A 56093-nucleotide genomic window follows, 5' to 3' on the forward strand; every position below is an offset into this window, starting at 1 on the left:
CCGTACGGGTGACAGGGCGGCGAAGGCCCGCGCGGCCGACACCCGCGGGGGCAGGATGCGGCGCCATGGACGCCGTACGAGTCGCCCTGCTCCGTGAAGTGCTCGCCGGGACCGAGTGGCCCGCGGCCGCTCGGTCCTTCGCGGGGGCGCTGCGGTCGTCGGTCGTGCCGCAGGGCGGTGGGCTGCTGCTGGTGGGCACGCCGGAGTACGAGCCGTGGCATCTGGCCGCGCACCTGGTGGACGAGGCCATGTGGTCGGGGCAGCCGGAACTCGCACCGACCCTCGTACGCCACCGGGCGCGGGCGGCGGACCCGGCGCACCTGGCCGTCGGTCTCGGCCGCCTGGAGGCCGCCGGGCGGGGCGCCACACTGCTGGTCGTCGCCCCGGACAGCCCGGGCGTCGGCCTCCTGGAGCGGGTCCACGACGCCCGGCGCGCGGGCGCGACGGTCCTGTCCCTGGACGGCGGGGACCCTGAGGTGCACGGCCTCGCACACGAGGCCCTCACGGTCGCCCCGGAGCGGGCCGAGGGCGTCGGCCTGGACACGGTGCAGCACCTGGTGAGCGCGGCGGCCGGCGAGAACAGCCTCCCGGGCCCGCGCGGCCGCACCCGCTTCCGCGACCGCCTCTCACGACTGGCCGACCATCTGACGTCCCCACCCCCGACGCGCTGGTAGCGCGCCCGCGGCGACGCGGCCGGGTGGGGCGGCACGGGCTGAGCGGGCTGGGCCGGGCCGGTCCACGATCTGGAACCGGACGATCCCGGACGCACCGCGGGGGCGGCCGGCGGGCGTCGAGGTCTGTCGTACGGCGCGGGGCCGCGGCCGGCGGCGTTCTGGGGCGGGGGGCTCGCCTGTGTGGCGGCGGCCGGGCTCCCGGCGGCCGCGCCGCCGAAGCCGATCACGTACGACGTCGCTGTGGAGCCGCCCGCCCGGTGCGTCGCCGGTCAGGACTCCGGGGGCCGCCCTGGCTCGCTTCCGGGGGTGTCGTGCCAGCGGGGGTCGTTCTCCCACTGGAGATTGCGGTCGCGGGCCGTCTCCATCGCGTGCGCCGCCTCCTCTCGGTCGGGATACGGGCCGAAGCGGTCCTTGGCCGGGCACTCCGGCCCCTCCTCGACCTTCTTGTGCTGCAGGCAGTAGTACCATTCACCCGGTTTGCCCACCGTGCGCTTCTTGAACAGGGCCATGTCCGGCTCCTTCCTCTGTCGCCATGGTGCCCCTCGCGCGCTGGTTAGACTCGCTGACATGTCTGGCCAGTCGCTGCTCGTACCAGGGGATCTCTCCCCCATCCGTTCCGTTCCCGGTTCCATCCGCCGCCCCGAGTACGTCGGGAAGCCGGCGCCGAAGCCGTACGCCGGCCCCGAGGTGCAGGACTCCGACACCATCGAGCGCATGCGTATCGCGGGCCGCATCGCCGCGCAGGCGATGGAGGAGGCCGCGAAGCTCATCGCGCCTGGCGTCACCACCGACGAACTCGACCGCGTCGCCCACACCTACATGTGCGACCACGGGGCCTACCCGTCGACCCTCGGCTACCGGGGCTTCCCCAAGTCGCTCTGCGCGTCGATCAACGAGGTCATCTGCCACGGCATCCCCGACTCCACGGTCCTCCGGGACGGCGACATCGTGAACCTGGATGTCACGGCGTACATCAACGGCGTCCACGGCGACAACAACGCCACATACCTCTGCGGGGACGTGGACGAGGAGTCGCGGCTGCTCGTCGAGCGGACCCGGGAGTCGCTGAACCGGGCCATCAAGGCCGTCAGGCCGGGCCGCCAGATCAATGTCATCGGGCGGGTCATCGAGTCGTACGCCAAGCGCTTCGGCTACGGCGTCGTGCGGGACTTCACCGGGCACGGGATCAACTCCTCGTTCCACTCCGGGCTGATCATCCCGCACTACGACTCGCCGCACGCCACCACCGTCATGCAGCCCGGTATGACCTTCACGATCGAGCCGATGCTGACGCTCGGGACGCACGAGTACGACATGTGGGACGACGGCTGGACGGTCGTGACGAAGGACCGGAAGCGGACCGCGCAGTTCGAGCACACCCTGGTGGTGACCGGGACCGGGGCGGAGATCCTCACGTTGCCGTGACGCCGTCGAGGGGTACGGTTTTACCGACAGGTCGTCGGAAAGCAGTTGACTTAGGTAAGCCTAAGTAGGAGGATCGGGTCGGTGGCGCCCGGCACACACGCGCACCGCGGCGCCGCGCGTCCGGCCGTCACCGCCCGCTCCGTCCGTCACGCCGACGTTCCGCACCCACCGGTCCCCGGAGGCCCGCCTTGGACGCACGCGCCACCGCCACCGTCACCCCGTTCTCGACGCTCATCCGCACCGCCTCCCACGAGGCGCACACCGAGGCGGAGACGTCGACCTTCATGAGCGACATGCTCGGCGGCCGGCTGGGCGTGAACGCCTTCGCCCGCTACACCGAGCAGCTGTGGTTCGTGTACCGGGCCCTCGAGGAGGCCGCCGACGGGCTGCGGGACGACCCCGTCGCGGGGCCCTTCGTGCAGCCCTCACTGTTCCGGACACCCGAGCTGGAGCGCGACCTCGCCCATCTGCGCGGGCCCGGCTGGCGCGCCGCCGCGACCCCGCTGCCGGCCACGGCCGCGTACGCGGCCCGCGTCGAGGAGTGCGCCCGCACCTGGCCCGCGGGATACGTCGCCCACCACTACACCCGGTACCTCGGCGACCTGTCCGGCGGGCAGATCATCCGAGACAAGGCGGAGCGCACGTGGGGCTTCGCCCGCAAGGGTGACGGCGTCCGCTTCTACGTCTTCGAGGGGATCACGAACCCCGCCGCCTTCAAGCGCGCCTACCGCGAGCTGCTGGACGGGGTGAACGCGGACGATCTGGAGAAGCAGCGCATCGTCGACGAGTGCAAGCGCGCCTTCGCCTTCAACACCGCCGTCTTCCGCGAGCTGGGCGAGGAGTTCCCGCTCAGCGCCTGAGCGGGAGCGGTCCGGGGTCGATACGGCGGACCCGTCCGCCCAGTTCGATCACGCCGTCCGGGCCCGGGGCCGTCATGATCTGCGAGCCCCGGCCCTGTGTGATGTTCAGCGCGCGGCCCAGCCGAGCGGTCAGCAGCAGGGCCGCCGTGCCCGACGCCTCCTCCTCGTCGACGGCGTCACCACGCCCCGGGAAGGCCCGCGCCCGTAGCCGGCCCGCCGCCTCGTCCTCCCACGCCCAGGCGTAGACGCCGCCTCCCGCCGACGGCACCTCCAGCGCCTCCACCTCGGCGGCCGAGCCGTACCGGCGCAGCGTGCACGGCGGCGCCCACTCGGCGTGGGCCTCGATCCAGGTGAACTCGCCGTCGTGACGCGCCCACACCTCGCCCACGGGAAGGTCGAGCACCTCCAGGTCGAGCAGCCAGGCGGCGCCCACGACCGGGTGGCCCGCGAACGGCACGCGCAGGCCGGGCGTGTAGAGGTCGACCACGCCGCGCTCGGGATCGTCGACGAACACCGTCTCACTGAAGCCGAGTTCCTTGGCGAGCGCCTGCCGGGACGCCTCGTCGGGGCAGGCGCGGCCGTCACGTACGACGCCGAGCCGGTTGCCGTGCCGTCCGTCGGCGCCGCAGAAGACGGCCAGGACGTCGTGTGCAACGTTCATCCCGGCATTCAAACACGGCGTCAGAACGTACGGCGGAGTACGCGGGGGACGGCCTCGGAGGCCATGCGCACACCGATTCGGTCGCCCGTACCGCCGTACACTGCCCAGTCGATCGAACGAAAGGCCGTTCCCACGTGCTTGGTTCCCACCTGATGGCGCTGCGCGGCAGCCTCGAAGCCGCTCTGGTTCTGGGGCTGCTCGCCGCCTGGCTCGTGCGGGCCGGGCGGCGCGACCGCCAAAGGCCGCTGTGGGGCGGAGCCGGCGTGGCCGCGGTGCTGGCGCTGGCGGTCGGCGCCGGGTTCGAGTTCGGGACGCGGGAGTTGACGGCCGAGGCGGCGAAGGCGCTCTCCGGGAGCCTGTCCGTGTCGGCCGCCGGGTGCGTCGCATGGGCGGTGTTCCGGGCGCCGGGCGCCGGGTTCGTCGCCGTCACCGGGTTCCTGGTAGTGGCCCGGGAGGGGCTGGGGACCGCGCTGCTCCTGTGGGCGACGGTGTCCGCCGCGCGGGACGAGGCGGGTTCGGCCGGGCCGCCGGGCATGGTGGCGCTGGGTGTCGCGGTCGCGGCGGTGCTGGGGTGGCTGGTCCACCGGGGCGTACTGCGGGTCCGGCAGGGCCCGTTCACCGCCTGGGCGGGCGGGGCGCTGGTGGTCGTCGCGGCCGGGGTGGTGGCGCAGGGCGTCCGCGACCTCCAGGACGCGGGCCCGGAGGGCGGGGTGCTCGCGGGGCGGGCGTTCGACCTGGGCGGGGCCGTGTCGCCGGACCGCTGGCACGGGGCGCTCCTGGAGGGCGTGCTGAACGTGCGGCCGGACCCGACGGTGCTCCAGGTCACGGTGTGGGCGCTGTATCTGGTCCCGGCGCTCGCGCTCGGGCTGTCCCCGGTAGGGTTCGGTCGGTCAGTGCCGGTCGGGGTCGAGGAGCAGAAGAATACCGATGCGAGGGCTGGTGAAGGGGCTGGGCAGCCGGCCGCCGGGCCGACGGGGTACGAGGCCGCTGGCGGCGTTCGCGGCGGTGACGGCGCTGACGCTCACGGCGAGCGGGTGCGTGACCGTGCACGGCGAGTCGGCGGTCGTGCCGACGGCGACGCGTTCTGAGGCCGAACAGGCGCTCAAGGACTTCACCGACGCGTACAACGCGGCCGACAAGGAGTACGACCCGTCCCTCGACGCGCACCGGGTGACCGGCTCGCTCGGGGCGATTCATCAGGCGGGGCTCAAGGCGCGGTCCGTGACCCACCCGGACGGCAACCCGAGCCACAGGCCGCTGGAGCTGAACGACACCAAGTTCGTCATCCCGAAGAACGCCGGCTGGCCACGCTGGTTCGTCGTGGACGCCGACTCCAACCGGGACACGGACCAGGGCGCGGGTGACAACCGCTGGGTGCTGCTCTTCATACGCGGCGGCCCCGACGAGATGTGGGAGGCGTCGCACCTGGCGGTGCTCGCGCCGGCGGAGATCCCCGTGTTCCGTACGGACGCGGACGGCTGGGCGGAGCCCGCCCCGGCGGACGGGGCGTCGCTGGCCGCGGCGCCCGCGGAGCTGAGCGAGGACTACGCCGGGTACCTGAAGACGGGGCAGCCCGAGAAGTTCGCGGCGGGCCCGCACACCTCGGTGCTGAGGGAGCAGCGCGACAAGATCGCCAACCGGCCGGGGCTCGCCGTCCAGTTCGCCGACCAGGCCCTGGACACTGGGGCGTTCGCGCCGGTGGGGCTGGTCACCGAGGACGGCGGGGCGCTGGTGTTCTTCTCGACGCGCTTCTACGAGCGGCGCACGGCGGCGCAGGGCTACCGGCCGAAGGTGTCGCCGGAGGAGAAGCCGCTGCTGACGGGCGACGTGCGCAACACCCTCACCAAGGAGTGGGTGGCGAGCCTGACGGCCCTGGTGCGCCCGGGCGGGACGGACACGGACCAGGTGACGATCGTGAACCGGCTCCAGGGCGTGACGGCGGTCAAGGGTTCCTGACCGCGGCTCACGGGCCCGCGCGGCCGCGGAGACGCGGCGGGCCCGCGGGGCCGGGGGCGACCTGGGCCCCGCGCCCCGGCGACCCGACGTCCCCGCGCCCCGGCGGCCGGAAGCGCTCAGCGACTCACCGGCTCAGCGGCTCAGCGGCTCAGCGGCCACGCCACCGCGTGGTGGTCGCCGTGCTCGTCGTCGGCGTAGCGGTCGGCGTGCCGGGCGCAGGCGTCGGTGAGGGTCTCCAGCAGCGTCAGGGGGTCCGGCAGCGGGTGCTCGGGGCCCCGTACCCACTCGACCATGTGGTCACCGGGCAGCCGTGCCGGCGGTACGAGGACATAGCTGCCGCGGCAGTGCCAGCGCAGCCCCGGGTGCTCGTCCATGGTCTCGGGGTGGCAGTCCAGCTCGCACGGCCACCACTCGTCCTCGTCCTCGGGCGTGCCACGCGTGGCGGTGAAGAACAGCACGCGGCCACCGCCGAGCGAGTCACCGGCCTCGGCGACCGGGCCGACCTCGACCCCCTCCGCGAGCAGCCGCTCCAACGCGGCGCGACCGGCCTCCAACGGAACGTCCAGGACGTCGTGGACCATGCCGGTCGCGGTGATGAAGTTGGCCTGCGGCTGGCCGAGCGCCCACCGCTCGATCTGCCCGGGGTCGGTGGCGCACTGCGTCTGCCAGGCGAAGGAGACGGGATGCCGGGCGGGCGTGGGACAGCCGACGCGCTCGCAGGAACATCGGTAGCCGACGGGATACGCGGCGGGGGCGAGCGGCAGTCCGGCGGCGGCCGTGGCCAGGAGCAGGTCCTCCCGGCTCGGGGTGTCGGCGGCGGATTTCCTCGGGCGGCGACGCAGCCAGTGCGCGATCCTGCTCTCCGTGCCGCGGTAGCGGCCGATACCGTCGCCCATCTATCCCCTCACACCTGACGCAAGCCCCTGTGGTCCCTGCCATGGTCCCATCATCCTGCGGCGCAGGTGACAGGACTCCTCAACCGAGGTACGGCGGTCGATTCGGAGAGACCGCCGTGCGGGTCGGGTTGCCGGATTATGTCGGGATATTCCTGCCGTTCGCCAGCCGTTCACCGTGAGGAGGTCCACGCGCCGACCGCGCAAGTGTTCAGGAGCGGGGGCGAGTGGCGATGCCCTGGAGGACGTGGTCGACGAGCTGGTCGGCGTACGCGTGGGTGAGCGGACGGGTGCGGAGCAGCCAGCGGTGGGTGAGCGGGCCGACGAGGAGTTCCAGGGCGACGCGGGGGTCGACGCCGGGCCGTACGTCGCCGCTCTCCCGGGCGGCGGCGAGGCGGTCCGCGTACAACTGGAGCTGGGGTTCCAGGAGCCGCTCCACGAAACGGGCGCACAGCTCGGGGTCGACGAGCGCCTCCGCGGTGAGCGCACGGGTCGGGGCGTCGTACGCGGGATCGTTCAGCTCGTCGACCGTGGTGCGCAGGACGTACTTGAGGTCGGCCGCCAGGTCACCGGTGTCGGGGATGCCGGGCGCGGCGTCCCCGCCGAGCGCCTTCCGGCCCTGTTCGGCGAGGTCGAGGTACGCGTCGAGGAGGACGGCGGCCTTGGAGGGCCACCAGCGGTAGATGGTCTGCTTGCCGACCCCGGCGCGGGCCGCGATGCCCTCGACGGTGGTACGGGCGTACCCGGCCTCGCCGACGAGGGCGAGAGCGGCGTCGAAGATGGCGCGGCGGGAGCGCTCGCTGCGGCGTGTGGCGTCGGGCGTCCTGCCGGACGCCGCCTTGGGCTGGGGCATGGCGCCAATCTATCCACCGCACAAGCCGAGACGTCCCGTCTCACACCCCTCCCTCCACGGACTCCACGGACTCGACGGACTCGACGGACTCGACGGATTTCGCGGATTTCGCGGATTTCGCGGACCTCACGGACTCACCGAACTTCACGGATACAACGGACTTCACGGGCGTGAACCGCGGTAACCACCCGTACGGTCCGATGCGCGGGAGGCACCGTACGGCGCACCATGGCTGGGCACGCACACCGCGTGCGCCGGTCGTTCGTGAGGAGCCTTCTTTGCCTCGTGACGCTTCACCCCGCCGCTACCTGATGTGCGCACCCACGCACTTCAGGGTGACGTACTCCATCAACCCGTGGATGGACCCGGCGAAGCCGGTCGACCTGCCGCTCGCCCTCGCCCAGTGGGAGGACCTGCGGGACCGTTACCGTGCCCTCGGCCACACCGTCGAACTCCTCGAACCCCGCCCGGACCTGCCCGACATGGTGTTCGCCGCCAACGGCGCCACCGTCGTCGACGGCCGTGTCCTGGGGGCCCGGTTCCTCTACCCCGAACGGACCGCGGAGGCGGCGGCGCACCGCGCCTGGTTCCGCGCCCATGGCTTCACGGACGTCCACGAGCCCGAGCACGTCAACGAGGGCGAGGGCGACTTCGCGGTCACGGCCTCGTACCTGCTGGCCGGGCGGGGCTTCCGCTCGACCTCCCTCGGGGCCGACGAGGCGCAGGAGTTCTTCGGCCGGCCGGTGATCGGCCTGGACCTGGTCGATCCGCGCTATTACCACCTGGACACGGCGCTGTGTGTCCTGGACGACGCGGCGGACGAGATCATGTACTACCCGGCCGCGTTCTCTCCGGGCAGTCGCGCGGTGCTCGCCCGGCTCTTCCCCGACGCGCTGATCGCGGAGGAGGCGGACGCGGCGGCGCTCGGTCTGAACGCGGTGAGCGACGGACGGCATGTGCTGCTGCCGCAGGCGGCGGTCGGGCTGTTCCGGCCCCTGCGGCAGCGCGGGTTCGAGCCGGTCGGGATGGACCTGGGCGAACTCCTCAAGGGCGGTGGCAGCGTGAAGTGCTGCACACAGGAACTGCGCGGCACCCCCGCCACCACCGCTTAGGTACGGGCCGTTCAGTCGTCGAGGAGGATGCGGAATGTGGCGCGTCCGCCGTGGCGACGACCGTGGCCTCGCCCTCCGCGTCCGCGTAGGCACCGGTTCCGCGCCGGTGACCGCCGCGGGCGCGGTGTGGGGGCCGGTGCCGTTACAGGGGGGGGACGTGTCACGGGTCCACCCCACCCCACCCCACCGCGCCGCCGCCGCGCCGGGCAACGGGCACGCCGTTCGGGCTCACCCCGGCGGGGTGCCCGTCACCCGTCAGGCGGGCGGCGCGGGCCAGGCGTCGCCGGCGGGTGGCGGCCAGGCGTCGCCCCACTCGGCGTCACGCGCCTCCTTGTAGAGCGCGCCGTGCCGCTTGGTCACCGTGTCGCGGCGCAGGCCGTCGTCCGGTGTGCAGAGGTCCAGCAGGACCTGGCCCTTGCGGATCTGCGGCCTGCGGGTGACGCGGGCGGTGGCCGGGGTCACCGGGAACCTGCCGGCCGCGACGTAGCTGAACTTCTCGTCCTCGTACGCGAGGGAGCCGCCCTTCACCTGGCGGTGCAACGACGAGCGGCTGACCCGCGCCGCGAAGTGGCACCAGTCGGTGCCCGGCTCGATGGGGCAGGCCGCGCTGTGCGGGCACGGCGCGGCGATCCGCAGCCCGGCCGCGGTCAGCTGTTCCCGGGCGGCGATGATCCGCTCGTACCCGTCGGGCGTGCCCGGCTCGACGATCACCACTGCCTGCGCGGCGCGCGCGGCCTCGGCGACGAGGGCGGCGCGGTCGTCGGGGGTGAGCTCGTTGAGTACGTACGAGACGGTGACGAGGTCGGTCGCGTCGAGCTTGAGCGCCTTGCCGATGCGGGCGCGCTGCCAGCGCGCGGCGCGCAGGGCCGGCACACCGGACACCTCGGCCAGCTCCCGCCCCAGGGCGAGCGCGGGCTCGGCCCAGTCGAGCACGGTGGTACGGGGCGCGGCGCCGGGCCCGCCGGAGCTGCCACCGCCGGGCCGGTCCGGTCCGCGGTGGGCCTGCCCCGGCCAGTCCGCCCACTCCTCCCACGCCTCCGCCGTCTCCCACGCCTCGGCGACCGCCCAGGTCGCCGCGCCGGTGCCGCCGCCGATGTCGATGTGGGTGGCCGGCGCCCACTCGGGCGCGGCCGCGCGCAGGGCGGTCAGGGCCGACCGGACCGCCTCGAAGGTGGCAGGCATGCGGTACGCGGCGTACGCGGCGACGTCGGCGCGGTCGCGGAGGACGGGCGCGTCGGTGGGGGTGGCGCCGCGGTAGTTGGCGATGAGCCGGTCGACGGCCTGGGCCGCCTTTGTCGGCGGCAGTCCGTCGAGCAGCCCGGCGAGGGCGGCGCGCAGGGCGTCCGCGGTGGGGAGGGAGGCGTTCACCGATCCATCGTAGGCAGGGTCAGCGGGTGCGGTGGTCCGCCTGCCAGGGGCGGCACAGCCCCAGGAAGCAGCCGACGGCGGCCAGCGCGCACACCAGCTGGACGACGGCCATGGGGACGGCCGTGTGCTCCCCCGCGACACCGACCAGCGGCGAGGCGACCGCGCCGACGAGGAACGACGACGTGCCGAGGAGCGCCGACGCGGAGCCCGCGGCGTGCGGGGTGCGCATCAGCGCCTGGGCGTTGGTGTTGGGCAGCGCGAGGCCCATCGCGGACATGAGGACGAACAGCCCCGCGGCGATCGGCACGAGGCCCACCTTTCCGAAGACGCCGCTCGTCATCAGCAGCAGCGCGAGGGCCGCCACGGTGATGACGGCGAGGCCGGTGCCCAGGGCCTTGTCGAGGCTGACGCGGCCGACGAGGAGCTTGCCGTTGATCTGGCCGACGGCGACCAGACCGACCGAGTTGAGCCCGAAGAGCAGACTGAAGGTCTGCGGGGAGGCGCCGTAGATCTCCTGGACGACGAACGGCGAGGCGGAGATGTACGCGAAGAGCGCGGCGAAGGCGAGGCCGCCGGAGAGCACGTAACCGGTGAACACCCGGTCGGCGAGCAGCCCGCGCATGGTGCGCAGCGCCGCGCCGACCCCGCCGCTGTGCCGCTCGGCGGGCGGCAGCGTCTCGTGGAGCCACTTCCAGACGACGAAGGTGAGCAGCAGACCGACCGCCGTGAGGACGTGGAAGACACCGCGCCAGTCGGTGACCCGCAGGATCTGCCCGCCGATCAGCGGGGCGACGACCGGGGCCACCCCGGAGACCAGCATCAGCGTGGAGAAGAAGCGGGCCATCTCCACGCCGTCGTAGAGGTCCCGGACGACGGCCCGCGCGATGACGATGCCGGCCGCGCCCGCGAGGCCCTGGAGCAGCCGGAACGCGATGAGCAGCGCGGCGCTGGGCGCGAGGGCGCAGACGGCGGTGGCGGCCACGTACACGAGCATGCCGATGAGCAGCGGGCGGCGGCGCCCCCACTTGTCACTCATCGGGCCGACGACCAGCTGACCGAGGGCCATGCCGGCGAGGCAGGCGGTGAGGGTGAGCTGGATGGTGGCGGCGGGGGACCGCAGGGCCTGGGTGACCTCCGGGAGGGCGGGGAGGTACATGTCCATGGACAGCGGGGCCAGCGCGGTGAGGCCGCCGAGGCCCAGGGTGACGATGAGCCCGGCGCGGCGCGCGGCGCCGGGCGGCGTCCGCGGTGTCTGTGACGCCTGCGATGTCTCTGGCGCCTGTGGTGCCTGCGGCGTCCGTGGTTCCTGCGGTGGTGCGGCGGATACGGCCTCGGTCCGGTCGGTCGGTATGCCCCCCGGGGTGCTGTGTCCCCGGGTGCTCGGGCCGCTCTCCGGCATCTCTTCTCCTGTCCTGGGTGGCGCCCCCTATGCTCTCAGCCCGAGCGAGATACTTGAAACCTCAATGGGAGGCTCGGTATGGGGCGGAAGATTCGCTGGGGTGTGCCGGCGACGGGCGGGATCGCCGCGTCGTTCACACGTGACCTGCTGGAGCCGGCGTACGACGCCGAGGTCGTGGGGACGGTGCCGCGCTGGCGGTGATGCGGACGCTCGACGCGTACGGGACCGCATCGGCGTCCGCCACCCCGGCGAACAGGCGGCGAGAGTACGCTGCGCGCCCATGGAGGCTATGGACGCTGTACCCCCCGCGCGGGGAATCGCGGTGGTGACCGGCGCCGGCTCGGGCATCGGCCGGAGCGTGGCGGTCGCCCTGGCGGAGGCGGGCTGGTCGCTGACCCTGGCGGGCCGCCGGCCGGAGCCGCTGGCGGAGACGGCGGCGCTGGCGGAGACGGCGGGGCCGGCGGGCGGTGATGCCCTGTGCCTGCCCACGGACGTCACGTCGCCGGAGGAGGTGGCCACGCTGTTCGCGGCGGTCCGCGAACGGTTCGGTCGGGTGGACCTGCTGTTCAACAACGCCGGTACGTTCGCCGGGGGCGGCACACCGGTGGAGGACCTCACGTACGACACGTGGCGGCAGGTCGTGGACGTGAATCTGACGGGATCTTTCCTGTGCGCGCAGGCGGCGTTCCGGCAGATGAAGGACCAGTCCCCGCAGGGCGGCCGCATCATCAACAACGGCTCGATCTCGGCGCACGTACCCCGCCCGCACTCGGTGGCCTACACGGCGACGAAGCACGCCACGACGGGCCTGACGAAGTCCCTGTCGCTGGAGGGCCGCCCGTACCGGATCGCGTGCGGCCAGATCGACATCGGCAACGCGGCGACGGAGATGACGCGCCGTATGGAGACAGGCATCCTCCAGGCGAACGGCACCCTCGCCACCGAACCGGTGATGGACGCGGCGGACGTGGCGCGGACGGTGGTCCACATGGCATCGCTTCCGCTGGAGGCGAATGTGCAGTTCGCGACGGTGATGGCGACGACGATGCCGTACATCGGGCGGGGCTGAGCGGCGTACGCCCGGGCCGCGGTGGCGGTGGCGGTGGCCGGGCGTACACGCGCGAGCGCCGGGCCTCCTACCGGACGCGGCGGTGCTCACCCTGCACCAGGGCGAGGACATGGGCCGCCCGGGCGAGCTCACGGTCGAGCCGTGCCCGGGCGACCGACAGGTGCGGGTGACCGGCACGGGCGCCCGCATGTGAGCCCGCGCGGCGGGCCCCGGCCGGGGGCGGCGGGTGGGCCGGCGCGGCGGGTGGGGCTATGCCTGGCCGGTCTCGAAGCGGCGGACCTTTCCGTCCTCGACGTCGAAGTGCCACTGGGTGCGCATCTCGCCCCAGGTGTCGTTGCGGTAGCGGGCGACGAGGTCGCGGCCGCCACCCTTCTCGGACTCGACGTCGATATGTCCGCGCGTGGTGAAGATCTCCCGCTCGGTCCACTGCTCCACGTCACGGTCGGAGCCGTCGTCGGACATGGTGGCGTCATCGGTCAGAGTGGCGCGGAACGCGTCACGGTCATGGGCGTTGACGGCGGCGACGAAGGCGCGTACGGCGGGGTCGGTGAGCCGGTCGACAGGAATGGGCATGGGAACCTCCCGGTGGGACGGAATGGACACGCGCCTCACCGGATACACCGCGGCCCCGGCATCGCGCCGGGTGCCACGGGGGAGGCTCACCCCCATGGACCACACCTGGAAGACCGTCGAGGATCTGCACGTCTGGCTCGACCGGCACGCCGACCGCACCACCGAGCGGGCGACGCTGCTCCAGATACTGAAGCTGTCGGAGGAGGTCGGCGAGGTCGCCGAGGCGGTCATCGGGGTGTACGGCCAGAACCCCCGGAAGGGCACGACCCACACGTGGGAGGACGTCCAGGCGGAGCTCTGCGACGTGATCATCACGGCGATGGTGGCGCTGCGGACGCTGACACCCGACGCGGGCCAGGTCTTCACGGAACACCTGACCCGCGTACGGGCCCGCTCGGCGGAGGCGTGAGCGGGGCGGATGCCTCGGCAGGGCGGAGCCGCTGAGCGGGCGGAGCCGTTCCGCCGCGAGTCCCCGACGGTGCCCTGTGCCCCGGGTATGGCGACACGACAGTGAAGCCAATGGGGGGACGGCGTGAAGACCATGCCCAGGGGCGCCTTCCAGCCACTCCCTACCGCGAGGTAGTCGACAGTCGAGAGCCGGCGTCCAGCCGGGGCATACCACCCCAATCCGCCCACTCGGCGAACGAATCACGTACAGAGCGGAATCAATCACGGACTCCGCGTATACACTCGCCGTTCACATAACCACCACACTTCGGGGGGTTCCCATGCATCTGCGGAATTCGGGTCGGATACCGGCCGTCGCCGCGCTGATCCTCGCCTCCGCCTGCTCCCCCGACGACGGTGGCGGAACGGCCCCCACCCCCTCGGCGACCAGCACGGCGACCGCTTCCCCCTCGCCCTCCGTCTCCCCGAGCCCCACGGCGTCGCCGTCGCCCCTGATGCCGTCGGTGACCGGGCTGGGCTTCACCGAGGCCGAGCAGCGAATAGCCGACCTGACCCCCCTCGTGGTGAAGGCCGCGAGCGCCTACCGGAATGTGCCCCTGCCGGCCGCGCACGGCACATGGAAGGTCTGTTTCCAGGCCCCCGAGGCGGGCACCGAACTCTCCACGGGGATGGCCGGTCCGACCCTCCATCTGACCGCCCCCGCCACACCGTGCCCCTCGGAGCAGGGCGCCGCCCTGCCCACCCCGACACCCACGCCCACTCCGGCGAAGAAGACGGCGGACGCCCCCTACTACCGGAACTGCGACGCGGTACGGGCGGCCGGCGCCGCTCCCCTCCACCGCGGCAGCCCCGGTTACCGCGCCGGCCTGGACCGCGACGGCGACGGCGTCGCCTGCGAACCGTACGGCGGCTCGGGCTCAGGCTCCGGCGGGTCGACGACAGGCGGCTCGGGCTCCGACTCCGGCTCCGCCTCGGGCGGTTCGGGAGGCGGCAGCGTCTACTACCAGAACTGCTCGGCCGCCCGCGCGGCCGGCGCCGCCCCCGTCCACCGCGGCCAGCCCGGCTACGGCCGACACCTCGACCGCGACGGCGACGGAGTGGGCTGCGAGTAACGACGGCGCGGGTACCCCGCCTGCACGGCGAGCGGTGCCCGCCCTACAGGCGGGGGCGGCCTTGGCGGCTTTTGGATTCAGCCGTCGTACTGAAAGCGCGCCGACTCGCCGAGCACCGAGCGGGCGCTCTCGAAGTCGGCCAAGCGGGCCGCCACCGTGGCCACGGCGAGGCGTTCCGGGAGGGCGGCGGAGAACTTCAGGCCGCGTACGGCCCGGCGGTCCACGTCAGGCAGGACGAGGTTCTCGCCGACGTTCTCACGGGCCGTACGCCAGTCGGCCGGGGTGAGGTCCTCGCGCAGACGCAGCCAGCTGTCGGTGGGTCGTTGCAGAGGGTCGGTGACCGACTGGAGGGTGGCTGCCAGGGTGGCGTTGGCGCGGTAACCGGCCCAGGTCCACCAACGGACGTCGGAGCCGACGCGCGTGATCAACGTGCCGCCCGGGTGGACGGTGTCAGGTGCGTCGGTTTCGCGCTGTTCGGCCAGGCACGCCTCCGCACGCCGGGTGAGGGAGACGGGCGGGGCCGTGCCCAGCAGCACCTCGCGCATGGCGCGCGTCAGTGCGTACGACAGTCCGGCGACGCCGCCGTTCATCCACTTGGCGATGCCACCGCCGTCGGCCGGCTCGACGAAGACGCGTTTGCGCAGCCAGTCGATGTACGTGACCTGCCAACTGCGTCCACCCAGGAGCAACCGCCTGGGGCCGGGGCGTTCCTCTGTGAGCACACTCGGGTCGGTGCGGCCGATCTCCGTGCGTCCGGACAGGACGGTGAACTGCGGAGGTGCGGTAAAGGAGGCGGTCAGTTCGATGAAGTGCCTTTTGCCGAAGCGGCGTTCCGCCTCGGGCCCGACGAACAGCATCCCACCGTCGCTGTCGAGGAAGCCCTCCTCGGTGAGGAAGCGCAGGATGGGGGCAGCCGACTTGTCGAAGGGTGCGAGACCGTTCCACTGCCGGTCCCACAACCGGTCGCCGAGCTTGTGCTGTTGCAGGGTGACGGCCAGCAGTTGCTGGGCCACCAGGTGGCGCGGCTCGGGCGGAGGGACGACCGGTTCCACCCAGCCCCGCGACCACATCAGCAACAGGCCCGCCGCCTGCAGCAGTGTGTCCTTGCGGGTGGTGAGGAACAGACAGTTCCGCACAGTCCCGGGACGCCGGCCGGTGCGACCGATGCGCTGCAGGAACGAGGCGACGGAGGCCGGTGAGTCGATCTGGATGACGCGGTCCAGGTCACCGACGTCAATGCCGAGCTCGAGGGTCGACGTGGAGACGATGACGCAGTCGCGGGCCTCGGCGAACGCCTGCTCGGAACGGGTGCGTTCATCGACGGAGAGCGAGGCGTGGGACAGGAAGACGGTCACCTCACGCGCGCGGAGCGCCGCGCCCAACTCTTCGACCTGGCGGCGCGAGTCGCAGAAGACGAGCCGCTTCTCCCCTCTGTGCAGCGCCGCGATGAGTTTGGCCGCGTTGTCGAGGGAGCCGACGTAGTCGAGTTCCACTTCGCCCGCAGGCATGCCGGACGGCTCGGGACTGGCTTTGTCGCCGTGTCCGCTGCCGTCGGTGGCCGGCAGACGCACTCCGGGGGCGACCACCTGACCGGTGCGGCTGCCGACGCCCGCGCCTTGCAGCCAGTGCAGCAGCTCGGCCGGGTTGCCGACGGTCGCCGAGAGCCCGACGCGCTGGATGGGCCGTCCGGTGACCCGCTCCAACCGTTCGAGCACGGCGAGCAGGTGCCATCCCCGGTCATCCCCTGCGAACGCGTGCACTTCGTCGACGACGACGGCCCGGACGCTTCCCAACAGGCGGGCGTGGTCGGTCTTGACACCGATCAGCATCGCTTCGAGCGACTCGGGCGTGGTCAGCAGGATGTCCGGCGCCTCGGCCCGAATGCGCTGCCGTCGCGACTCCTTCGTGTCACCGTGCCAGAGCGCAGCCCGTCGCCCCAGCCACTGGGCGTAGGTGTCGACGCGGCCGACCAGATTGTTGAGGAGTGCCTTGAGCGGACACAGGTACAACACGGAAGTGCCGGTCCACCTCTGCTCGGCCATCGCCGACAGCAGGGGGAAACAGGCCGCCTCGGTCTTGCCCCCCGCCGTCGGAGCCAGCAGTACGGCGTCCTGTCCTTCCATGAGCGGCGTGATCGCCGCCCGCTGCAGAGGGCGCAGATCGGGCCATCCGAGGGTGTTGACGATGTGATGCAGGACGACGGGGTCGAGTCGGTCCAGCACGTCGGCGTCCTCGTCACCCGGATCTTTCCCGGCCTGGCCTGCCGCGTCCGCCATCACAGCTCCAGGTCGATGTCATCGGCCGACGCGGAGCCCCCTGAGACCGTGGCGGCCAGGTTCCGCTCGACATCGGTGAGTTCGCTGCCGGCGACGGTGAGCCTGTAGTGCTGCCGGGGGTCGAAGTCGTCGAACTGGTCCACGCGGTCGAGTACGTCCCCGACGAGTTTCTTCAGGAACAGCCGGGGAGCCACCCCGACCTTCCCGCCCAGCGCCCCGCCGACGGCCACCGCGAGGTCGGCGACATACGCGTCGTCGACGACCTTCCGGACGCGCTCGGGCATGTCCGCGGCATCGACGTACAGGTCACGGATGGTGAGGCCGAGTCCGACCAGGGACTCCTGGTTGAAGCCGGGCAGCCTGATCTGCACGGCGCGAGGGTTGTCGAAGCGCGGGTCGGTGGTGAAGTCGGTGGCCAGCCGCTGAGCGAGCGGGGCCAGACGCTGCACGCCCTGCTGACCGTCGTAGAAGGCCGGGGTGCCCGTGATGACCAGATAGAGGCCGGGGAAGCGGCCCGAGTGCACCTCGTCGATGAGCTGCCGCAGCGCGTTGAGTGCCTTGTCGCGGGCGTCGGACCGGACCCGCTGCAGCGTCTCCACCTCGTCGAGGACGACGAACAGCCCGGTGTGCCCGGAGTCGCGCAGCACGGTGAGGAGGCCCTGCAGGAACCCGAGCGCACCGAAGTGGTCGAGGTCTCCGCGTACCCCGGCGGTCCGGCGGGCAGAAGCCGCGACATGCGGCTGGCCGCCGAGCCACGCCAGAACGGCCGCGGCGGTCGCCTCATCGCCGTCCGCGAGGGCGGCCCGGTAGCCGCGCAGAGCCGTGGCGAACGACGGGGCGTGCCGGGAGACCTCGGCGAGTCGTGCGACGAGCAGCTTCTCCACCTCGCTCGGAAGCTCATCCTCGGTCGCGCCGGCCGCGAGGGCGTCCTCCTCCAGGGCGTAGAACCAGGCGTCCACCACGGGCCGCAGCGCGCCGGCCGGGAAACTGGAGGTGGTGAGCCGTTCGGTGAGCCGCCGGTAGACCGTCTCCAGCCGGTGCAGCGGGGTCTCGTTCTCCGAGACCTGGATCTCGGCCACGGCGAAGTTACGGCGCTTGGCCCGCTCCCCCAGCCAACGGGTGAAGAACGTCTTGCCGGACCCGTACTCCCCCCGCACGGCCTTGAACACCGAGCCGCCGGACGCCACGGCGTCCAGTTCCGCGTCCAGTGCCGCTTCGAACCGGTCGAGTCCGGTGGCCAGCAGGTCGAGTCCGCTGTCGGGTACGGCACCGCGTCGCAGCGCGTCGATGACGGTACGGCGGCGGGCGGCGCTCACCTGTGCGGGGCGCTGGGATCCGGTGGTGCTCACGGCAACCAGTCTTCCATTTCCACGGGCACGCCCGTGCGGGGACCGGAAGACGGCCGTCGGTCGGTCCGCGCTTTTCGCGGCGCCGTGGTGAGGCGCCCACTTCGTTGAATCGGTTGACGGTCACCCGGAGACGCTGCTGGAATCACTCTCCGTACATACGCCAGGGTGGGAGTGGGACGAACGTGGCGGCACTCGACAAGGTGAAGCTGAAGTACGTCCGCGCAGCCCCACCGTTCGGCGCAGGAAGCCACCAGACGCAGCCCCGGGGTGCCTCGACGGAACGCCAGAGGCACCCCGGACGCCGTCAGCTCGCTCGGAGGGCGAACTGCTCGCGCAGCAGCGCCTCATGGAGCCGTAGCGTGCGCCCGTCCGGCAAGGTCTCCAGCACCTGTACGCCGTCGTAGTTGAGGAGCTGCCTCAGGACTGCGGCGAAGCCGTCGCCCCGGCTGGTGGGCATGCCCGCGCGCTGGGCGAGCGCGGTCACGGGCAGGGTGCCGCCCGCGTCGAGCAGGGCGGCGAGGGCCTTGTGGACCTGCTCCTGCTGCGGCTTGCGCGCCAGACCGTCGAGCTGTACCTGATACGTCTCCGAGTCGAGCAGCGCCGTGACGAGAGCCTCGGTCCGGGAGACGACGACCGGCGTGAGCAGGGCTTCGTCTCCTCCGGTGGTCAGCGCCACGTCGAAGAGCGCGTCGGGCAGCGTCCCGGGTTCGGGTTGCTTCTTCCGGGGTTTCACCGCCGCTTTCTTCGGAGCCGCGCCGGCCGACTGAGCCGGGCGCCCGTCCGACACCGGCTTCCCCGCCTCCTCCGGAGCCCACCAGGGTGGCCGCTGGTCCCCCAACTCCCGCCATCCCTTGGGTGGTTCCGCCCCGAACGGCAGGAAGGCGAGCACCGGGATGGTGAACTCGGCGAGGGAGGCCCCGCCGTGGTAGCCGGCCTTGAGGGCGGTGTAGCGGGAGTCCGCGTCCCAGAGCGCAACGATGGACGCGCCGGGCTCGGGCCACACCACGCGCGGCCCGGAAAGGGCGATCTCCCGTTCGCCGAGCGGGCCGCCGGGCAGTCGGTGCCGCGCGGACGCGGGCTCGGTGGCCGCGTCGGCCTTCGTTCCGTGCCGGTCGACGACATGGCCGTGGTCGCTGGTGACGATGACCGCCATGCCCTGGGCCGCCGCCACCCGGAGGAGGTCGCGCAGGCCGGGTACGTCGTCGATCCGCCACGCCCCGTCGCCCAGCTTCTGTTCCTTGGCGAGGCGGTCGTCGATGGCGTTGAGGACGACGGCGACATGGGTCCTGCCGTCGGTGAGCGCTTCCGTGAGGGCCGGGCCGAAGGTGTCGCCCGCGGTCTCGGTGCGCAGGTCGTCCTTGTGGAAGACGGCGGCCGGTGCACCGCTCCACAGCTTCAGCGCGGGGAAGAGCCGCTTCTCATCGGCCTGGGTGCCCTTCATCAGGGTGGCCGCGAAGAGCGACGTCCGGGACACGGCTGTCACGGTGGGGAGGGCGGCGGCCATCGCCCGCCGACGCGGGGCGTCCTCGGCCAGCGGGTCGAACTCCGCCCAGGAGCGGCGCAGTTCCTCGCCGAGTTCGTTCGCTATGGCCGCGCTCATGCCGTCGAGCACGAGCAGCAGCACCCGCCGCTCCTCTCCGCGCCGGACGACGGGCCCGACCACCCGGTCGAGGAAGGTCTCGACGGTGAGCATGCCGCCGGGCCGGGTGCCGTCCTGCGTCCAGCCGGCCAGCGAGCGCGCGAAGGACGCGTCGATCTGCCGCCGCCGGTCCCTGACGCGCGCCCCGAGCGTGTCGTAGGCGGCCTTGAGGACGGGGTCCGGGTCGCCGCCGGCCTCGATGTGCTCCAGGGCGAGGTCGGCCCAGCCGGTCTCGGCGACGTGCCGCTGTATGCCGTCGGCGACGGTGGGTGCGTCGGCGGACGGGTCGGTGGCCAGCCAGAGGGCGAGACGCTGCCCCATGCGGGCGCGTTCGATGCGGGCGGACTCCTCCGGATCGGCGGCGAGCCTGTGGTCCGCGAGCCGTCGCACGGCCTCCGCGACCGCGGCCGTGTCGCCCGCCGCGAGGGCCTGGCCGACGGCGGTGAACCGGGCTTCCAGTCCGCCGCGCAGGACGGGGCTCGCCGCGACGGCCGCCTCCGCGCCGAACTGGCGGGCCAGCACGGCGGCCCGGTCGAGCACGATGCCGCTGGTGCGGCGTGCCTCGCGGGCCTGGTCGGCGTCGGCGCCGCCGCCCCGGTGCCCGGCTGTCAGCAGCGTGCTCACGTACTCCTCGGCGTACTGGCCGAAGACGACCACCAGGGCGTCGAGTTGTTCGCCGACGGCTGGGGGCTGGTCGCCGAAGTAGCGTTCGGCACGGCCCCGGGCCTGATACGTCTCGGGGGCGGGCTCGGCGTGCTGCCACAGGGCCTCGCAGACGAGGCCGAAGGCGGCGGCGTCCGCGCCGCGCTCGGCGTCGACGAGGGCGAGCAGGGCGCGTCCGGCGAGACCGGCCTGGTCCTCCTCGCCGAGGAAGGCGGTCAGCCCGGCGCGCTCGGGACCCCGCAGGCCCAGCAGCCGCTCGGGGGCTCCGGGCCGGGTCGACCAGTGCAGCAGGGTCTGCGCGTCGAGCCGGTCCTCGCCGGGGCGTCGCGGGCCGCCCTCGGTGTCGTGGCGGCCCAGGCGCAGGCGGCGCTGGGCGAGCGCGGTGAGGGCGTACTGCCGGGACAGCCAGCCGCCGGGCACCGGCGGCCAGCCACCGGGCGGGGTGGCGTCGAGCAGGGCTTCCGCGGCCCAGTTGACGTCCTTCAGGCGCGGGTCGATCTGCCGGGCGCCGAACGCCTCCCGCACGACGTCCCAGCTGTCCACCATGTCGATGCGCCGCTTGTGGACGCGGGCGGTGATCGCCGGGTCGAGTTCGTTCTGCTCGCGGTCGGTGAGGACGACCAGGACGGCGGGGCCGGGGCGGCGGCCCGTCAGATGGTCGAGGACGAGTTCGTGGACGGCGAGCGGGGATGGCGCCGCCGCGACGCCGGCCGTCCGGCCTTCGCCCCAGGCGGGTTCGGCGGGCCCGTCCCACTGGGGCGCGGACCGCAGCAGCACGACCCGGCGCCTGCCCCCGCCGTCTCCGGTCAGGGCAGCGGCGAGGGAGGACTGCGAGGACAGGTACTGGGTGACGGTCGCGGTGTTCAGCCGGACGGCGCCCGGGACAGCGGCGACGGTGTCCGTCATTCGACGACCTTCCAGGTGATCTCGATGGTCGCGTCGGGGTGGCGTGCGGCCAGTTCGGACAGTTCCGCCTGGAGGTCGGCGGCGGCGCGTGCCACGGTCGTACGGCGGCCACCGGCCGTTCGCGCGGAGCCGCTGCCGGAGGAGGCCGGTGCGGGCGTCTCCTGCGGGGCGTAGGGGATGCGCGGGTCGCTGGTCGCTGTGTTCAGGGACAGGTCGTCGGCCTTGGGCTGCGGCGCGACGGGAGGGGGCGGCGGGGTGGCGGCGGCCTGGCTGCGCTTCAGCAGGGCCACGACCTCGCGCTGAGTGCGGGCGAGCGCGTCGCGCAGGTCGGCGGTGCGCTGGTCGTCGCGGGCGATGTTGCGCAGCGAGTCGAGCAGTGCCGCGCCCTCGGGGCCGAGTCCCTTCGCGAGTTCGAGGGTGCTCCAGGGCGCGGAGGCGACGGCCTCCGCGACGGCGCGGGCCTGCTTGATGGAGGTGCCGTACCGGTCGGCGCTGGTCTCGCCCAGGTCGAAGGAGGCGAGGGCCTCCACGGTCTTCTTCGCCCCGGCCGCACCTTTACCCGCCTCCGCCGTGAGCGCGTCCAGCAGTTGCAGGGAGCGGCGGGCGAGGGCGAGCCGTCCGGTGTCGGCGGTCCGGTCGAGGCCGAGGAAGGTGGCGTGGGCCTCCAACTGGTGCACCAGGTCCGCCGCGTGGTCCCGGTGGGCGCGGGCGACCTCGATGATCTGGCGGGCGAACTGGTTGACCATCCGGCCGCGCCGAAGGGCGGGAGCCTTCTGCCCGAAGATCGTCTCGAAGCGCTGCCGCGCCGTGTCCCAGTCGGACTCGGCGGGCAGCGGCTGGCTGCGCAGCGCGTCATGGTCCTTGATCGCGGACAGTTCGGGCGCGGGGTCGAGTACGGTGCCACCGCGCACCCACACCCGGTCGTCCATCTCCGCGAAGGCGGCGACGACGAGCCGGGCGAGGAAGTCGGGCAGGCCGCGCGGGTCGGGCTTGTCGGTCCAGTCGGTCAGGGTGATCAGGGACAGGTCCCCGGTGACGCCCTGGGCGCTGGCGAGCTGGCGGAAGTGGTCGGCCCAGTAGCGGGACAGCTCGAAGTACGCCTCCTTCTGCTGCCCGAGCCGCAGGGGCCCGGCGATCCGCTGCATGAGCTTGCGGTCGGCGGCCGGGACCTCCACCCGCCCGTCACGCGCCTCGGCGGCGGCCCGCACATGGGTGAACACCTTGCGGGTGTCGGCGGATTTGACGGCGGTGCCGGTGCCGTCGGGGTCGAGATCGGGGTGCGCCGGGTACTGGTGGGCGAGCAGCTTGCCCGCGACATGCCGGATGCCGTCGTGCAGGCTCTGCCCGAAGGACAGGGTGAGGCCGTCGACATCGGGCAGCGGGACGAGGTGGTCGTCGAAGTCGGGCACGACGTCGGCGGCCTGCTTCTGGGCGAGCCCGTACGCCTGCTTGAAGGCACCCTTGACCTGCTTGAGCAGGGCCTCGCGCTGGGTTTCGAGTAGGCCCTTGGCGCGGCTGCGGTTGTCGGCGTTGAGGTGGCCGGCGTACTGGGTGTCGAAGCGGTGCTCGTCGGCGAGGGCCTTGTCGATGACGACGAGACGCCGGAAGTCGGCGAAGCGCTGCGCGGACAGATGGGCGGGCAGCCAGGCGACGATACGGGACCGCTCGCCCTGCTGCCGTTCGCGCAGCCGCCGGATGCGGTTGACGTCCTCGACCGGGCCCCACTCGCCCTCGTCGAAGGGGAGGTCTATGGCGATCCGCCAGCGACCGTCCTCCTGCGGCATCAGGTCGTGGTCGGGCAGCTCGTCCTCGTCGGCGACGTTGCCGAACACGATCTCGGCGGTGCGGGAGGTACCGCGCCAGATGAAGCCGAGCTGGTCGCTCAACTGCCCGTGCTCGACGCCCAGTTCCTCGGACAGCAGACGCCTGGCGAGGGCGACGCGGTTGCCGGGGTTGTCGTTGACCTGAGCGTTGGCGATGACGGAGTCGACGTCGACGCCGGACAGCTCCAGCCGTACGCCGGGGTTGGCGTCGGTGCCGGTCTCCTTGATCTCGGGGAACCGGGCCGCCCACTCGGCGACCTTGTTCTTGATGATGCCGACCTCGGCGCCCGGGATGGGTGCGAGGACCGACCCGTGGTTGAGGGCGCCGAGCCGCCGGATGGTCAGCTCGGCCAGGGAGGGCACGCTGGGCGCGAGCGCGGACAGCAGCAGGGTGCACACGAGCCGGTTGTCGCCGACGAACATGCGGCAGCGGTTGAGGCGCTGCGGGTCGGTGACGGCCTCGGGCCGGTTGACGTACTGCTCGACGTCGTCCTCGGTGATGTCGTACGAGCTGAGGAGGTAGGGCCGGAGCTTGGTCTTGTAGAGCTTGTCGGCGGCCTCGAAGACGACCTTCAGGCTGTCGGTGAACGGCTTGTCGCCGCCGGCCGCGATCACCGGGTAGAGGTCGCCGACCGGGATGAGCTGCCCGAGCCGGATCTCGTTTCGGTGGTCGGCGAGCAGCTGACCCATCAGCTTCAGACCGGTACGGGAACGCTGCAGCGCGGACGAGATATGGACGAGGGTGTCCATGAACGCCGGCGAGAACGGGTACGTCAGCCGGAACGACTCCGCGTCCGCACCGGTGGTGCCCTTCTCCGAGCCGAGGAGGGTGTCCCAGACCTGGGTGCCGACCCGCTTGGTCTGCTCGAAGGCCGCGTCGACGAGCCGTTCCGCCTCGGCGTCCTTCGGCTTGAGGATGCGCGCGTGAGCGATCTGCGGGAGGTTGCGGTCCTCCAGGGTGATCTTGTCGAAGCGTCCGGAGGCCAGGTTCAGGGTGTCCTGAATGGAGGCTTCCGCCGCGCCGGACACCTCTTCGCCGACGAGTTCACGCAGGTCGCGCTGGCGGGCGATGAACGACACGACGGGGATGGCACGGCGGGCGTCACCGCCCTCCACGAAGTTCGTGATCTTGCTGGCCTCGCGGGCCACGAACTTCTGCTCGTGGATGAGGGTCGCGAGCCAGAGGATCAGCTCGTCCAGGAACAGGATCAGGCCGTCGTAGCCGAGCGACTTGGCGTGCTCGGCGATGACGGACAGACCGGCGTCCAGGGAGATGAAGCCGTGCTCGTTCTCGGTGGCGTTCTTGGCGAAGCCGGGGAAGAGGTTGGTGCCGGCGTCGTTGACCAGCTTGGCGCGCAGCTCGGCCGGGGTGGAGGGGTTGCGGAGGTTGAGCGGGGTGCCCCCCTCGTGGTTCTCCTCGGCGGCGAGGGCGGTGTCGAGGAGCTGCGGGGTCCAGGCGAAGCCCTCACCCCATTCATCCGTCTCGCCGTCGCCCGCGTCGCCGCCGCCCAGGCCACGGATGACCGCCTCGTCACCGTAGGTGGCACGGTTGGCGCGGATGTCGGCGAAGAGGGAGTCGGTCCGGTACACCTGCGGGGTCGGCGCGTCCGGGTGCAGCTTCTTGACGTGCGTGACGTACCCGCCGAGCACCCGCTGTTCGAGGGCCTTGGCACCGAGCATGTGGTACGGCACGAGCAGGAACCTCTTGCCGTCCGTGGTCAGCCACTCGTGCTTGGTCAGCACCGGGTCGAACTCGGTACGGGCACGAGCGGCGGGGTCGCCGCTGAGCAGCGCGTACAGCACGGCCATGAAGTGCGACTTACCGGAACCGAACGAGCCGTGCAGGTAGGCCGCCTTGGAGCGGTGCCCGTCGAGCGAGGACTTGATGAGCGCCAGCGCCTCGTCGAAGTTCTCCAGCAGCCGCTCGGTGACGACGTAGTCCTTGAGCGCGTTCCGGGCGCCTTCGGGTGTCGTCGCCTCGGCGAGGGACAGCACGAAGTCCGAGGTGGAGATGTTCTCCTTGATGTCGATGACATCGCGGAGGAGGGGCGGCTGCTGGGCCATTACCTGTCACGCTCTCCATCTGGCGGCTTCCCCGCCGCTTGGTACTCGATCGTGTGGGATGTCTGTTGCCGGGCTGGCTGGCTGCCCGCCCCGACCCTCGGTATGGTCGACGGTATGGCAACCAAGAAGTACACCGTGACGCTTCCCGAGGAGCTCGCCGAGGCCATCCGGGCCGAGGTCGGCCCCGGCGGCTTCAGCCGCTATGTCACGCACGCCATAGAGCGCCAGCGGGAGCGGGAGCGTCTGCACGAGGCGGTGCAGTGGTGGGAGTCCGAGTACGGGGAGATCACCGAGGCGGAACTGGCCGAGGTCGAGGCCGAGCATCGCGACCTGGAGCGGCAGCACGCCGAGCGCACCAGTGCCCGCGAAGCCAGTGAGCAGCCGCACGGGCAGAAGCGAGAGGCCGCGTGACCGGAAACCGGATCTACGTACTCGACAGCGAAGGGCTTTCGCAGTGGGTGCGCGGGGAGCGTCGCATGGGTGCCTACCTGCGGCACGCCGACGATGCGGGCATCCCGGTCGTCACCACCTCGATGACTCTGATCGAGGCCTACGACCCGACGCGCCACCTCCCCAAGTGGCACTGGGCTCTCTCCAAGATCCGTGTCGAACCGGTGACGGAGGAGGTCGCCAGGAAGGCCACCGGCCTTCTCAAGGAGGCGGGTCTGCACGGCCACAAGTACGCCATCGACGCGGCCCTCGCCGCCGTCGCCCTGCGGCAGCCCGGCCCGGTCACCGTGTTCACGTCGGACGAGGACGACATGCGCAGGCTGTGCGCCGACCGCGTGGTCGTCGTGAAGCTCTGAGCCGAGCACGGCCCGTCCCCCTTCGCACTTCGCTTCCTCCGGTGTGCCCGCACTCCCCCTGTCGCCCGGACGGAGCACACCGACTCGACCCACGTGGTGCGGTCCGCCGCCCCGGCCCGGGGCCGACCACCGGTCCAGATCGTAGGGGAGAATCCGGAAATACGGGTAGGCGGCGATACACGCGACCTGCCAATCCTACGGACGTCCGAACGCCCGACGTCACCGGGCGGAGGCCAACACGCGTGAGCGGCCGAATCACGGAGTACACACCTCGACGTCGCGCACCCCGCTGTTCATCCGCCAGGCGGTCGCGGCGGGCGCCATCGACCCGATCGGTACGCGTCCAGCAGCTGGCGGCTCGCGACCGTGAAGGGGTGTCCGGGGCCCAGGCCGCGTTCCCGCCGCTCGACGACGTCGGTCATCAGCGCGATCCCCTCCTCCACGTGTCCGAGCGCGGCCCGGGTCCGGGAGAGGAGTTGCCGGGCGGCGAGCACGATCGGGTACTCGGGCCCGAAGCGCCGCACATACGTCTCGGCGACCCGCCGGATCTCACGGTCGGCCTCGTCGAAGCGGCCCAGGACGTACAGCGCCCACGCGTGGTTGTGCCGGGCGCCCAGTGTCACGGTGTGGTCGGGGCCGAGGAACCGATCACATTCCGACGGCAGCGTGAGCAGTGTGCCGCCCTCCTCGGTGACCACTTCGGCGGCCGGCAGCATCTCCAGCAGGCTGGCGCGGGCCCGCAGGGTCAGCGGATGCGCGGGGCCCAGCGCCGAGCGCCGCCCGGCGACGGTGTCGCGGAGCAGCGCGACGGATTCCTCGCGTCTGCCGAGGTTCGCCAGCACGAGCTGGAGGCCGTAGCCGCTGTCCGTGGTGTCGGGATCGTCGGCGCCGAACAGGCGCCCCTGGGCGTCCCGGACCGCGCTGAGCGCCGCTTCGGCTTCGGCGTACCTGCCCAGCCGGAACAGTGCCCGCCCCGCCCTGGAGCGGGCGGCGAGGACCGTACGGTGCTCCGCGCCGAGGAGTCGCTGTGCGAGGTCCGCCGCGCTTCGGGCGGTCTCCCAGGCGGAGAGGTAGTCACCGGTCCGGTGCAGGGCGACCGACAGCCGCGTCGCGACGGCCAGGGCGTCGGCGGCGGACGGCCCGCCGACGCGCCTCAGCAGGGCCAGCGCGTGAGGTACCAGCAGGCGCAGTCGCGGATCGTGCGGACCCGCGTCGGGTACGCCGGGCACGGCCGCGTCGAGCAGCCGGACGGCTGTCGTGTCGAGGGCGGGCACCAGTTCCGCGGGGGTCGCCGCCGAGACGCTGTCGAGCAGGATGCCGTGACTCTGTACGCAGCGCGCGCCGGCGGCGTCGACCAGTTCGGACAGCGACTGGTCGAGGAGGGCCCTGAGGGCTGTCTCGGTTCGGGCACGAGGCAGTACGGCGCCGATGCCTGCGTGGTTGAGCAGAGTCAGCGGCAGCGGCTCGGCGGCGAACCGGGCCAGCAGTCTGAGCAGGGCCGCCGCTTCGGGCAGCCCGCGCACTTCGAACGCGTCGAGGGTCAGCTGCCAGGTCAGGCCGACCAGATGCCGGGGGTCCGCTTCGGACAGCGCGTCGGCTCCCCGGTCGATCAGCTGGACCCGTTCGTCTCCGTCGAGCTGGTCCCCGTAGGTGTCCATCGTCCAGGGGTCGATGACCTGGTGGGAGAGGAAGCCACCCGCCAGGGTGAGGGCGAGGGGCAGCCGCCCGAGCCGGTCCGCGACCCGCGCCGCCTGCTCCGTCGTACCGCTGTGCGGTGCGAGATCGCGCAGCACGAGCGCGGCGTCCTCTCGGGGCAGTACGCCGATGTACTGCAGCTCGGCGCCCGGCCACCACCGGGCCGCCGCTCGCCGTGTGGTCACCAGGACGGTGCCGCTGGGGCTGGTGCGCAGCCAGTTGCCGTCCCGCAGGATCTCCGGCTCGTCGGTGTTGTCCAGGACCAGTAACCAGGGTTCGGCGGAACGGTCGAGATACGTCCAGGCGAGATCGGCGGCAGGTCTGAGGCCGTTGCGTGCGGCGAGCAGTTCGCCGTCGCCCGCTCCTCGGTCGGCGGCGACGGCGAGCATGCCGGCGCGCAGGCTCGCACGGTCGGAGGCGTTGACCCACAGGCCCACTCGGCCCTGTTCTCCGGTGACCTCCTGGAACAGGGCGCAGGCGACCGCCGTCTTGCCCGAGCCGCCCATGCCGTAGAGCACATAGACCTGGCCGCCGCGCTCCGCCTCGACGCTCGCCCGCAGGCGTTCCATCACCTCGCTGCGGTCGCGCAGCGCCACGGGGGGCCGGCCGACCGCCGGGTGTCGCACCGAGTCCGGTCCGCCGCGCTCCGGCCCGTCACCGCCGTAGTGGTGATGCTCGCTGATGTGCTGATCGCCCGACGACTGGTAGACACGTCCATGGTCCTCGGCGTGGCCGTCCGTCCCACCCGTCATCGCTCTGCGATGTGCTGGTCACGTCCCGCTTGGTAGACCCGGGCCTGACCGGACGCGGTGGCGTGCTGGGTGATCTGCCGGGCGGCCGAGCCACCGGGATCGATTCGGTCCAGCAGTGCGCGCAGTTCCTCGACGGCGGCGGGCCGGGCGACGAGCAGCCGCCGCACCAACCCCTGCCACTGAAGGCGTAGTTCGTCCAGGGTCTCCTGGTCGTCCGCCGCCGCGGCGGCCAGCACGTCCTCGCGACCGGTTTCCAACTCGGCGGCGACGATCTCGGCGCGCTCGGGTTGCGTCCGGCGCCAGAGCTGCGTGATCCCGTCACGCACATGGTGCCAGGCATCGGTCGCCATCAATGTGACCAAGGTGGCCCCCGCGCTCTGTGCGAGCAAGGTCACTTCTGGGTCCACAGCCGCCCCTCCGTTCACCCGATTTTCGACAGCACAGATGGAAAGCTTCACCTGTCAGGCGTTGGCATGATTTTCCTTTCCGATCAATATCATTCCACCTCTGAGCGGCATGGGACAAGGATGGATCAGTCCTCGCCATTACCCCCGTTGGCCGGTTCCCACACATGGCCAGGCAGGCGAGTTGCACGCTACAGTGAGGGATCCGACCGATCGAGGGGGCGATGGAAATGGCCAGGCCATGGGAAGCAGATCCGGACACGAGTTTCAAACAGCGCCTGGGAAAAACACCCCAGGAACTCGGAAACACAACCGGAACTCCTGACTGCCCGGACATCTGGGAACTCACCAACGGCGACATCGCCGTCATCGGCCGGGACCTCACCCGGTCACTCGGCAGGAACCTGCCCGACGGGGTCTCGATCGGGTCGGACGAACGCCTCGTGGTCATCCCCAGGAACATGCTCATCGCGGCGAAGCCGGACATCCCCAGTGTTTGACTCCTTCCCCGGCGGCGCCTCCGAACGCCTGGACCGCCCCAGCTACCACGCGGACTTGGGCCGGGTCTACACCAGCGGGATCGGCTTCCTCAACAAGCTTGAGCGCGGCCAGCACTTCAGGGAGCGCGGCTTCCCGAGCTGGGAGGCCTTCGCCGACGGTGACTGGGAGAGGGCCCTGTCCCTGGCCGACGAGAGGCGCGAGGACTACGCCCAGGAACTACGCCAGGCGTCGCGACTGGGCGTCACGCACCGCCGCCTTCGCGTCGTGGAATTCCCGATCACGCCGTATGTGCAATGGGAGTTGTTCGTCCTGCGCGTACGCGTGGACCTGGGCGACGACATCAAGGTTCTCGACGCTCGCGATATTTCGAACATCGAGCGGACTCGCCCGGTTCCAGAAGTAGTAATTCTCGGCGATGTGGCCATGTATGAGGTCGTTTACGACGAGGACGGAAACGCGGCCGGAGCCAACCGCTACACCGAACGCTCACTTATCCGGGAAACGTCGCTCGGATTCGACACGCTCTACGAGCGCGGTGAGGATTTCTACGATTTCTTCAACCGGGAGATCGTTCCGCTGGCCCCGCCTCAGGGCCCCGGCGTTCAGGCGGCGCGTCCCGGATCACAGTGACCGGCGGGGCCGCGCACACCTGCGCCTCCGCTCCGAGACCGGAGCGAAGGCACAGGTGCGTGACGTGACTACGCGCGGAGCCGCCCGTCCCGTGCGGTCCTGGACCAGCCGTCGCGGATCGAAGCACGAAGACGCTCTTGACCGGGTCCGTCACGGAGCGACCGCGCGCACGAGGAGCGTCCCGATGTGCCCAGGCTGAGGCGCGTCGAGCACTCGCGCCTCAGCCGTGGCGAACCCGGCCCGGGTGAGCAGGCGCTCCCAGACGGCCGGACGGTAGCTGTAGCGGTAGGTGAACATCGCCTTTCCGGCGAAGCCTCCCTTGTACATGCCCTGCGGCCCGTACGCGCCGGGGATGGCCGGCGGCTGCGAGAACACGAACACGCCACCGGGCCTGAGCCGCCTGCGGACAAGGGGGAAGAGACGGCCCGGGTCGGTGAACCATGCGGCACCGAAGATCGAGTAGACCGCGTCGTACACCTTCTCGTGCTCGCTCAGGTACTCCAGCACCTCGGAGCACACGAACTCCGCGCCGGTACCGGCCCACTTCGTGGTGGTCTTCTCAACCATGACGGGAGACAGGTCGACACCCCGAGCGGCGATGCCGTGCTGAGCGAGGTGAGCGAGGGCGCGGCCGGTGCCGCAGCCGATCTCCAGCACGGAGCGCGGGTCGCCCAGCAGCTCCGGGCCGGGTCCGTGACCGGCGTACTGGGTCCAGCAGAAGCCCGGCTCCGCGTCTTCCTTGAATGCGGAAGCGGCGAAGGTGTCCCACAGCTCCGTCTCGGCGGCGATGTCGGTTGTGCGGGCAAGGCGATTCCTCTTCGCGAAGGCCGGCCCCTCCTCCGGGGCCGAGGACAGGAAGCTGGCACAGGGCCGTTCGGGTGCCCACCGCCTGGGCTCCGGGTATCGGCGCCTCAGCGTGCGGGACAGGGGTGAATCCGCTGAGGTGGACCATGACGCGACCGGGCTGTCGGTCGGTGCCCGGGATCGACTCCTCTCAGACTGCGCTGGCCTGCTGGGCCAGCAGCAGTGCCAGCGGGCCCCCTTGGAGCAGGAAGCGTCCCTCGGTGGCGGCCCGGATCGCCTCCGGCATCGGCCACCACATGAGCTGGAAGCTCTCTTCGCTGGGCGTGAGCTGCTGCGGGCCACAGGTGAGACCTTCGGCCAGGAAAAGGTGGATGCGGGCCGCGGAGTTCAGGGTGATGGCGTACGAGCCGAGGGGCAGCCACGTCTGGGCGGTGACGCCGGCTTCCTCCCGCAGCTCGCGCCGGGCGCACTCTTCCGGTGTCTCGCCGTCCTCCCGGCGCCCCCCGGGCAGGAACATGTGCTCACCGCCGTGCTGGGGGAACTCGGCTGTCAGGACGGCGACCGTGCCGTCCGCGTCCCGGGCCACGATGACGGAGGCGTCGCGCATCGCCCCCCGTTGGGATGTGTCGGTCATGGCCGGGGAGCGTAGCCGCCTACTCCGACAGCCAGGCCGCGAACGGCACGTTCAGCACGGTCGGGTGAGCGATGCCGCGGCCGTGGTAACCGTCCTCCCCGAAGGCGTCGCCGTGGTCGGCGCACATGATGATCAACCATCTCTTCTGCCGGTGAGCCCGTCGACCAGGCGACCGAGGTGTTCGTCCGCGTACGCGAGCGCGGCGGCCTTGGGACTGGTGGGAGTAAATGTGGCTGGCGGCTGCCGCCCGTGCCTCGGCGGCGGGCACCTCCCGGCGCACCACTGCTACGGTCGCGTCCATGACGCTCTCGGTCTCCACGGGTCAGGCTGTTGATCTACGGGTACAGCCGGTTGACGAGGTTCTTGATCGCGTCGAGCGGTCTCTGCGAGTGCGCTTGCTCCCGGACACGGTGGTGCGCAAACGCCGATCCGTGGGGGCCAGAACAGTCCGCGACACCTGGGTGCGGATCGAGCGGCGCTTGCTCGCCAAGATCCCCGATCAGGGGTGGAACGGCACTGAAAGTGCCGCGCGTCTGGACGGCATCGCCCAGCCCGAATGGCACGGATGTGTGGTCTGGCGGGACACGGACGAGCCGGTGATGTGGCGGGCCGATGAAACTGACCTCCTTCCGGGGGCTCCCGTCGGAAGCGCCATCTTGAGCGAGGCCCCGGAGCTGCCGGACGACTGGTGGGCGGCGTTGAACGCCTCGCTGGACGCTCTGGCGGCACAGGACACCGGGCGGGTCGCCACACCGGACACCGTCACCATCACCCAGGCCCTCGTCACCGAGTCCATCCGCGGTGTTTTCTCCGGCGACTTCGATACGACTGTGGACCGGTGGGTGCCGGCACACGCGGACCTGAACTGGGCGAACATGACCGCGCCGACCTTCAGTCTCTTCGACTGGGAGGACTGGGGTAAGGCACCGGTGGGGCTGGATTCGGCCTCCCTGTGGGCGAGTTCCCTTTCTGTCCCGGCTCTGGCAGATCGCGTACGGCACGAGCGCCGGTCCGACTTCGAGAGCCGGGACGGCAAAGTGATGACGTTGTTCGCCTGCTCGAAGATCCTCGGGCCGTACGCACACCCTGAGGACCCTCGGCTGGAACCCGCCCAGCGCATGGCCGAGCAGTTCATCAAGGAGCTTCAGGCGGGCTGACCGCGCGAGCGGTCTCGAAGGAGACTCCGGTACTCCTGGACGATCCGCTCCTCGACCTCGCCCGCCAGGGCCCCGACAAGTTCGCTCAGATGGGCGGGCTCATCGGTGGCCACGGCGACGGAGTCGACCCGCGGTAGGTGATAGGCGGCTCTGAACGCCGCCTGCGACCGCCTTCGGGGTGGTGCGTCGCGGCCAAGGCCTTCGGTGCCGGGGCGCCCTGCCCTGTCTCTGTCAGAGTGCCGCGAACTCGACGAATGCGGTCCACGCCGTGGGGGCCACGGCGAGTGCGGTACGGGTTGTGTCCTTCGAGTCGCGGACGTGGACCCTGGCTGGGCGGTGGCGACCTCGACGCATACGCCGCCTTCCTCGCTGCTGTAGCTGCTCCTGCGCCATACCAACTGGTCTATGTGCGGCTGATGTACGTGCGCGTTCATAGCTTTCCCAGCAACTTCCCTACACACGACAATGATTCACGAGGAGTCAGGGCCAACCGTGGCGGTCAATGGACTACTCCTTCGAAGGCAGGTCGTACCAGGACCGACCCAGGCTTGCGCCGTCAGGGCTTGCGGTGACGGCCTCGGCCGGGCCCGAGGCCCGGGTGGGCGGGCCGGTCGTCGGGCCCGTTCTCGGGCTCAGGGGTGATGGGCACGTGGCCGAGGAACTCCCTGGCAGCGTCCGCGTTCGAGACGACGCCGACGGTCACCCACGCGTGCCCGTCCCATTCGAGCAGGGCGCGCGGGGCGTCGGGGGCAACATGGGAGGCGCGGGCTCCGTCGGCGAGGGGGACGGCGCGGCGTGTGCCGGTCATCTCACGTTCCGCCGCCCGGCGCCGGTCGCGTCGGGCGGCCCACTCGTGCAGGGGCTCCTCTTCCGCCATCGCCCGCGTCCTCCTGGTGCTCGTTGCTGTCAGACCTTGGACCAGGTCATGGTCTGCCCGGCAGGGGTGACGGTCACCTCGAAGTGGTCGAGCCCGGGGGCACCGTCGGCACGCCATAGGGCCACGGTCTCCTCGATGTCGTCCCACAGGCGAACGGGTCCGCCCTGACGTACGGTCCAGCTGTCGCCGTCCCGGACGAGGGCGGCCCAGGCTCCCGCGTCGACGTCGACCAGAAGGTGTTCGGTTCGACCGTCCCGGTTGATGCTGAGGCGCTGTGCGTGGGGTGCTGCGAGTTGAGCGACGAAGCGCGTGGTCCAGTCGTCGAGGGAGTGGGCGGCAAGCGGCGTGTCGCGTTCGTCGTCGCCGTCGTCCAGATCGGGCAGCAGGCCGAGCGGGGGTGGGAGCTGGGGGCGGGCGATCATGAAGGAGATGTGGCCGTCAAGGAGTCGGCCTCGGGCGGTGCCGTCCTCGCCCACGGTGAGGCGGGTGAGCTCGGAGGAGTGGAGCCAACCGGACAGGGTGGCGAGGATGGTCCCGCCGGGCCGGGTCTGCTCCACCCATGCATAAGGCAGCTCGGTGACGCCGCATGTGGCGATCAGCCGGTCGTACGGGGCGCCGTCAGGGTGACCGGCGAGCCCGTCACCGACGACCAGGCGCGGCGCGTACCCGGCGTGCCCGAGTGCGGCACGGGCGCGGGTGGAGACCTCCGGGTCGATCTCCATGGACGTCACGAGGTCGTCGCCGGTCCGGTGGCAGAGGAGGCCGGTGGAGTAGCCGGTGCCGGTGCCGATCTCCAGCACGCTGTGCCCCTCTTCGACCTGGAGGTCTTCGAGCATCCGAACGACGAGGCCGGGCAGGGTGCTGGATGAGGTGGGCTCGCGCAGGATCTCGCCACGGATGTCGCGAGGTGCGATCGTCCCGGCGATCTGGGTGACGAGGGATTCATCGTCGTAGCAGCGGCCCAGCCATTGGGGGTCATCGGGAAGGACGGGCTGCCAGGCGGTCTGACCGGTGCTGTCGGCCCGTTCGAAGAAGCCGCCACGCAAGAACTCGTGCCGGGGCACGGCTTCGACGGCTGCCCGCCACGGGCCGGAGCGCAACTGGCCGCCGGCGGCCAGGCGCTCGGCGAGGGCGAGACGGAGTCCCTTGTCGTCGGTCACGCCGTGGTCTTCCTCTCCAAGAGGTCTGCCAGGGCCGCGCACATGGGCAGGCCTGTCTCAGGTTCCAGCCAGTACCACTGGCCGGAGGGGTTGCATTCCAGGAACCACCATGGCCCGTCTTCGGCCACGCAGAAGTCGAAAGCCCCGAAGACAAGCCCGAAGTGGTCCATGTAGTGGCGGAGGGCCGGCACGATTCCATGCGGCGGCTCCACGGGCGTGTAGATCAGTCGGCCGTAGTCGGTGCGCCAGTCCAAGAGGTCGGAATCGATCCGGACGCAGAACACTTGATCGCCGATGACGGTCACCCGTACGTCGGCGGTCTTGGAGATGCGCCTCTGGAACAGGTGGGCGGTGCCCGCCACGCCGTCGTCGATGTCCGCCGCGGACACCTCGGCGACCTTCACGACGTTCGAGACCCCATCGACTCTGTAGACGGGGTTGTGCAGCGGCTTGTAGATGACCGAGCCGTGCCGCTTGATGAAGGACCGAGCGGCGTCGGGGCTGGAGGTGATCAGCGTGGGCGGCACCAGGAAGCCGGCCTCGACGGCTACGGCCAGACCGGAGGGTTTGAACTCTGCGTCTCCAATGTGGTGGGGATGGTTGACGTAGAGGCAGCCCGGCAGTGACGTCAGCACTCCGCCGAGCCCGTACCGGGCCTGGGTGATGGCGAACCGCGCGTCCTGCTCGTCGAGGTGCGGGAAGGCGAACCCTGTCGGCCGACGGTAGTAGAGGGCACGGACGTTGGCCAGGTCGGTGATACGGGACGAGGTGAGGAGGCGGCCCTGGATGCCATGCGGGGTGATCTCGGCCTCCACCGACAGTGATGCGGGGAAGTCCCCGGAGTCGAGCCGCACGACCGGGATGTCCCGGCCATGCAGCTCTCGGATCACCACGTCGGCGGTGGGGTCGTGCAAGCTGGTGACGACCAACACCGGACGCGGGTCGTTCACTGGTCGCTGTCACTCCCGGTGTCGGTGTCCGTAGCGCCCTGGTTCTGCCCGTCGGGGCTGGTGCCGGTGGAGGGACTGGTGCCGGTGCTGGTGCCGTGGCCCGGCATCTCCATGACCTGGCCGGCCGCGTCGAAGAACACGGCGGTCTGGGTGGCCGGGTCCAGTCGTACGGTGGTGTACTCGGGGGCCATGGTGGGGTACGGAGCCATGCGGCCGACTCCCCACGGCGCCGGGGTGATGATTCCCTGCGGGACCGCCGTGCTCGTGGGCAGACGGTCGGAATGGACGAACATGCCTCTCCTCGGTGTCGCAGTAGGACCCGCCTGGGCAGGTCTTGGCCCTTCCCTCTGCCGCTGAGGCCCGAAGGGGACAGGCCCAGCCTCATTCCCGCCTTCGCCGAATGCTGCTCGGTCACGGGCGGAGCTTGTCACCTGCCCAACGGCCGAGGCCGAACCGGCAACCGGACTGCCGGACTGCCGGACTGCTGCGCCTGTTGCGTTGCAGCCATGAACGGGACGGTAGAGAAGGCAGGGGCCGGGAGACAGGGAAGTTCCTCGAAGTTGCTTGACTTCGCGTGGGAGTTCCTCGAAGTTCCTCATATGGCCCGGCTGAACAGCGCGCATGAGGCGCCGCCCGTGGGCAGGCTTGACGCATCGGTCCCCTGCGAAAGGAACTGCTCATGGTGCGACGGCTGCGATTCAACGGGACGGGCAGCGGCGTCAACGGGTGTCCGTCTGTCCATGAGGACCTCGACACGGGCGAGGTCATCGTGCACGGCCCGCCACTCACCGACCCCGAGGACATCGCCCGACTCCGGCACCTGGGCGAGGGCGAGGTGCCGGTCGTGGTGCCACGCGAACTCCTCGTGGATTGGGGGCCCAAGGACATGACCCGCAAAGCGAAGGTCATCGACCTGGACGAGTTCGACCGGCTCTTCACCCAGTTCGAGCACACGGCCTGGCGGCTGGAAACTCGGCGTCGCTACGCGTCGGACGAGGTCACCGAGACCTACGCCCAGTTCACCCGAGGTGAGCCGGTGAACTGGAACGACCAGGACTCGGAATGGTGTGCCAACCGGCGCGCACAAGCCGCGCTCGGCAAGCGAGTGGGACGGGTGCGCATCGTCGACGACCCGCCCACGACAGGACAGCTGTACTTGCTCGACAACGCACGCCGCAACAGCGCTGTCGGCGAACGGATCATGAATCTCCGGCGCGTCGACGCCGACCGGCTGAACCTCCCCTCCGAAGACTTCTGGATCTTCGACTCACGGATGGTCGCGTTGCTCAAGTTCGACGATGCCGACAACCTGGTAGGAGTCGAACTGATCACGGAGCCCGCAGAGGTCGTGCGGTACTCCATGGCGCGCGACGCGGCCATGCACCACGCCGTCCCGTACGAGGAGTTCGCGGCCAGCCTGGCCGTGAAGGAGTAACAGAAACAGGTGTGTACCGGTGAGCACGGACTACCAGAAGGCACGCGAAGCCCTCGGGATACGCCTCCGGGAGCTTCGGCTGTCTGCCCTCGGCGGTCGTCTCACCGGTACTGAGCTGGCCGACAGGTGCGGATGGCACAAGTCGAAGGTCAGCAAGCTGGAAAACGGCCGGACAACACCAACGCCCGACTGCCTGCGCAGGTGGGCGGAGGCAACCGGCCGACCGGAGGCGTACGACGAACTGCTCGGGCGGCTGCGGGGCTTCGAGTCGCACATCCGGTCATGGCGGCGACAGCTGGCCTCTGGGCACAAGGCGGTCCAGGACACTCACCTGCGCGCCCATGCCGACGCCTCTGTATTCCGTGGCTGGGAGTCGTCCATGATTTTCGGGATTCTCCAGACGCCGGACTACGCGCAGTCGATCTTCACGAGATACGCGGAGCTACAGAGATCGCCGCGCGACACCGAGCAGGCAGTGCGCTCCCGGATGAAACGGCAAGAAGCGCTCTACGACTCGTCGAAGCGTTTCCACCTCATCCTGTGGGAAGCCGCCCTGCACGCCCAGATCTGCCCTCCGTCGGTGCTCGCCGCCCAGCTCGACCGCCTCATGGGAGTCATCGGCCTCACCACGGTCGAACTGGGGATCATCCCGCTCTCCGCCGCCCTCAAGATCCCTCCGGCCACCGCCTTCTGGATCTACGACGATCGCCAGGTGATCGTGGAGAACTGGCACGCGGAGTTGTGGATCGACGACGAGACCAGTGTGGACACCTATCTGCGCACCTGGAGGACACTCCAGGAGTCCGCCGTGTACGGCGTTGACGCGCACCGTCTCATCAGTGCGGCGCGGCGGGCGTTGCACTGACCGATCCGGACGGCAGGCCATGCTTCAGAGGAGCGACTCTCATCAGCTCGCGCACCAACCCCTCCCCGGCGGGCAGTCGCTCATCCCCAGCGGACAAAGGGCCGTAGCCGTGATGCCGAACGCGGGAGGGTCTGTCCCCTGTTGAGAGAAGGGCTGGGCCCTCGGCACGTGCACACCTGCCGAGGGCCAGCGCCTGTCAGAGTGCCGCGAACTCGACGAACGCGGTCCACGCCGTGGGTTCTACGGCGAGTGCGGCGCGGATTGTGTCCTTCGAGTCGCGGATGTGGACCCTGGCGGGGCGGGTGGCGACCTCGACGCATTCGCCGCCAGCCCCGCTGCTGTAGCTGCTCTTGAACCAGGCCGACTCAGGTACAGGCTGTTCGACGTTCATCTCTCTCCAAGCAACTTCTCGACGAAGGCCAGCGACTCGCGCGGAGTGAGCGCTTGGGCCCGAAGGAGTCCGTACTGCTCCTCGATCTCCCGGACTGGCTTCCGCGCCGTGTAGAGGCGACTGTCCTGCTGAGCCTCCACGTACGCGATCCTCCGCCCTTCCTTCGTCTCGATCAAGGTGAACGGACCAGCCAGTCCTGCGTGCTCGTCCCGCTCGGTCGGCAGCACCTGGATCTCCACGTTACGCCGCTGGCCATGAAGCAGGATCTGCTCCAACTGCCCGCGCATGACGCCCCACCCACCCAGTGGCCTACGCAGAACCGACTCCTCGATGACGAAGCTGATGGTGGGCAACTGCGCGCGGCAGAAGATCTCCTGCCGGGCCAGTCGCGCTGTCACCCTCTGCTCGACCACGTCTTCGTGCAGCAAGGGCCGCCAGTTGATGAACACCGCCCGCGCGTACTCTTCGGTCTGCAAGAGTCCAGGCACCGCCTGGTTGGCGTAGACATGCAGCTCGATCGCCTCGGCCTCCAACTTGGCCGCATCCCGAAAGAACGCCGGATATTGAGCCCGAGCCACCTCCTCCTTGCTCGCACTCAACACTCCACCCGCATCCAGCGCTTCATCAGCCTGGTCGATGAACTTCGGCGGCGGGATACGTCTCCCCTGCTCGAACGAGGCAATCGTCGAGGCCGAGTACCCGGTCAGCGACCCGAGCTTCGCGCGGTCCATCCCCGCCCGCTCCCGGAACAGCTTCAATTGCCGCCCGAACACGCACAACGTGCCTGTCCCGACCTCATACTCCGGCTGCTGAACCTCGTCGTCCACGCCGCGACTCCTCCCGTACGACCACCACAGCCACCGGACTCCGCCCGCCCAACGCACGGCCCTGGACCCGGTCACGCCCGACCCACGTACAAGCGCACGGCCGACGTGTACAGCCCGCACCCGTCAGCGCATCGCTCCTGGTCAACGCTACGCAGAGTCCGCCACCGTTGACCCCATGAAGTCAGCAACTCCCCCGAACGGGCATATGCCACAGCGCCCCGCACCCGAATGCGAGTTCACCATGCGCTTCACCTCAACGCCGCGCGGTGCCCGCCTCGCCCGCCGACTCGTCTCGCACCGCCTGAACGACTGGGGCCACCCGTACACGACCCCGGCCAACGAGACGCTCACCCTCATCACGGCAGAACTATGCGCCAACGCCGTACGCCACGGCCACGTCCCCGGCCGGGACTTCCACGTCCAACTCACCCTGGACGAGGACACCTTCCGCATTGAGGTGACCGACACCCGCGCCGAGAAACGGCCTCCGGCCAGTCCCCCGGCGGCCGACTCGCTTTCCGAGTCCGGCCGGGGCCTGCTTCTGGTCGCCGCCCTCGCGGACGACTGGGGCGTAACTCCTCGCCCAGCCGCCCCCGGCAAAACGGTCTGGGCGAAGCTGCGCGTACCGACCGGAGGCCACCTGTACGCACACCCTGCGGCCCCTCGTCCGACCGACTCCGTATCGGCGTACGGGCACAACACCGAGCCGTTTCCGGCTACTTCTCCACGGCGGCGCGACGACCTCGTGTTGCGGCCGGACAACGCCAGTTGCTGAGGTCGTCCGGCCTGGACGAAGCCGTGATCAACGTACTCGCCGAGGCCAAGGACGTGGTCACCGACGCCGCTACTGGTCCAGGTCGTAGGGAAGGATCCGGAAGTACGGGTGGCCGGTGAGCGGTATGACGTGCCGGTAGTCCTGATCGGTAGCCAGGAGAAGATTGGTCGCGTGCCGCTGGGCAAGTACGACGTTCACGGCATCGGCCAAGTCGAGGGAGCCGGGCTTGCGTCGCTTGCGCTCCATCTTCCCCTCGTACTGAACGATCAGCCGTGCGGCCTGCGCATAGTCCTCGGCCACCGGAGCGGCGATCTCGTAGAAGCCCCCCGCCACGTCCTCAAGGAACGCCGCGGCAGCGTCGGGCACACCGCCCGCGTTCAACAGGTAGCGCACCTCGGCGATGACGAGTGGAGAGATGACCGCGGCGGACGCGCGGGAAAGCACCTCGCAGAACTCCTTGTGGCGTGGTTCCGCGGTGTTCATCGCCGCGATCGCTCCCCCGCTGGCGACGATCACCTTCACTCGCCGAAGCCCTCCATCAGCTCGTCGAGCCGCCCCACCATGGCCGGGCTGTTGAAGCGGGCCTTCATGGGGGGCCGCTTCGCCAGGTGGTCTTGGATCACCTGGTTGATGCCGTCCCGAATGAGGTCGGCCTGCGAGCGGCCGGTCAGGACAACGACCTGTTCGAGATCACGCTTCTGCTCATCGTCCAGATACACACTCGTCTTTGTCATGCCATATATCACACCCTACACAATGCCCTACATGCCTTTCGCGGGCCGCCGGCCACGGGTTGCTGCGGCGGGGCGCCAAGCACGCAGGTCGTCGTCGGTGAGTCCGTGCTCGCCCTGCTTCTGCTGGCGGTAACCGGCGAAGAAGTCCGCCGGGGAGCCGCTGTAGAGCATGTCGAACTCGTTGTGCCACTGGGACAGCCACGGCTGGAGTTCCAGCAGGCCGGCGAGGAACGGTGTGATCTCCTCGGTGGACAGCGCGGTGTTGGTGAAGTACGTGGCGAGCGCCTGCGCCTGCTCCCGCTGGTCCCAGCCGGCCCACCCGTACAGCTCGGGCGTGGCGGCGTTGGTCTGCCCATAGGAGATGAACCGCTCCTTGGACACGTCGAGCTTGCCGCGCGCCTTCCAGTAGGAGGGGCGGAGGAAGTCGGCCGAGGTGTACTTCGGCGGCACGGGGATGGAGTCCCGGATCTTCCGCTTGGCGGGCTCGTCCGGCGCGGCGTCCTCCTTGCGCTGGAGGTCCCACACCTCTTCCCAGTCGGCGCGCTTCTTGAGGCCGGAGGGCTTGTAGCGCAGGGCGGAGAGGAACGGCACGTGCTCGTCGGTGATCAGCTCGGCGACGACCTTCGCGAGTTCCTTACGGGGCGCGTAGAGCTTGGCGACGGAGACGAAGTCCTCGTCGCGGGAGAGGGCGTCAGTGAGACGGGCCAGGGTGAGGATGGTGGGCTGACCGTTCTCGTCGAACCAGTGGTCGCGATTCTCCATCCGGTCGAGCAGCCAGGAGCGCAGGGCCTTCTCCTGGAGCGCGTCCCAACCCTCGGTGGCCCAGCGGCGCTTGTACTCGGGGCGCTCGACCATGCCGATGGCACGGTTCGACTCAATGGCGTCGATGCGCTTCTGGACGATTTCACGGTAGGCGGCGGGCCAGTGGGCGGGGATCTCCGTGATGGGCGTGGAGTTGTGCCGCTTGAACCACTCGCCGCTGGCCTCGCCTGCGGCTACGCGGCGGGCTAGGACGATCTCGAAGGCGCGCTCGCCGAGGGCGAGTTCGGGGATGCCGGGGTCGTCAGGGTTCTCGGATACTCGGAGATCTTCGGGGTGAAGGCTGTAGAGGGAGTAGACCTGCCAGTCCAGCTCCTCTTGGAGGGCGATCATGCGGGCGCGGATGGACTCCCAGCGGATCTTGGCCTCACGAAGGACGGTGGCAGTAAGGGTGGAATCGCCTGCAACTGCTGTAGGGCTAGTAACGGTGAGTTGCTGGGCGAGAGCGTCGAGGGTGGTGGCAAGGGCGACGGGATACCCAGCGGGAAGCGGGAACTCCTCAAGGTTCGCACCTGAAAACTCGTAGCGCTCTTCCCAGGCTTCGCTCTGAATGCCGCGCCCAAGGCCACTGCCACCCTTACTCTGGCTCACCATTTTGAGCCAAAACCCAGCCGTGGAGCTGTTAAGCAGCCCGAGCAACTGCAGGTGCTCCTCCTCACTCACCCCCTGCCGCAACTTGATCACCGGAGCGGACTGCTTGAATACCTTCCCGCCCCGATCCAGCACAATGTGGTTATGCGTGGCTACAAACGCGAAGGTCAGTGACAACGGGGTGCGGAGCTTCCTAGCGGTCAGGCGGCCATACTCCGTCCAACGAAGACCTGTTTCAATCTTTGTCTTGCCGCCAAACATAATATTGCGCGAGATAACAGTTCTCCCCGGCCACATGTAACGGAGCACGGGAGGCATATCTTCAACCTTTATTGGCGAGAAGTCCTTGTCGTACGGGAAGACCGCATCATCAAATCCCTCACCACCCCAATCCCGGATAAGGTCACCGGTGACCATTGGACGCCGATATTCGGCAGGCAAACCGCGCCTCTCCGCACTTGCTGAGGGAATTAGGTAGAGGTCATCTTCGAGAGTGAAGCTAGTGATGCCGACGGAATCAGCGATCGCGGACAGTGGTGAAACGCTGGTCCGGGATAGCCCCTCAACCATTTCCAGGCCACCATCAGCCAAGATCCACGGTTGCTTGTTAAAATAGCGCTCACGCTCAAGATCGTCCACCGAGACCCACTGACTCACCGAGCCTGGATTGTCGATCTGATCGACGATTGCCTGCCAGACCAGTCCCTTCTCAGGGTTGTCCGGCGCCGACGGCTCACCCTGCACACTGCGAACGGTCCGGATGACCGGCGTTCGCCCGTCACCACCTCGCTGCTTTCCAACGAGAATGACTGTCGGTGTCCCATGCCCTGGAATGTAAGCTCCCGAGGTATCGATTACCTCGGTGAGTTCCACCGCGTGCCCGAAGTAGCCTTCGATGAGCTGCGTCCCGAACTCCCGCTTCATGAACGAGTTCGCGGTGATCTGGCCGACCAAGCCGTACCCGTGCCCCTCAGCATCCCCGCGCTTGGCTAGCTCAAAGAACCGCTGGGCAAATGGCACCGACAAGGCGTACTTGCCCGCGCACGCCGGATACAGCTCCCGGTAAAGAGCGTTGAGGGTCTTGTCCTTGACCGTGATGTACGGCGGGTTCCCGACCACCACGTGATACCGCCCCGGCCGCAAAACGTCCGGGTACTCGTTCAAGTCCTCTGTCGCGTACTTGAACTCGGCCAACTCGTCCACGAAGTCCTCGTCCACCCCGTCGAACAGGTTGCCCTGCTGGGAGCGGCGAGACTTGATCAGGGAGTCCCCTACCGCCAGATGTACCGGCCAGTCATACTTCGCCGCCTCCGCCAGCGTCCGCACGCCACCCGCCGCCATCGCCGCAACCAGCAACCGGAACCGAGCAACGGCCACCGCGAACGGGTTGACGTCCACACCGTGCACCGACCTGAGCGCAGCCGCTACCCGCTCATGCACATCCCGCCCCGGCTGCCCCTCCCTCCACAGCCGCACCAGCCGCCGAAACGCCCCCAGCATAAAGTGCCCCGACCCACACGTAGGGTCGATCATCTTCAGTTCCTCGTACCCGAACTCCCGCACCGCCGGGTTCATCGTCCGGTCGAGGATGAACTCCTCCACGAACTCCGGCGTCTGGAGCAGCGCATACGTCTTCCGCGCAGCCTCGCTCAGGTCCTGGTACAGATCCCCCAGGAACCGCGTGTCCCACCCCTCCGTACCGTCCTCGTTCAGCGGGTCGGTGAAGTCGTGGACGAGGACACCCACCTCATCCCTCCTCCGCCAGAACTCGACCAGATCCCGCGCACCGTCATGCGACAGCGGAACCTGGTACAGGGGATTGTGCCGCTTGTCGAAAAGCAGCCGGCCCGCCTGCCCCCGCCCCAGCTCCTCGAACGCCTTCTCCAGCCACCCCCGGTACGTCGGATCCTCGTCCGACTCCACATACGCGTCGTACCGAGACTCCGCCAGCTCCCGCCGGTCGCCGTCCGGGCCCGTCAGGTACGGCTCCGGGATCAGCCGGTTGTCCTCGCAGAACCGTACGAACACAGTCCCCAGCACCCACGCCACCGCGACCTGCGTGACCCGCTCGTCCAGCCACGAGGTCCGCGTCGCCGCCGTACGCCCCAGCTTGCGCGCCTGGTCGTACTCGGCCCTGAGCCGCGCGCCGACATCCCCCAGCGCCTTCACCTGTCGCCCGAGGTCGGCCTCGACCGCCCTGACCTGCTGCTTGAGGTCGTCCAACAGAGCCTTGCGGTCGATCACCTGACGTCTCCCTCGACACCATCACCACTAGCCACAACCTCGCCGGACCCGCGATGGGCGTTGCCCACCCACGTGTCCGGAAGCTGGATCCACTCCCCCAGGCCGGCCTGGTACGGCACGGCCACCTGCCCGAGCCGGGGCTCGCGCGAGGGGTCGGCCTGCGGGACCAGGAGCCACAGCCCCCGCCCGCCCCGCCGGGCCGCCGACGCCAGCCGGTCCAGGACGCCCATCGCGTCGTATCGCGCGAATACCCCGGCCTCCGTCAGCAGAACAGGACCGACAGGACCGGCCACGCCGCCCCCGTCACCGTCGCCCAGCAGCTCCGCGATCCGGGGCTCCACCGCGCCCCACGCCGTCCGCGCGTACTCCGCGAACCGCACCGCGCCCTTCGAACCCGGCTCAGCGGCATCCGCCTTGAGCAGGGTCTCCCAGGTCGGCTTGGTGCCCGGCGTGACCTGCGCGTGCAGGGCCTCCAGGAACAGCTCGGTCACCGAGACCGCCTCCGCCCCCAGCCGCTCGCTGCTCAGCCCGGCCACAGCCTGACGCACCGACCGCTGCCCAACGGTCAGCACCCGGTACCCGTCCCGGCGGGCCGACGCGAGCAGTCGTTCCTCCGCGCGTACCGCGCCCGCGAGCTGGGGGTCATCGGCGTACCGGGTCACCGCACCCGTACGCGTCGACTGCCGCCACGCACCCGTCGTCAGGTAGCTCGACGCGTCGTCCACCCGCGTCGGCAAGTAGCGCAGCACGCCCTCGCGTTCATGCATGCTGAGCGACAGTTCGAAGCCGGCGTCGCGCAACGCCTTGGTGAGCGGACCACCCGTCGGCAGTTCGTGGTGCGTGCCGCCACGCCCGTCAGGGACGACCATCTCCGGGAAGCGAGCACGGACCCGCTCGTGCACGGCCTCGCCGGTCAGGCCCGGCTGCTGCCCCTCCGGCATACCCGGGATCCAGCGGACGAGCCCGGCCTGCGTGAGCCGCAGCGCCCGCACCAGCGACAGGTCACGCGGATAGATCTCCAGGCGCGGAGTAGCCGCAGCATTCACCGACGCCGCAGCCGCCAGTTCCACCATGCGCCGCTCGTCCCAGTCCACCGTGCCCGGCGGTACCGTCAGCGCGCCCAGCTCGGCCAGGACTGTCGCGGCCGTCGGCAGGGTGTCCAGCCTGGCGAGCCGGTCGGCCGTCTTGCCGAGGCGGGTCGCGTACTCCAGCAGGCCCGGCGCGGTCGGGGTGTCCGGGCCGTCGTTCTCCCGTACGTCGAGGGCGAGCAGGCCGGCGCCCAGGGACTCGTCCGTCGCCTTGCGATTCGGCTGGTGCTGGAACTCGGCTTCCTGCGGGAGCAGTTGCTCGACCTCGACCACGGCCCGTACGGCCGCCAGCGCCATCGCGCGCCGCTGCTCGCGCCCCGCGAGATGCGTGCCGCGCCGGACCGCCAGGGCATCCGCGATCTCCACCGCCGAGGCGACGCGGCCCATGCTCACCAGCAGGTCGATGATCTCCTCGCGCAGTGCCTGGACGGCGGGCTCCGCCTTCCAGCGCTTGCGCTCGTCCTTGAGCATCTGCGGGATACGGCCCTGGCTCAGCCCAAGACCCTCCGCGACGTCCTTCTGCTTCGGCCAGACCCCGATGTCCGGCAGCACACCGTGCTCGTCGGGCAGGCGCAGCAACAGCCGTACCATCTCCGCCTTGTTGCGGTTGGAGCCGTTGTTGTTGACGGCGGGCACGAAGACGGTGGCGAGGGTGTCGAGGCTGACGGAGCGGAGCGTGCGGGAGGAGAGCGCGCCCGCCGACTCGCCGGTGGCGAGCTCGCCGACGAGGGCCGACTCGGCGGCGCTGAGCTGCTCCAGCTCCTCTTTGGCCTCCGCGCGGCCCTTCGGGGTGAGCGGCGAGACGGGGATCTCGCGCAGCCGTTCGCCCCACTCGCGCTGCCGCTGCTGGACCTCGTTGCGGGTCTTGGCGCCCAGTCCGGGGGCGTTGACGAGCTTGCGGCGGCTGTAGTCGAGCAGTTCGCCGACCGTGGTGATGCCGAGGCCGTAGAGGAAGGACTGGGCGGCGGGCGTGAGGCCGGAGACGGTCAGCGGGGTGTCGCGGGTGACCTCGGCGGCGAGGCGGTCGCGCTGCTGCTCGGCGGTCTCCGGCTCGGCGTCCGCGATCGCCACCGCGGCGGTGCCCTCGGCGGGTGTCCCCTCCCCTGAGGTCGCGGGCGCCGGGTGGCGGGAACGGTGGCTGGACGGGACGGTCTGCGAGGCGTCGAGGAAGACCTTGCGCCAGGCGTCCCGCATCGGCTTCAGCTCGGGGTACCGCTTGCCGGCGTCGCGGTGCAGGGCCTTCTGGAAGAACGCGACGAGACCGTCCCGTACGGCCGGGTCGAAGGCCTCGGCCGCGATGGTCGGGTACGGCCACTCCTTGGCGTCGGTCATGCGGGGCAGGACACTGCCGTCGCCCCACTTGGGTAGCTCGCCGGAGGCCATCTGGTGCAGGGTGACGGCGACGGCGTACCGCTCGGCGTGGGAGTCGTACGAGCCGCGGGTGATGACGTCGACGAAGGGGTCGAGGTAGCCTTCGGTGCCCGCGTTGGTGCTCTTCGCCGGGTAGCCGGCGAGGGAGAAGTCGATGAGGACGAGTTCTCGGGTGCGGTTGGGGCGGATGCGGATGGCGATGTTGTCGGGCTTGATGTCCCGATGCCAAACGCCCTCGCCCTCCAGGAAGTCGACGGCGCCGAAGAGGTAGTCGCCGTACGCCTCCAGCTGGTCGACCTGGAGGCGGCCGTTCTCGCGGAGCTGGCGGGCGACGGTCTCCTCACGGCGGCGCGGGCGTCCGCCGCCCTCGGTGCCCTGTCCGTTGTCGTCGCGCTCGTCGCCGACGTACTCCAGGGCCAGGACGGTACGGCCGCCGATGTGCAGCGGCTCGGGTTCGACGAGGCGGATGATGCCGGAATGGGGGCGTAGACGTCCCATGGCCTCGGCCTCGCGGGCGAGGATCTCGCTGCGGCTGTCGGAGAGGGCGACCTTCAGCACGGCCAGCGGGCGGGTCCTGCGGGCTTCGGCCTGGAGGTCGCGGACGAGGAAGGCTCGGCTGGTGGAGCCGGTGCCGAGGCGGCGGCGGATCTCCCACCGGCCGGCGAGCACGTCACCGGCGACGGCCTCCAGCGGGTCCTTGTCGGCGGCGGCCTGGTCGTCCTCGTCGGCCGGCCCTTCCGTGGCGGTGGCCGCCGGGGCCGGGGCGGTGAGGGAGTCCTCGACAACTTCCAGCAGCTCCAGGAACTCGTCCACGCCGGACAGCCGCTGGCCCGGCCGGTAGGCGGTGGCGGCCTGGACCAGGTCGTCCACGTCCTCCGACAAACCGTCCACCAGGGAGCTGGGGCGCAGGCCCTCCCCCGCCTCCAGGCGGGCCAGCAGCTCGGCCTGGCCGGCGGCCGGGGCCTTGCCGGTGACCAGCAGGTAGGTGAGGACGCCGAGCCCGTACACGTCGAGGTGGACCGGGTCGGGGTTGAGGGCGGTGAGTTCGGGAGCGAGGTAGGCGTCGGCGTCGTCGGCCAGGTGCATCGCGGACAGGGCGGTCGGCGCGAAGCGGGTCATGCCCTGGCCCTGGGAGGAGTCGCCGCTGCGCTGGGTGGCGATCTGCCAGTCGGAGATCTGGAGGTGCGGGGTGAGCCAGGCGGCTTCCTCCCCGACGGCCCGGCCCTTCCGGCCGCGCGGGCGGGGGACGACGAGCACGGAGCGGGCGGCGAGCGCCCGGTGGTGGATGCGGCTGGAGTGCGCGGAGCGCATGGTCTCGGCGAGCTGGCGGACCAGCGCCATCCGGCCGAGGATGTCCAGCTTCTCGCCGTACTGGACCAGGTACTCGTCCAGCTTCAGGGTGTCCGGGTGGTAGTCGAAGATCAGCGCGGGGCCGGCGGTGTGCCCGGAGGGGAAGTACTGCTTGAGTTCGACCACGCCGGGGTGCTTGAAACGGCCCAGCACGGCGGCTTCGCGCCGGGCGGCGTTCTCGACGGACTGGCGCAGGGAGGCGTCCGAGCCGCGCTCGCTGAGGTAGATGCGGACGCGGGCGGCCTCGGGGAGGTCGCTGTGGCGGGCGAGGTAGTCCGCCCAGGTGGGACCGGAGTCGAAGGACTTCCGCTCCAGCTCGTACGGGCCGACCTTGTACTGCGCGTCGCTCTTGCGGATGCCGATGTTCTTGAGGGCAGCCTCGATCTCGCGCGAGCCGATCGCGGTGATACGGCGCCGCTCGTCACGCGGAGGCTGCTTGAGCATCTCGACCAGCTGGTGGACGGTGTGGACGCCGTTCTGGTCGTGGGCGGGCAGGCGTACACGCAGGCTGTTGTCCGTGAAGCAGACGGCCTCGGCGACCCAGACCCGCTTTCCGCCGGGCAGCGCGAGCAGGTCGGCCAGTTCCTTGGCCTTGCGGTTGACCAGGTGCAGGGGGTTGCCGTGCGTACGGCGGCGGCCACCGGGAGTGGTCTGCACCCAGGTGCCGTTCTCCGAGGTGACCGAGCCGTGCCAGTCCTTCAGCTCGATCATGCAGACGCCGCCGGGGGCCACGACCAGCAGGTCCACCTCGCGGACGTGGCCGGTGTTCGCGGTGAAGGTGAAGTTCGACCAGGCACGCCAGGGGTCGGAGTCCGGCAGCTTCTCCCGGATCGCGTCCAGGCCACGGCGTTCGTGCTCGAACTCGGACTCGGTGACCGTGACCCACCGGCCTTCCCGCATGCCTGTTCCCCACTCCTCGTGTCCCGCAAGGGCGACCGTTCCCCGTGGTCAGACCCTTGACGCAGATCCTAGTGGCCGGCGGTGCCATGAAAAGAGACGGTGAAGGACGGGAGTACGGGACATTCCACCCCTATTGCCCGAATCCGGCGACTTGCGGTGCGCGGACCACCCATATTCTGGAGCCTCGCCCGTCCCCTCAGGTGAAAATGCGCAAACTCCGCACAGCCGATGCCATCCCGACCGACGCCGTCCCGTCCGGCGCCAACGCGTCCGGCGTATGGACGGGGACCCGCGGCGTCCGAAAGCGATGTGCACCAACTGGCGCGTGTACTGACGTGGTTACCTGCTGCGCACCTTCCCGGAGGGTACGTCGGCGGTGTTCGAGGTGCCGGTCCTCGGCGATGAGCGACGAGTGGTCTCCACCGCGTGCCACACGCGGTGTGACTGCGGATGCCCGGTAGGGCGATCCCTGCCATTCCCAGCTCACGCTCAGGAGTGGAAACCGATGAACCCCGTTGAGTACAAGCCTGCACGTCGTGACCGGATTCGTCAGATTCTGGTCGACGTCACGGTGGGAGTCATCACCAATCTGCTGGTGACGGCCCTTGCCGTGGTAGCACGCCTGGTCTTCTGACCGGCAGGTGGCGGGCCCGGGAGCCCGCCACTCCACCTACCGGTCCACCGTTTCAGAAAAGACGCATCTCGCCGGGCGGCGAGTCCTTCTTCTGACGCTTCCTGCGGCGGCGCCGTCCTCGGCCGGGACGGGGCAGATGTGGCTGTCGCGCCTGCTCCGGCAGGTTCTCCCAGGTGGGTCGCAGACCACAGACATCATGGCCGGATATCACCGCTCACGGCCGCGGAAGGGGCTCCTCGGCAGGCCGTGGCTCCGGTCGGCGGGACACCAGTTCCCGCAGCTTCTCGCGCGTCTCCGGATCCGTCGAGTACACGATCGTGCCCACCATGCCCCGGGTCAGCAGCACCTTGTACGTGTTGCGAATCAGACGGTCCACGTCCGTGTCGGGAGTGGACTTCCTGAAGACCGGGTCCTTCGACGCCGTGCGGTCCGTGATCCAGCGGTCGCCACGCCAGAGCAGATCGGGGCCGATGATGACGCCGGACCAGTCGTACTCGAAGCCCTGGGCGGTGTAGACGCAGCCGACCTGCCCGAAGCCCGCCGGATCCGTGGCCCACAGGGCGGCCGGGGGTGCGCCGGAGACGGAGCGGTCACCGCGTAGATTCCAAGGGCGGGCCCAGTCGCCGATGGCGACGTCGGGCGGGAGCGAAGCGCCGGGCCTGGGTTCCGGAGACCAGCGCCAGCAGTAGCCTGCGGACATACGGGCGCCGTAGCCCTGGGACCGACGAGCTTCGAGGAAGGACTCCATCTCCTGCGGGCTGTCGGCGACCAGCAGCTGCATGCGGTCGTCGGGCTCCCACACGACCGGCCCGCCGGGCTCGAGCCCGAGGAGCCGGACCACCCAGCGCAGGTAGGCGTCACTGCCGCCGCAGCGGAACTGGCTGTCGAGCGGGACGACCTGGCACGGGATGCCCCGCTTCGCCGCTGCCGCCCTGATCTCGGCCACGGTGCCCATCTCACCAGGGCGGACGACTTGGTGCTCGTCGAGGAAGAAGACGGGCACATAGGCGACGTCGATGAGTTCGTCGATCTGTGCCCTGCCGGTACGGTTCTCGGCGCGCGTGTAGCGGTTGGCCGAGGTCTCCCGGATGCGGTGTGCCTCGTCGCAGATCAGGGCACCCAGGCTGTTCTTCTCGGCCCTCATGAAGCTGTTGAAGTACTTGAACAGGTCCTGGACTTCCCGCTTGCGGGCTCCGGCGACCTTCCTCATCGTCTTCGTGAACGACTGCGATCCGGTGGCGTGCAGTGCCGGAACCCCACGCCGGTAGAGCTCACCGAGCAGCTGGAGAGCGATGACGCTCTTGCCGGTGCCGGGGCCGCCCGTGACGATGACGACCTCCTTGCGATCGGCGTGCTTCGCCTTCTCCACCGCGTTGAGCACCATCCGGTACGCGACCTGCTGCTCGTCGAGGAGGACGAACTGTGTGCGTTCGCGCACCTCCTCAGCGGCCACGGACATGAGCTGCTTCGACGGCACCGTGGCGCCTGCCTGAAGTTCGTCCGCCGCCCGGGCCCCCCGGTGCTTGTCGCTCAGCCTCGTACGAACGTGGTCGATGAAGGCCCCGCGGCGTTCCGCGGTGAAGAGCAGTCCGTGGCCGTCACGCTCGATCTCCCTCAGCCCGGTCACACCGAACTCGGTGGCGTTGTGCAGATATGCCACTCCGGCCACCCGGTGTCCGTGTTCGGCCACCGCCCCGTTGAAGTTGACGAGGTATTCGCAGTAACGGCGGACCTGCTCGATGGGGTTCAGGACCGGATGAGCATAGGCGTCGACATGACACAGGGTGGGGTCGTCCTCGTGGGGCAGTGCCTGGCTCCACTGCTTCAGCTCCACCACGACGTAGGACGGCTCTCCCGTGACCGGGTGCACTCCCGCGAGGACGACATCGGCACGCTTGCTGTTCAGCGGTAGTGCGTACTCCAGCATGACCTCGACGTCGCCCAGGCCGGCGTCGTTGAGCGCGGCAGCCAGGACGGGGATGCTGCGCTCCCAGGAGCGCACCTCCGAGGCGCCGGGCCGATAGCCGTGCATGTGAACGAACTTGTCGGTGAGGTGCAGAAACAGCGAACCGTCGAGTGCCATGACGGCGACCGTTTTCGCGGACGCGCGGAACAGCAAGGACTTCCCCCAGGCAGCACGAAAGGACTCGTGCGGGTGGGGGCATGTCCTTCGAGACTCCACCGGAGTGGAGCGGAAGCCCGTCGGGCCGCGTTGACGATGCGTCTGAGGGTACCTGGGTGGTCGCAGCGGCGGCAGCGGACGCCGTGCGACGAACCACACCTTCCTCGTACTCCGAGGGCACGGACGCGCCTGCGTTCCGCCCAGGTTGAACGGCCACAGCTACGTGGACGGGTAGGAGGAGTTGAACGACGCGGCGGAGTGACCGCAGACGTGGGTCGAGCGACCTACGAACTACAAATCCGCGTGAACAAGCCATTCTGATGCGAAGAACGCCTCGCTTCCTTGACCCGGCACAACCGCTTGGGATGCGTCGCAACGCAAGAACCCGCAACCGGCTCGGGACGGGAAGGCACCACGGCCCTAGAGTTCGTGGGCATCGACCCCGAGACCACCGGAGGAGCAGCAGGACCTGCGCGCGCAGGCGACGGCTCGAATGACCCCGCTCACCGGCCCCTCCGCCCGCACTCTCATGGTGACATGTCATTCCGGGTGGGGCGTCTGCGCGTGCGCCGCGCCAGGGGCCGAGCCGACCGCCGGCGCGGCAGCGGTGCGCCCGGCTACAGCGGGGTGGCGGCCTTGAGGATGAAGAACAGGCTCACCGCGGCGTTGGCGGACGAGAACGCCGAGACCGTGGTACCGGCCGCAGCTCCCCAAGCGGCCAGGCCGGCCGCGGTGAACGCCGGCGGCCAGTACCGGGCGGAGGGCGCCGGCCCGAGCAGAGCGACCACGCGGCGCGGGACCGGCCCCGGGGCGGCGAAGCCCGCCAAGGTGACACCGGGGGCCCCGAGGGACACCAGCGCCGCCTTGCCCACCGCCCGTGCCACGAGCCGACGGTCGCCCACGTGGGTGGCGGCTTCCTCGTCGGCCCAACGCTCGGTGGTGTACGCGACGGCGGTACGCAGCGGGCGCAGGAACGGGTTGGCGCGGGCAGCCAGTTGTACGGCGAGCAGGAACCGGTGGTGGCGGCCCGCGAGATGGGCGCGTTCATGGGCGAAGAGCGCGCGGCGCTCCGGCCCCGTGAGCACGTCGAGCATGCCCGTCGTGGCGACGACACGGTCGCGCTTTCCGGGCAGTGCGTACGCGTACGGGACATCGTCCGGCAGGACCGCGACGGATCGCAGGGGCAGGCCGTCGAGGGCGCGGCTCGCCAGGAGCCGCACCCGGTGGTGCCGCCAGGCCGCCCGGCCGCAGGAGGCGAGCACCGCGATCAGGGCGGGGATGGCCGCCTTGCCCGCCACCTCGTCGTGCGGGACCGCCTCACGGACCTCGGGGTCGGACCAGCCGTCCGGCAGCGGGTTGCCGGGGAGCTGCGCGGTGCCGACGACCATCAGCAGGGCCAGGCACAGGGTGCTGCAGACGGCCAGGACGACGGCGACCGCGGTGAGCAGCCAGGTGGCGGCACGCGGATGGAGGTGCTGCTCGGCGAGCCGGGCTATCGGCCACGCCGAAAGGGGCAGGACGAGGGGGAGAAAGACGAAGACGCCCACCTCGTCAGCCTTCGGCCTGGCCGGTCTGCTGGGCGAGCAGGCCGCGCAGGAGCTTCTCGTCGTCGGGCAGCAGGGCGGTGACGAAGCTGGCCAGCACCGCTTCCCGGTCCGCCTCCGCGTCCAGAAGGCGACGCATCCGCAGGGCGGCGAGGCCCGCCTCGTCGGCAACCGCGGTCCACTCGAAGGCGCGGCCCGCCCGCTGCCGCGCCACCGCGCCCTTGGCCTGGAGCCGGGTCAGGATGGTGATCACGGTCGTGTAGGCGAGTCCCTGGCCGAGGCGCTCCTGCACGTAGGCGGCGGTGACCGGGTGCGACGCGCTCCGCAGAGCCGTCAGGACCGCGGCCTCCAGCTCCCCCTGCGCGCGGCGGCCGGACTGTCGACCGACGACGCCCTCGTTCCGTTCGGTCATGGCACCCGCCTTCCGCTCACCGCCCTCGCCCATGCGGCGAGGGCGTTCATGGTACTGAACCTTTGCCTGTCCCTCCGGCTGCTCGACAGGGCCGTCACGCCCCACGGTGCCGCGTGGAAGCACTCGCGTCCATCCATCTTCTACGGCGTTGTAGGTGACGTACGGCCATGGGCTCCGGCGGCAGGCCGAGGTGCTCACCGCCCGCCCGGGGGTGCCCGCCACCGCCGCGACAGGGGAGGCGTCAGGAGGCGACGCGGTCACTCTCACGCTGGGCCCCGACTTCTCAGGAGTACGCGGCTGACACCCGCCCCACGGCACGGCCGAACGTCCTCCTTATCTTCTACACTGCTGTAGATTTGGTTCTCCGGGCACTGCTCGGGCCCGGCGGCCACCCCGATCCGGCCCGTGGACACGAGAGGAACGACGACATGGGTGTGACCCTCACCAAGGGCGGCAATGTCTCACTGAGCAAGGAGGCCCCCGGCCTGACGGCTGTGGTGGTCGGGCTCGGCTGGGACGTCCGCACCACCTCCGGAACCGACTACGACCTCGACGCCAGCGCCCTTCTGCTGAACGACTCGGGCAGGGTCCTCTCCGACCGGCACTTCGTCTTCTACAACAACCTCACCAGCCCTGACGGCTCGGTCGAGCACACCGGCGACAACCTCACCGGTGAGGGCGAAGGCGACGACGAGAGCATCAAGGTCGACCTCGCCGCCGTCCCCGCCGAGGTCACCCGGGTCGTCTTCCCCGTCTCCATCCACGACGCCGACAACCGCGGCCAGAGCTTCGGCCAGGTCCGTAACGCCTTCATCCGCGTCGTGAACCAGACGGGCGGCGCCGAACTCGCCCGCTACGACCTCTCCGAAGACGCCGCCACCGAGACCGCCATGGTCTTCGGCGAGCTCTACCGGCACGGCTCGGATTGGAAGTTCCGTGCCGTCGGCCAGGGATACGCATCCGGGCTCGCCGGAATAGCCGCCGACTACGGCGTCAACGTCTGACCGCCCCGCACACGCACGCCTGAACGCCCGCACTCCGACGCCGGAGGCGAGGCCGACCCGGGCACGCCGACCCGGACACCGCTCCGGACACCGCTCCGGACACCGTCAACAGCTACACCCACACGGGGATGAGCATGAACGAGCCCGTACCGCTACGCCCTGAGGACAGGGCCGCGTTCGAGCACGCGCTACGAAAGGCGCTCGACACGCCCGAGATCCGTGCGGCACTCGGCCGCCCCGGCGCGCCTTACACGGCGGACGAGCTGCGTGCCCGTGCCCTCGCGGCTGCCGATTCCCTCGCCGCCGAGGCGGTGTCCGAGTACGCGGCCCTCCTGGATCTGCGGTCCGGCTCGGCCGCGGAACCACCGCCCGCCGACGGCGAGGGCGTGAAGGCCGCGATGGCCGCTCTGGCCGTGCTCACGCCGCTGCTGTCCGCCGCGGCGGCGGCGATCTTCCTGCTGCTGGGCTACGCATTGCGCATGGCCGGAGCCGCGCAGGCGCTGGCCGACACCCTCGTCGGCACGGGCTGGACCGCCGCGGCCGTCGCCGCCGTCGCCGCACTCGTGTCTGGTGGCGGCCTGGCGTTCACCGCCGCCCGCCACCGTGCCACGGCGCACGGCGCCCCACCCTCGTCGGTGTCCGTCGCAGAGGCGCGCGCGGCATGGCAGGAGGCGCTGCTGCGGCGAAGCCTGCTGCCCCGTCTGCGGCGCGAACTAGGCATCCGCGACTCCGCCGACACACCACGGGCCTCGGCACCGGTCCCCTCGCCCAGGAACCGTACGCGGCTGGGCTACAGCCGACCGGACTTCACCGGTCCGGACTTCTCAGGCCCGGACTTCTCAGGCCCGGACTTCTCAGGCCCGGACTTCTCAGGCCCGGACTTCTCAGGCCCGGACTCCATGGGCCCCGGCGGGCCGTCCCGGCAATAGCGTCTGTGAGACGTCCGGCACCGGAGGTCCGCGGCACGGGGCGACACCGTCGGGGCGGGACCGCCCCCGGTGCAGAGCCCGTCACCCCTCGTTTCCGCGGTGCCGCACGACGGCGACCGGGCAGTGGGCGTGGTGGAGTACGGCCTGACTGACCGAGCCGAGGACCAGCCCGGCGAAGCCGCCCAGACCGCGTGCGCCCACCACCAGCAACCGGGCGCCTTCGCTCTCCTCGATCAGGACCTGCCGCACATGGCCGGTCATCAGCCGTGGGCTCACCGTCACCCCCGCCCCCGGGCGCTCGCTGTCGGAGAGCGCATCGGCGAGTACCCGTTCCCCCTCGGCTCGGGACGCTGCGGAGTGCGCGTCGGCGGACACGTACACCGCCATGAGTCCGGTACCCCGCATCGCGGCCTCCGCGGAGGCGAACTCCGCCGCCGCCCGCGCCTCGGCCGAGCCGTCGACAGCCACCAGCACCGGCCCCCGCGGGTCGGCCCTGCCCCGTACCACGATGACGGGGCAGCGGCTGTGTCCGGCCAGGTGCACGGCCACCGACCCCACGAACACGCCCGCGAACCGCCCCTGACCTCGGCAGCCGACTACCAGCA

General features: G+C 70.7%; 52 protein-coding genes and 2 pseudogenes (1 of these 54 running past the window's edge). 23 read left to right on the top strand and 31 right to left on the bottom strand.

From position 1 onward, the window contains the following. Positions 1-65: 65 nt before the first annotated feature. The gene (locus FVS66_RS17140; RefSeq protein ID WP_149182049.1) at positions 66-674 is read left to right on the top strand and encodes a hypothetical protein; all 609 of its coding nucleotides are present in this window, start codon (positions 66-68) and stop codon (positions 672-674) included. A 269-nt stretch (positions 675-943) separates the two neighbouring features. On the opposite strand, the gene FVS66_RS17145 is transcribed toward FVS66_RS17140, so the two are convergent. Then, positions 944-1183, bottom strand: a complete 240-nt coding sequence (locus FVS66_RS17145; RefSeq protein ID WP_149182050.1) for a hypothetical protein — start codon at positions 1181-1183, stop codon at positions 944-946. Positions 1184-1241: 58 nt separating this feature from the next. Here FVS66_RS17145 and map point away from each other — a divergent pair, with 58 nt between their 5' ends. Together map and FVS66_RS17155 are read left to right on the top strand one after the other, a co-directional pair. Beyond that, positions 1242-2099 (top strand): type I methionyl aminopeptidase, encoded by an 858-nt coding sequence (gene map / locus FVS66_RS17150; protein ID WP_149182051.1) that lies wholly within the window; start codon positions 1242-1244, stop codon positions 2097-2099. Positions 2100-2287: 188 nt separating this feature from the next. Then, the gene (locus tag FVS66_RS17155; RefSeq protein WP_149182052.1) at positions 2288-2959 is read left to right on the top strand and encodes a biliverdin-producing heme oxygenase; all 672 of its coding nucleotides are present in this window, start codon (positions 2288-2290) and stop codon (positions 2957-2959) included. On the opposite strand, the gene FVS66_RS17160 is transcribed toward FVS66_RS17155, so the two are convergent. Then, on the bottom strand, positions 2949-3620 hold the full coding sequence (locus FVS66_RS17160) for a PhzF family phenazine biosynthesis protein (RefSeq protein WP_149182053.1): 672 nt from the start codon (positions 3618-3620) through the stop codon (positions 2949-2951). The genes FVS66_RS17155 and FVS66_RS17160 overlap by 11 nt on opposite strands. Before the next feature lie 134 nt (positions 3621-3754). Between FVS66_RS17160 and FVS66_RS17165 the strand changes: the two genes are divergently transcribed. Both FVS66_RS17165 and FVS66_RS17170 read left to right on the top strand, forming a co-directional pair. Further along, complete coding sequence (locus FVS66_RS17165) at positions 3755-4708, top strand: FTR1 family protein (RefSeq protein ID WP_149182054.1); 954 nt, start codon at positions 3755-3757, stop codon at positions 4706-4708. Beyond that, positions 4659-5576: a hypothetical protein gene (locus tag FVS66_RS17170; RefSeq protein ID WP_262387045.1), complete on the top strand. Its 918-nt coding sequence runs from the start codon at positions 4659-4661 to the stop codon at positions 5574-5576. The genes FVS66_RS17165 and FVS66_RS17170 overlap by 50 nt, the downstream gene beginning before the upstream one ends. A 140-nt stretch (positions 5577-5716) precedes the next feature. Here FVS66_RS17170 and FVS66_RS17175 read toward each other — a convergent pair whose 3' ends face one another. Further along, entirely contained in the window at positions 5717-6472 is a 756-nt protein-coding gene (locus FVS66_RS17175) for a bifunctional DNA primase/polymerase (RefSeq protein ID WP_149182055.1), read from the bottom strand. Between the two features lie 208 nt (positions 6473-6680). After that, positions 6681-7322 (bottom strand): TetR/AcrR family transcriptional regulator, encoded by a 642-nt coding sequence (locus FVS66_RS17180; protein ID WP_149182056.1) that lies wholly within the window; start codon positions 7320-7322, stop codon positions 6681-6683. Between the two features lie 278 nt (positions 7323-7600). On the opposite strand from FVS66_RS17180, the gene ddaH reads away from it, so the two are divergent. Continuing rightward, positions 7601-8434, top strand: a complete 834-nt coding sequence (ddaH, locus tag FVS66_RS17185) for a dimethylargininase (RefSeq protein WP_149182057.1) — start codon at positions 7601-7603, stop codon at positions 8432-8434. 255 nt (positions 8435-8689) lie between these two features. Here the strand turns inward: ddaH and FVS66_RS17190 are convergent, their stop codons facing one another. Then, positions 8690-9802, bottom strand: coding sequence for a small ribosomal subunit Rsm22 family protein (locus tag FVS66_RS17190; RefSeq protein ID WP_149182058.1), 1113 nt, complete (start codon positions 9800-9802; stop codon positions 8690-8692). 19 nt (positions 9803-9821) lie between these two features. Continuing rightward, positions 9822-11201, bottom strand: a complete 1380-nt coding sequence (locus FVS66_RS17195) for a multidrug effflux MFS transporter (RefSeq protein WP_149182059.1) — start codon at positions 11199-11201, stop codon at positions 9822-9824. Between the two features lie 78 nt (positions 11202-11279). Between FVS66_RS17195 and FVS66_RS36040 the strand changes: the two genes are divergently transcribed. The 3 genes and pseudogenes from FVS66_RS36040 to FVS66_RS17205 all read left to right on the top strand — a co-directional run. Then, positions 11280-11402, top strand: a complete 123-nt coding sequence (locus tag FVS66_RS36040; RefSeq protein ID WP_262387048.1) for a hypothetical protein — start codon at positions 11280-11282, stop codon at positions 11400-11402. 88 nt (positions 11403-11490) lie between these two features. Continuing rightward, on the top strand, positions 11491-12270 hold the full coding sequence (locus FVS66_RS17200) for an SDR family oxidoreductase (RefSeq protein ID WP_149182060.1): 780 nt from the start codon (positions 11491-11493) through the stop codon (positions 12268-12270). A gap of 40 nt (positions 12271-12310) precedes the next feature. Beyond that, positions 12311-12463: pseudogene (locus FVS66_RS17205) on the top strand (phenazine biosynthesis protein PhzF); the annotation flags it as partial. A gap of 56 nt (positions 12464-12519) precedes the next feature. On the opposite strand, the gene FVS66_RS17210 reads toward FVS66_RS17205, so the two are convergent. Continuing rightward, a complete protein-coding gene (locus FVS66_RS17210) occupies positions 12520-12843 on the bottom strand; it encodes a nuclear transport factor 2 family protein (RefSeq protein ID WP_149182061.1) in 324 nt (107 codons plus the stop codon). A 94-nt stretch (positions 12844-12937) separates the two neighbouring features. Between FVS66_RS17210 and FVS66_RS17215 the strand changes: the two genes are divergently transcribed. Both FVS66_RS17215 and FVS66_RS36045 read left to right on the top strand, forming a co-directional pair. After that, the gene (locus tag FVS66_RS17215) at positions 12938-13252 is read left to right on the top strand and encodes a MazG-like family protein (protein WP_149182062.1); all 315 of its coding nucleotides are present in this window, start codon (positions 12938-12940) and stop codon (positions 13250-13252) included. Positions 13253-13571: 319 nt separating this feature from the next. Then, complete coding sequence (locus tag FVS66_RS36045) at positions 13572-14363, top strand: excalibur calcium-binding domain-containing protein (RefSeq protein WP_262387046.1); 792 nt, start codon at positions 13572-13574, stop codon at positions 14361-14363. Between the two features lie 77 nt (positions 14364-14440). Here FVS66_RS36045 and FVS66_RS17230 read toward each other — a convergent pair whose 3' ends face one another. The 4 genes from FVS66_RS17230 to FVS66_RS17245 form a co-directional block, all read right to left on the bottom strand. Next, the gene (locus tag FVS66_RS17230; RefSeq protein ID WP_149182063.1) at positions 14441-16639 is read right to left on the bottom strand and encodes a DEAD/DEAH box helicase; all 2199 of its coding nucleotides are present in this window, start codon (positions 16637-16639) and stop codon (positions 14441-14443) included. Then, positions 16639-17988: a BREX system ATP-binding protein BrxD gene (gene brxD / locus FVS66_RS17235; RefSeq protein ID WP_149182064.1), complete on the bottom strand. Its 1350-nt coding sequence runs from the start codon at positions 17986-17988 to the stop codon at positions 16639-16641. The genes FVS66_RS17230 and brxD overlap by 1 nt, the downstream gene beginning before the upstream one ends. A 304-nt stretch (positions 17989-18292) precedes the next feature. After that, positions 18293-21196 carry a BREX-2 system phosphatase PglZ gene (gene pglZ, locus FVS66_RS17240; RefSeq protein ID WP_149182065.1) on the bottom strand — a complete coding sequence of 968 codons (2904 nt, stop codon included), beginning with the start codon at positions 21194-21196 and terminating at the stop codon, positions 18293-18295. Then, positions 21193-25083 carry a phage resistance protein gene (locus FVS66_RS17245; protein WP_149182066.1) on the bottom strand — a complete coding sequence of 1297 codons (3891 nt, stop codon included), beginning with the start codon at positions 25081-25083 and terminating at the stop codon, positions 21193-21195. The genes pglZ and FVS66_RS17245 overlap by 4 nt, the downstream gene beginning before the upstream one ends. Positions 25084-25197: 114 nt before the next feature. On the opposite strand from FVS66_RS17245, the gene FVS66_RS17250 reads away from it, so the two are divergent. Together FVS66_RS17250 and FVS66_RS17255 are read left to right on the top strand one after the other, a co-directional pair. Beyond that, a complete protein-coding gene (locus FVS66_RS17250; protein ID WP_149182067.1) occupies positions 25198-25494 on the top strand; it encodes a hypothetical protein in 297 nt (98 codons plus the stop codon). Beyond that, positions 25491-25889, top strand: coding sequence for a PIN domain-containing protein (locus FVS66_RS17255; protein ID WP_149182068.1), 399 nt, complete (start codon positions 25491-25493; stop codon positions 25887-25889). Before FVS66_RS17250 ends, FVS66_RS17255 begins: the two co-directional genes overlap by 4 nt. Positions 25890-26182: 293 nt before the next feature. Here the strand turns inward: FVS66_RS17255 and FVS66_RS17260 are convergent, their stop codons facing one another. Both FVS66_RS17260 and FVS66_RS17265 read right to left on the bottom strand, forming a co-directional pair. Beyond that, entirely contained in the window at positions 26183-28336 is a 2154-nt protein-coding gene (locus tag FVS66_RS17260) for a tetratricopeptide repeat protein (protein WP_149182069.1), read from the bottom strand. Beyond that, a complete protein-coding gene (locus FVS66_RS17265; protein WP_149182102.1) occupies positions 28333-28743 on the bottom strand; it encodes a hypothetical protein in 411 nt (136 codons plus the stop codon). The genes FVS66_RS17260 and FVS66_RS17265 overlap by 4 nt, the downstream gene beginning before the upstream one ends. Positions 28744-28970: 227 nt before the next feature. Here FVS66_RS17265 and FVS66_RS17270 point away from each other — a divergent pair, with 227 nt between their 5' ends. Both FVS66_RS17270 and FVS66_RS17275 read left to right on the top strand, forming a co-directional pair. Then, positions 28971-29240, top strand: coding sequence for a hypothetical protein (locus FVS66_RS17270; RefSeq protein WP_149182103.1), 270 nt, complete (start codon positions 28971-28973; stop codon positions 29238-29240). Next, positions 29233-29871 carry a DUF6879 family protein gene (locus FVS66_RS17275; protein ID WP_149182070.1) on the top strand — a complete coding sequence of 213 codons (639 nt, stop codon included), beginning with the start codon at positions 29233-29235 and terminating at the stop codon, positions 29869-29871. The genes FVS66_RS17270 and FVS66_RS17275 overlap by 8 nt, the downstream gene beginning before the upstream one ends. A gap of 150 nt (positions 29872-30021) precedes the next feature. Here FVS66_RS17275 and FVS66_RS17280 read toward each other — a convergent pair whose 3' ends face one another. Both FVS66_RS17280 and FVS66_RS17285 read right to left on the bottom strand, forming a co-directional pair. Continuing rightward, positions 30022-30660 carry a class I SAM-dependent methyltransferase gene (locus FVS66_RS17280; RefSeq protein WP_149182104.1) on the bottom strand — a complete coding sequence of 213 codons (639 nt, stop codon included), beginning with the start codon at positions 30658-30660 and terminating at the stop codon, positions 30022-30024. 205 nt (positions 30661-30865) lie between these two features. Beyond that, entirely contained in the window at positions 30866-31309 is a 444-nt protein-coding gene (locus tag FVS66_RS17285; protein ID WP_262387047.1) for an NUDIX hydrolase, read from the bottom strand. A gap of 299 nt (positions 31310-31608) precedes the next feature. On the opposite strand from FVS66_RS17285, the gene FVS66_RS17295 reads away from it, so the two are divergent. Beyond that, positions 31609-32466: a hypothetical protein gene (locus FVS66_RS17295; protein WP_149182071.1), complete on the top strand. Its 858-nt coding sequence runs from the start codon at positions 31609-31611 to the stop codon at positions 32464-32466. Here FVS66_RS17295 and FVS66_RS17300 read toward each other — a convergent pair. From FVS66_RS17300 to tgmA, 6 genes and pseudogenes are all read right to left on the bottom strand, one after another. Then, positions 32454-32579 (bottom strand): hypothetical protein, encoded by a 126-nt coding sequence (locus tag FVS66_RS17300; RefSeq protein ID WP_316248191.1) that lies wholly within the window; start codon positions 32577-32579, stop codon positions 32454-32456. The genes FVS66_RS17295 and FVS66_RS17300 overlap by 13 nt on opposite strands. A 118-nt stretch (positions 32580-32697) precedes the next feature. Next, positions 32698-32900 (bottom strand): annotated as a pseudogene (locus FVS66_RS17305) (DUF397 domain-containing protein). Between the two features lie 122 nt (positions 32901-33022). Then, on the bottom strand, positions 33023-33343 hold the full coding sequence (locus FVS66_RS17310; protein WP_149182072.1) for a DUF6087 family protein: 321 nt from the start codon (positions 33341-33343) through the stop codon (positions 33023-33025). A gap of 29 nt (positions 33344-33372) precedes the next feature. Beyond that, entirely contained in the window at positions 33373-34503 is a 1131-nt protein-coding gene (gene tgmC / locus FVS66_RS17315; RefSeq protein WP_149182073.1) for an ATP-grasp peptide maturase system methyltransferase, read from the bottom strand. Then, a complete protein-coding gene (gene tgmB / locus FVS66_RS17320; protein WP_149182074.1) occupies positions 34500-35453 on the bottom strand; it encodes an ATP-grasp ribosomal peptide maturase in 954 nt (317 codons plus the stop codon). The genes tgmC and tgmB overlap by 4 nt, the downstream gene beginning before the upstream one ends. Next, positions 35450-35746: a putative ATP-grasp-modified RiPP gene (gene tgmA, locus FVS66_RS17325; RefSeq protein ID WP_149182075.1), complete on the bottom strand. Its 297-nt coding sequence runs from the start codon at positions 35744-35746 to the stop codon at positions 35450-35452. Before tgmA ends, tgmB begins: the two co-directional genes overlap by 4 nt. Before the next feature lie 386 nt (positions 35747-36132). Here tgmA and FVS66_RS17330 point away from each other — a divergent pair, with 386 nt between their 5' ends. Both FVS66_RS17330 and FVS66_RS17335 read left to right on the top strand, forming a co-directional pair. Next, positions 36133-36888 carry a DUF6879 family protein gene (locus tag FVS66_RS17330; protein WP_149182076.1) on the top strand — a complete coding sequence of 252 codons (756 nt, stop codon included), beginning with the start codon at positions 36133-36135 and terminating at the stop codon, positions 36886-36888. A 19-nt stretch (positions 36889-36907) separates the two neighbouring features. After that, positions 36908-37753 (top strand): helix-turn-helix transcriptional regulator, encoded by an 846-nt coding sequence (locus FVS66_RS17335; protein WP_149182077.1) that lies wholly within the window; start codon positions 36908-36910, stop codon positions 37751-37753. Between the two features lie 196 nt (positions 37754-37949). Here the strand turns inward: FVS66_RS17335 and FVS66_RS17340 are convergent, their stop codons facing one another. Together FVS66_RS17340 and FVS66_RS17345 are read right to left on the bottom strand one after the other, a co-directional pair. Continuing rightward, positions 37950-38144: a DUF397 domain-containing protein gene (locus FVS66_RS17340; RefSeq protein WP_149182078.1), complete on the bottom strand. Its 195-nt coding sequence runs from the start codon at positions 38142-38144 to the stop codon at positions 37950-37952. Continuing rightward, complete coding sequence (locus FVS66_RS17345) at positions 38141-38971, bottom strand: helix-turn-helix transcriptional regulator (protein ID WP_149182079.1); 831 nt, start codon at positions 38969-38971, stop codon at positions 38141-38143. Before FVS66_RS17345 ends, FVS66_RS17340 begins: the two co-directional genes overlap by 4 nt. 205 nt (positions 38972-39176) lie before the next feature. Here FVS66_RS17345 and FVS66_RS17350 point away from each other — a divergent pair, with 205 nt between their 5' ends. Continuing rightward, entirely contained in the window at positions 39177-39746 is a 570-nt protein-coding gene (locus FVS66_RS17350; protein WP_316248192.1) for an ATP-binding protein, read from the top strand. 69 nt (positions 39747-39815) lie between these two features. On the opposite strand, the gene FVS66_RS17355 is transcribed toward FVS66_RS17350, so the two are convergent. The 4 genes from FVS66_RS17355 to pglW are packed head-to-tail and all read right to left on the bottom strand — an operon-like array spanning position 39816 to position 48843. Then, positions 39816-40268: a PIN domain-containing protein gene (locus FVS66_RS17355; RefSeq protein WP_149182081.1), complete on the bottom strand. Its 453-nt coding sequence runs from the start codon at positions 40266-40268 to the stop codon at positions 39816-39818. Then, on the bottom strand, positions 40265-40480 hold the full coding sequence (locus FVS66_RS17360; RefSeq protein ID WP_149182082.1) for a hypothetical protein: 216 nt from the start codon (positions 40478-40480) through the stop codon (positions 40265-40267). The genes FVS66_RS17355 and FVS66_RS17360 overlap by 4 nt, the downstream gene beginning before the upstream one ends. Before the next feature lie 27 nt (positions 40481-40507). Further along, positions 40508-44134 carry a BREX-2 system adenine-specific DNA-methyltransferase PglX gene (pglX, locus tag FVS66_RS17365; protein ID WP_149182083.1) on the bottom strand — a complete coding sequence of 1209 codons (3627 nt, stop codon included), beginning with the start codon at positions 44132-44134 and terminating at the stop codon, positions 40508-40510. After that, positions 44131-48843, bottom strand: coding sequence for a BREX system serine/threonine kinase PglW (pglW, locus tag FVS66_RS17370; RefSeq protein ID WP_149182084.1), 4713 nt, complete (start codon positions 48841-48843; stop codon positions 44131-44133). Before pglW ends, pglX begins: the two co-directional genes overlap by 4 nt. 505 nt (positions 48844-49348) lie before the next feature. On the opposite strand from pglW, the gene FVS66_RS35500 reads away from it, so the two are divergent. Continuing rightward, positions 49349-49477, top strand: a complete 129-nt coding sequence (locus FVS66_RS35500; protein ID WP_222946943.1) for a DUF6408 family protein — start codon at positions 49349-49351, stop codon at positions 49475-49477. A gap of 214 nt (positions 49478-49691) precedes the next feature. On the opposite strand, the gene FVS66_RS17375 is transcribed toward FVS66_RS35500, so the two are convergent. From FVS66_RS17375 to FVS66_RS17385, 3 genes are all read right to left on the bottom strand, one after another. Further along, entirely contained in the window at positions 49692-51596 is a 1905-nt protein-coding gene (locus tag FVS66_RS17375) for a DUF2075 domain-containing protein (RefSeq protein WP_149182085.1), read from the bottom strand. A gap of 620 nt (positions 51597-52216) precedes the next feature. After that, positions 52217-53146 (bottom strand): M56 family metallopeptidase, encoded by a 930-nt coding sequence (locus FVS66_RS17380; protein WP_149182086.1) that lies wholly within the window; start codon positions 53144-53146, stop codon positions 52217-52219. A 4-nt stretch (positions 53147-53150) separates the two neighbouring features. Continuing rightward, positions 53151-53555: a BlaI/MecI/CopY family transcriptional regulator gene (locus FVS66_RS17385; RefSeq protein ID WP_149182087.1), complete on the bottom strand. Its 405-nt coding sequence runs from the start codon at positions 53553-53555 to the stop codon at positions 53151-53153. Between the two features lie 154 nt (positions 53556-53709). Here FVS66_RS17385 and FVS66_RS35065 point away from each other — a divergent pair, with 154 nt between their 5' ends. The 3 genes from FVS66_RS35065 (at position 53710) to FVS66_RS17395 (ending at position 55488) form a co-directional block, all read left to right on the top strand. Continuing rightward, positions 53710-53856: a hypothetical protein gene (locus FVS66_RS35065; RefSeq protein WP_187645559.1), complete on the top strand. Its 147-nt coding sequence runs from the start codon at positions 53710-53712 to the stop codon at positions 53854-53856. Positions 53857-53983: 127 nt separating this feature from the next. Continuing rightward, positions 53984-54559: a TerD family protein gene (locus FVS66_RS17390; RefSeq protein ID WP_149182088.1), complete on the top strand. Its 576-nt coding sequence runs from the start codon at positions 53984-53986 to the stop codon at positions 54557-54559. Positions 54560-54687: 128 nt separating this feature from the next. After that, the gene (locus tag FVS66_RS17395) at positions 54688-55488 is read left to right on the top strand and encodes a hypothetical protein (protein WP_187645560.1); all 801 of its coding nucleotides are present in this window, start codon (positions 54688-54690) and stop codon (positions 55486-55488) included. A gap of 81 nt (positions 55489-55569) precedes the next feature. Here the strand turns inward: FVS66_RS17395 and FVS66_RS17405 are convergent, their stop codons facing one another. Continuing rightward, positions 55570-56093: the 3' portion of a universal stress protein gene (locus FVS66_RS17405; protein WP_149182090.1), read on the bottom strand. The gene runs 316 nt beyond the window's last position; the window shows 524 of its 840 coding nt (coding positions 317-840); its start codon lies off the right edge, out of view; its stop codon occupies positions 55570-55572.

The organism is Streptomyces sp. TRM49041 (assembly GCF_008271805.1).
GTDB lineage: Bacteria > Actinomycetota > Actinomycetes > Streptomycetales > Streptomycetaceae > Streptomyces.

Excerpts from the sequence above, each read along its gene's own strand:
- FVS66_RS17140 (WP_149182049.1), top strand. The coding sequence starts at position 66 with ATGGACGCCGTACGAGTCGCCCTGCTCCGTGAAGTGCTCGCCGGGACC.
- FVS66_RS17145 (WP_149182050.1), bottom strand. The coding sequence starts at position 1,183 with ATGGCCCTGTTCAAGAAGCGCACGGTGGGCAAACCGGGTGAATGGTAC.
- map (WP_149182051.1), top strand. The coding sequence starts at position 1,242 with ATGTCTGGCCAGTCGCTGCTCGTACCAGGGGATCTCTCCCCCATCCGT.
- FVS66_RS17160 (WP_149182053.1), bottom strand. The coding sequence starts at position 3,620 with ATGAACGTTGCACACGACGTCCTGGCCGTCTTCTGCGGCGCCGACGGA.
- FVS66_RS17175 (WP_149182055.1), bottom strand. The coding sequence starts at position 6,472 with ATGGGCGACGGTATCGGCCGCTACCGCGGCACGGAGAGCAGGATCGCG.
- FVS66_RS17180 (WP_149182056.1), bottom strand. The coding sequence starts at position 7,322 with ATGCCCCAGCCCAAGGCGGCGTCCGGCAGGACGCCCGACGCCACACGC.
- FVS66_RS17195 (WP_149182059.1), bottom strand. The coding sequence starts at position 11,201 with ATGCCGGAGAGCGGCCCGAGCACCCGGGGACACAGCACCCCGGGGGGC.
- FVS66_RS36040 (WP_262387048.1), top strand. The coding sequence starts at position 11,280 with ATGGGGCGGAAGATTCGCTGGGGTGTGCCGGCGACGGGCGGGATCGCC.
- FVS66_RS17200 (WP_149182060.1), top strand. The coding sequence starts at position 11,491 with ATGGACGCTGTACCCCCCGCGCGGGGAATCGCGGTGGTGACCGGCGCC.
- FVS66_RS17210 (WP_149182061.1), bottom strand. The coding sequence starts at position 12,843 with ATGCCCATTCCTGTCGACCGGCTCACCGACCCCGCCGTACGCGCCTTC.
- FVS66_RS17215 (WP_149182062.1), top strand. The coding sequence starts at position 12,938 with ATGGACCACACCTGGAAGACCGTCGAGGATCTGCACGTCTGGCTCGAC.
- FVS66_RS36045 (WP_262387046.1), top strand. The coding sequence starts at position 13,572 with ATGCATCTGCGGAATTCGGGTCGGATACCGGCCGTCGCCGCGCTGATC.
- FVS66_RS17230 (WP_149182063.1), bottom strand. The coding sequence starts at position 16,639 with ATGGCGGACGCGGCAGGCCAGGCCGGGAAAGATCCGGGTGACGAGGAC.
- pglZ (WP_149182065.1), bottom strand. The coding sequence starts at position 21,196 with ATGACGGACACCGTCGCCGCTGTCCCGGGCGCCGTCCGGCTGAACACC.
- FVS66_RS17245 (WP_149182066.1), bottom strand. The coding sequence starts at position 25,083 with ATGGCCCAGCAGCCGCCCCTCCTCCGCGATGTCATCGACATCAAGGAG.
- FVS66_RS17250 (WP_149182067.1), top strand. The coding sequence starts at position 25,198 with ATGGCAACCAAGAAGTACACCGTGACGCTTCCCGAGGAGCTCGCCGAG.
- FVS66_RS17260 (WP_149182069.1), bottom strand. The coding sequence starts at position 28,336 with ATGACGGGTGGGACGGACGGCCACGCCGAGGACCATGGACGTGTCTAC.
- FVS66_RS17270 (WP_149182103.1), top strand. The coding sequence starts at position 28,971 with ATGGCCAGGCCATGGGAAGCAGATCCGGACACGAGTTTCAAACAGCGC.
- FVS66_RS17285 (WP_262387047.1), bottom strand. The coding sequence starts at position 31,309 with ATGACCGACACATCCCAACGGGGGGCGATGCGCGACGCCTCCGTCATC.
- FVS66_RS17295 (WP_149182071.1), top strand. The coding sequence starts at position 31,609 with ATGACGCTCTCGGTCTCCACGGGTCAGGCTGTTGATCTACGGGTACAG.
- FVS66_RS17310 (WP_149182072.1), bottom strand. The coding sequence starts at position 33,343 with ATGGCGGAAGAGGAGCCCCTGCACGAGTGGGCCGCCCGACGCGACCGG.
- tgmA (WP_149182075.1), bottom strand. The coding sequence starts at position 35,746 with ATGTTCGTCCATTCCGACCGTCTGCCCACGAGCACGGCGGTCCCGCAG.
- FVS66_RS17330 (WP_149182076.1), top strand. The coding sequence starts at position 36,133 with ATGGTGCGACGGCTGCGATTCAACGGGACGGGCAGCGGCGTCAACGGG.
- FVS66_RS17340 (WP_149182078.1), bottom strand. The coding sequence starts at position 38,144 with ATGAACGTCGAACAGCCTGTACCTGAGTCGGCCTGGTTCAAGAGCAGC.
- FVS66_RS17350 (WP_316248192.1), top strand. The coding sequence starts at position 39,177 with ATGCCACAGCGCCCCGCACCCGAATGCGAGTTCACCATGCGCTTCACC.
- FVS66_RS17360 (WP_149182082.1), bottom strand. The coding sequence starts at position 40,480 with ATGACAAAGACGAGTGTGTATCTGGACGATGAGCAGAAGCGTGATCTC.
- pglW (WP_149182084.1), bottom strand. The coding sequence starts at position 48,843 with ATGCGGGAAGGCCGGTGGGTCACGGTCACCGAGTCCGAGTTCGAGCAC.
- FVS66_RS35500 (WP_222946943.1), top strand. The coding sequence starts at position 49,349 with ATGAACCCCGTTGAGTACAAGCCTGCACGTCGTGACCGGATTCGTCAG.
- FVS66_RS17385 (WP_149182087.1), bottom strand. The coding sequence starts at position 53,555 with ATGACCGAACGGAACGAGGGCGTCGTCGGTCGACAGTCCGGCCGCCGC.
- FVS66_RS17390 (WP_149182088.1), top strand. The coding sequence starts at position 53,984 with ATGGGTGTGACCCTCACCAAGGGCGGCAATGTCTCACTGAGCAAGGAG.
- FVS66_RS17395 (WP_187645560.1), top strand. The coding sequence starts at position 54,688 with ATGAGCATGAACGAGCCCGTACCGCTACGCCCTGAGGACAGGGCCGCG.